We start from the raw sequence: 57671 nt of genomic DNA on the forward strand, positions 1-57671 counted from the left end.
CCACTGTAAGTCAGGCTCTAGCGCCTTACTGAAACTTAGAAAAGCCGTTCCACTGACATCGCGAGGGTGATCAAAAATGGTCAACGCTTTATCACCATCATCAGGCACTTCTAGGGATTGCACTCGGATCTCACGCACTGACTCTTGCCCTTGCGCATTGCGCAGAATCATACGCATATCAGCGGCACTATCGCCCCAGCCAACATCGGCATTTTTACGCTGTTGGGCGACCTCTAAACCGCGTTGCTCGTTCGCTTGAACGGGCATACCAATGCTGAGTGCAGCTAAGCCTAATAGAGCTATACCTATAACCCGACGTGGTAATAGCTGTTGCAAATTGATCATTCCTTTCTCCCTTTGACCCGCTTAGTGGTTGTTCTAACAAGTATAGAACGCACTTGGGACTATTAATAATAACGGCACGCCGCTTATTATGCTGAGTAAAAAACAGTTTTTTGGGTATATACCGCAAAGTAAGGGTGTCTCGATTGACACCTTTTGAAGAAAATTTCGGCAAAAGCGTAAATAATGCTTCACATTAGCGTATTAATTTTAATACTGGCGTATTCAATTTCATACATCTACATTTCAATTAAATCAGACACTTAGACTATTTTTTGTACAATTTTTGATAACAAACCATGAACATTTCATTAGCAAGTTTTGATCTTCTCAGAAATTGGAGTAGTATATATTCACAACTGGTCAGATGAGCGGATGAGTATTATGAGCATCAGAACAAGCTTAAAGAAAGTATTACCCCCTATTTCAATTACCGAGCAAGAAGCGCTCGACGCAGGGGACGTGTGGATTGAATCTTCTATTTATCGCGGCAAACCGGATATGCAAGTATTGCGCAATATTCCGAAAGCCACATTGAGTGCCGACGAACAAGCATTTTTAGACGGCCCGGTTAAAACCTTGTTGAAGATGGTTGATGATTTTGAACTACAAAACAGCAACCACATCCCTCAAGAGATTTTAACTTTCTTGGGCGAGAACAAATTTTTCTCAATGATCATCCCGAAGAAATTCGGTGGTCTAGAGTTTAGTCCGTACGCTAACTCAACAATTGTTGCCACTATTGCAGCCAAGAGCGGCGCCATCGCCGTTACTGTAATGGTGCCAAACTCGTTAGGTCCGGGCGAGCTATTGATGCACTACGGTACTGAAGAGCAACAAAATTATTGGCTACCGCGTCTAGCCGTTGGCCAAGACATTCCTTGTTTCGCCTTAACAAGCCCTGAAGCAGGGTCAGATGCTGGGTCGATTCCAGACGCAGCAATCGTCACCAAAGGTGAGTACAACGGCGAAGAAGTGATCGGTTTATCGGTTACTTGGGACAAGCGTTACATTACGCTTGCACCGATTGCGACTGTACTAGGCTTAGCGTTTAAAGTGTTTGATCCAAACGGTTTATTGGGCGACAAACTAGAGCTAGGCATCACTTGTGCGTTATTACCGAAAGATCACCCAGGCGTAGAGTTAGGTAATCGTCATGATCCTATGGGTGTGCGGTTCTATAACGGAACAACCCGTGGTGAAAACGTATTTATTCCAATGGACTTTATCATTGGTGGCCAGAAGAACATCGGTCGTGGTTGGCAAATGCTAGTGAGCTGCCTCGGCGCTGGTCGTGGTATTTCATTACCAGCAATGGGTGTTGCATCAGCACAGTCTTCATTTAAGTCGACCGCTGAGTATTCATTTGTGCGTGAGCAATTTGGTGTTCCAATTGGTCGCTTTGAAGGTATCCAAGATAAGTTGGCTGACATTGCAGGTAAGACTTTCTTACTGGAAGCGATGCGCGTGTTAACCACTGAAGCATTAGGTTTAGGCTTGAAACCTTCGGTTATTACCGCTATTGCCAAATACCATATGACAGAACTTGGCCGTGATGTGGTCAACTCTGCGATGGACGTACAAGCAGGTAAAGCAATTCAACGAGGTCCGCAAAATACCTTGGCTGGCGGTTATTCTGCGCTACCAATCGCAATCACTGTTGAGGGTGCTAATATCCTAACACGCAGTTTGATGATATTTGGTCAAGGTGCAATGCGCTGCCACCCATACTTGAAGGAAATGGTTGATCTCATCCACAGTGATGACAAGTCAGCCGATGCTGAATTCAATAAAGTGCTGGGTAAAACAGTCAAGTTCAGTGTTAAGAATGCATTCCGCAGCAAGGTTAACGCGTATCTGCCGTTCTTGCGTGGCACTGAATCAGCGCTACCAGAAGTACGTAAATACGAGAAACGTTTAAACGCCTTGTCAGCAAAGCTTGCACCATTAGCTGACCTTTCCTTGTTAGTACTGGGTGGCGATTTGAAGAAAGCTGAGCTATTGTCTGCGCGTCTTGGTGACATGATGAGCTATTTATATGGCACTATGGCAGCCATTCGTTTCTATGAGCAACGTGTGGAAGACCGTAAACAAGCGCAGCCGTATTTTGAATATGCCGCTCAGTGGTCGTTACAGCAAGCGGAAAAAGCATTGGTTGATTTCATCGCTAACTTCCCGAACACCGCGACTCGTTATTTGATGCGTGTATTGACCAACACTTACACTTCATCGGTAAGCCAAATTTCAGATGACTTGGTACGTGAATTGGCCACCGCTTCGTTGCAAGATAGCAGTATCAAAGCACAACTGACTCACCTAGTAGTGACTGAGCCAGGTGATGGTAACGATATTAATGAGCAAGCATTTAAAGCGAAACATGCGGTGATGCCACTGCTAGGCAAAGTGCAAAAAGCTCTACGCAAGTCACCGGTAATACCGTTTGTTTCTTTTGAGAATGCAGTTAATGCGTTGTTGGAGAAAGGCGAGCTTACTCAAGAAGAACATGCAGCCTTATTAAGCTACGACGCTAAGCGTAAACTTGCCGTTCGTGTTGATGAGTTTGATTTCGACTTAAATCTACTTAAGCCAGAGCAAACTCAGGTAGACAGCACAGCAAGTGCAGCATAAACACTAAGATAGTCTAAAAACGGCCCTTCAAAGGGCCGTTTTTTTTGCCTCAAATACCGTATAATCCCCACAAAAAGCATTTTTACTTCTACCATGGCACAACTTTATTTTTATTATTCCGCGATGAATGCGGGTAAATCGACGGCGCTACTGCAGTCTGCATACAATTATCAAGAACGCGGCATGCGCACGCTCATCTACACCGCGGCGTTTGATGATCGTTATGGCGTGGGTAAAGTCAGTTCGCGTATCGGATTGCAAGCGGAAGCCCGCCTGTTCAAGGCTGAAACCGAATTGTTTAACGATATTCAAGAGCAGCTTAGTCAAGGAAAGATCGATTGTGTGTTTATTGATGAAGCGCAGTTTCTCTCACGTGCTCAAGTCAAAGACCTGATAGAAGTCGTTGATGAGTTAGATATTCCAGTATTGGCCTACGGCCTTAGAACCGATTTCACCGGCGAAACCTTTGCCGGTAGTCATTACTTATTGGCATGGGCTGATAAACTGTTCGAATTGAAAACCGTTTGTCACTGCGGTCGCAAAGCCAACTTTGTGGTGCGTCTTGATGAACAAGGCAATGCCGTGCGCGCCGGAGAGCAAGTGGAAATTGGTGGCAATGATCGCTACGAATCGATGTGTCGTAAGCACTTTAAAGCACTGATCTGGGATTAATCGAGCGGTTCTTTGAGGCCGACTAGCTGCGATTTTGGGTGATTGTCAATTTGGCGACAGTTGCGTTTCCACCTGGCATTCAGCGATTGCGAAAAACATGCAGATATAGTCAATTTTATCAATAAATTAAACTTTTCATTGGGGAGCTTTTAGTTGTTTGAAAGCACTTATTGGTCATAACCATTTATCAGCAAAATTAATTTAACTTACTAATTTTCATAGAATAGACTTATGTTTTGGTATCTTTCCACGAGGTCACTATGGATTTTAGTTATAGTCAACGCTGCCAAGACTACTTAGCTCGCGTCAAAGCATTTATGCAAACCCACGTTGAGCCTATCGAGGATGATGTTTATCACTTCTTGCATCAGCACAATAACCATGGTGATTGGCGTCAATGGCAGCTGCACCCGCAGGTAGAGGCTCTCAAGCAGCAAGCCAAAGCAGAGGGACTGTGGAATTTATTTTTACCGGATGCTGATCTCGGACAAGGGTTGAGCTGCTTGGAATATGCACCTTTAGCTGAGCAAATGGGTCGCTGCTTATTTGCCCCCGAGATTTTCAACTGTAATGCGCCAGATACCGGGAATATGGAAGTCCTGTATCACTTTGGTGATGAGGCCCAAAAAGCGCAGTGGCTAACGCCTTTGTTAGCCGGAGAAATCCGCTCAGTATTCGGTATGACTGAGCCTGAAGTAGCTTCTTCCGACGCCACCAATATGCAAGCTGATATCGCTATTGGTGAGGATGAAATCGTTATAAATGGGCGTAAATGGTGGTCGACTGGATTAGGGCATCCCAATGCCAAGATCACCATTTTTATGGGGTTATCAAATCCAGAGAATGATCGCCACAATCAACACAGTATGGTGATCGTTCCCCTCGATAGCCCAGGCATAACCATTGAGCGCATGCTCACCGCATACGGTGACTTTGATGCCCCGTATGGGCACGGTGAGATGGTATTTGATAATGTGCGGGTACCCCGCAGTAATTTACTGGTGGGCCCTGGTAAGGGTTTCGCCATAGCACAGGGCCGTCTTGGTCCAGGTCGTATTCATCATTGTATGCGAGCGATCGGGATGGCAGAAAAAGCGCTAGAACTCGCCATTACGCGTGGGCTTTCACGGGTTGCCTTTGGCAAGCCTTTGGTAAAACTCGGCGGTAATGGCGAACGCATAGCCGAAGCACGAATGTTGATTGAACAAGCTCGCCTATTGACACTAAACGCAGCCTGGAAGATTGACAACGTAGGGGTTAAAAATGCCATGGTAGATATTTCTGCCATCAAAGTAGTGGTACCAAATATGCTGCAGCAAGTGGTCGATATGGCAATTCAACTGCATGGTGGCGCAGGCATGTGCAATGATTTTCCATTGGCTCGCTTTGCAGCTGGCGCGCGTGCGTTGCGCTTGGCAGATGGCCCAGATGAAGTCCATAAGGGCATGGTGACTCGCCTAGAGCTTAAACGCTATGCCCAATAAGTTAGTCGATACCGCGGGCGCCGTTCGACCTGGCGAAGAATTGGATCTGGCAAAGCTACAGCCTTGGCTAGACAGCACCATTGATGGGCTTGAAGGTTCTCCTGAAGTCACACAATACAGTGGCGGTGTATCAAACTGGACCTATTGTTTAGCATTTGCTAATCGCTCCATCATTTTACGCCGCGCACCGGATGGCACAAAAGCCAAAGGGGCGCACGATATGCAGCGCGAGTTTCGCCTGCAACATGACTTGAAACCAGTGTTTGATAAAGTGCCTGTAGTTTTAGGGTACTGTGAAGATCCAGAGCTTATCGGTAGTGACTTTTACGTGATGGAAAAGCTCAATGGTATCATCCCGCGCAAAAACTTACCGCGCGAGTTGAAACTATCTTCGTCAGACGTCGCCACACTCTGTCAAAACGCCGTTGATACGTTGATTGATTTGCACCAAGTGGATTATCAGGCAGCCGGGCTTGAACACTTGGGCAAAGGAGCTGGCTATACTGAGCGCCAAATTAGTGGCTGGATCAAACGCTATCAGAACGCTAAGACTTGGAACGTGCCCAAGGCTAAACGGGTCACGGAATGGTTAATTAGTAATTTACCCAGTAAGGAATCCCTTTGTATAACGCATAATGACTATCGCTTTGATAATTTGGTACTGGCACCAGAAACTCCAACTCAAATTATCGGAGTTTTGGATTGGGAACTCGCCACCATTGGTGATCCTCTGATGGATCTGGGTAATACCCTCGCCTATTGGGTTGAAGCTAGCGATGACAAATTAATGCAATCCACGCGCAAGCAACCGACAAATTTAGCCGGCATGATGACTCGCCAAGAAGTGATCGATTATTACTGCGAAAAGACTGGAAATCACGCAGCAGATTTTGCCTTCTACGAGGTTTACGGGCTGTTTCGCTTGGCGGCTATCGCGCAACAAATCTATTATCGCTATTATCACAAACAAACGCGCAATCCGGCATATAAACATTATTGGTTTTTCGTCAATTACTTGATCCGTCGGTGTAAGAAAATTATTGAAAAAGCAGGTTAACTACATGCAAAGACAAAATATCATTATTACCGGTGCAAGCTCTGGTCTCGGCAAAGGCATGGCCATCGAGTTCGCTAAGATGGGGCGGAATTTAGGACTTTGCGCGCGGCGGGTAGAACGCTTAGAAGAGTTAAAAGCGGAGCTATTGGCAATCAATCCGAACGTTAACGTTGTGATTAAGCCTCTTGATGTGGACGACCATGATGCTGTGTTTACCTGCTTTAATGAGTTTCAAGCTGAATTCGGCACGCTTGATCGTGTGATTGTAAATGCTGGAATGGGTAAAGGAGCATCGGTAGGTACCGGTTACTTTTATGCTAACAAGCAAACTGCTATAACCAATTTTGTGTCGGCCTTGGCACAATGTGAAGCCGCTGTGGGGATTTTCCGTCAACAAAATCATGGCCATCTAGTCACGATATCTTCGATCAGTGCAGCTCGCGGTTTTCGTCGCGCTCTTACTGTTTATGCCGCGACTAAAGCGGCACTCACCTCACTTACTGAGGGGATCCGCATTGATCTGATGAAAACTCCAATCAAAGTATCAACAATCCACCCTGGTTTTATCCAAACTGAAATCAATGAGAAAGTGAAAGCTGCGCCCTTTATGGTGGATACTGAAACCGGGTGTAAGGCCTTGGTCCGCTCGATTGAAAAAGAGCCAGCTAACAGTTATGTGCCGGCATGGCCTTGGGCGATCCTCTATCGGCTAATGAAATGGGCACCATTATCTATGCTGGCGAAGATGAGTTAATGCAAGGGTCGATATTATCGCAGGTTATCTTGCCGCTGGTGTTGGCAATGATCATGTTCGGCATGGGCCTGAGTTTAACCCGCGATGACTTTGCCCGCTTGCTGCGCATTCCGCAATCGGTTATCGCCGGGCTGATCGGCCAGGTGATCATTCTGCCATTGCTCGCCTTTGGTTTAGCAATAGTATTAGCACTGCCACCTTACCTGGCGGTTGGGGTTATGGTGTTAGCAGCCTGCCCGGGAGGTACAACAAGTAATTTAATCAGTCATATTGCGCGCGCAAATTTAGCACTTTCAATTACGCTAACTGCAATTACCACACTAATTTGTGTATTTACCACACCGCTCATCATTCAATTTAGTCTGCATTATTTTGGTGTTGATAGCCCTAACTTTTCCCTAATCAATACCACGTTGGGTTTAATTGTAATCTCTCTGATCCCAGTATTGCTGGGCCTGTTTGTACGCCACAAAGCACCAGTCTTTGCCCAGCGCCAAGAGCCGGTCTTTAGGAAGCTTGCAGTTATCTTTATGATTGCCATGATCGCTGGGATCAGCTGGCAAGAGCGCACTATGCTAATGGAGTCCTTTCCCCGCGTTTTTGTGATCACACTAACACTAAATATACTGGCAACATTGCTTGGCGTTATTATCGCTAAACTGGTTTTCTTATCACCACGCGATGCCACCACACTAGGCATTGAAATCGGTACCCAGAATGCTTCAATGGCGATTTTAATCACCTTGACCTTTTTGGATGATCCGAGCTATGCCATTGCCTGCGGTGTGTATGGCGTCACCATGTATGTCGGAGCCTTTGCGCTAGTTTACTGGCACAAGTATCAGCCCAAGCAGCCTGGCTAATTCGGCGAAATTTCGCGTTTATCATCAGCAAACAATTGTTTGAGTTCTTCCCGACCTTGTTGACTAATTTGGATCAGCTCATCCATTGAGCTATCTTGCTGAATCGCATTATCCAGCAACTTCATATCATGCTGCACAAATACGTTAGCCATGTAATCAGTTTGCCCTTGGGTGTAGCCCATCGCGGATAGCACTTGCTTGGAGGCCTCGACTCCGCCACTGAACATTTCTCGGGTAATGTAATCAACGCCCAGTTTTGCCAACTCGGTTACATGCCAACGGTTGTGAGCGCGCGCAACAATCTGAATATCTGGGAAGTGTTCTTTGATCAATTTGGCAAGCCGCGTAATCGCATCCATGTCATCAATGGCGATCAATACGATCTTGGCATGCTCAATTCCCGCGGTTTTAAGTAGGTCTAAGCGAGTTGCATCGCCATAAAAGACCTTATTGCCAAACTTCTTAACAAACTCAATGTGTTCAGCATCTTTATCCATAGCAGTAAAGGCGACACCGTTAGCGGCTAGCAAGCGCCCAGTCAATTGTCCGAAGCGGCCAAAGCCCGCGATCAATACACGCGGCTCTGGTGAATCACTTTGTGAATCGTATACCGCTGGGCAATTACGACTGTTATACAGAAGGCTATGTAGGATAACCAAAGGCGAGGTTATAGCCATGGATAAGCCGACTACGAGATTAACCATGGCAGCGATATCTTGGCCGAGCACCTGCGAACTAACCGCTAGTGTCATTACTACAAAGGCAAACTCACCGCCTTGCGAGAGCATTAGGGCCACGCGCGTGGAGTCAGTATTACTCTGCTTGTTTGCCTTCAGTATGGCAAAAATGATGATGGCTTTAAGCGCAACGAGTACAAGCGTAGCTGCAATGATTACCAGTGGTTTATCCACCAATAGTCCAAGGTTTAGGTTCATGCCGATAGCAATAAAGAAGAGCCCTAGCAACAAGCCTTTAAAAGGTTCGATTTCGGTTTCCAGTTGATGCTTAAATGAAGAGTCAGCTAATAAAATGCCTGCGATAAACGCTCCCATGCCCATCGAAAGGCCCACATGCTCCATCGACAACGCCGTCACTAGAACCAGTAAGAGTGCAGCGGCGGTCATGACTTCACTGCTGCCATAACGCGAAACCAAACGTAAGAATGGGTTAACCAAGAAGCGCCCAACTAACAATACACCCACCACAGCTAACACTGACATCCACCAAGGGGTTTCAGATGCACTGGGCAATGGTGAAAAACTCGCCACTAGTAAAAGAATGGGAATTACAGCCACATCTTGCATCAGCAGAATACTAAAACCTTGCTGCCCCGGAGGGGTGTGCAATATCCGCTGTTCATTCATTAACTGGATGGCGAACGCGGTTGAAGAGAGCGCGACTGCCAAACCCACAACAATCGCCGTTTGCAATGAGTAGCCCAAGAGCATCATTAGGCCACCCAAGAGCAGCGCGGACCCTAATAGTTGTGAAGCACCGCTCAGTGCAATCTGGTTACGCATGCGCCATAAGACTTTAGGCTCAAGCTCAAGACCAATGACGAATAACAGCAATACCACGCCCATTTCAGCAAAATGCAAAATGGTTTCCGGATCATTAACGGCATTCAATACGCTGGGCCCTATCACCACACCCGCACATAGGTAACCGAGGATAGCGCCAAGGCGTAAGCGTTTGAATAAAGGTACTGCGATAACCGTAGCAGCGAGAAAAACTAAAACCGAACCGAGTAATGACATGAGCAAACATCACGAATCTGGAAATTATGCAGTTGAGTCTACTACACTTCTATACATTCAGATGTTGATAAATTTAGTCTGTCGGTTTAAAAAATTTGAACAACGGAGGTTAACCTGAACAATCGAAACTTTGCTATGCACGGCGATGTTGCCCTTACAGTCGAGGACGGTTTATTGGTGATCCGCGGCCTAGGGCCTGCCAATATCGAAGCGGTATTCACCTATCAACGCACGGCCCAAAAGTATCGAGAACAACTCAATCATCAACCTTGGGCAAGTTTGGTCCTTTTGCGTGGTGAGCCATTATTACCACCAGCGGCAAAAAGCTTACTCATCGACACAATCCAGTATGCCTGCACGCAGCAGTTAGTTGCCACAGCCATAGTGCTGCAAGACGTGGCTTATGAGAATGTGGTGCGCCTATTTTGGGAATCCATATACAACCAAACGGAGCTACCGTATCAGTTTTTCCACCAAGAAGCAGAGGCCAGAGACTGGCTTTACGAACAAATCGAACAAGCGAAAGCATAGTTCTGGAAGTTTGTATTTAAGTAGTAAAATCACCTGTCGCCCTCACCGCATTACGAGAATCTCTGCTTCTCGTAACTTATGGAGGAGGTTAGTTCCACACCTTAACTTCTCATTCAAAACCTGAAGCACTATACCTGTTCTGCCCGACCTAACAGTTACTTCAGTTCTACTAGCTGTTTAAATTTTTTAAAAATCAATGTCAACTTTCTTTACAATCAAGAGAACCATAAAACATAAAGTCATGATAACGCTGATTATTTTTTATGGCTCTTTATTTGCATTGAGAAAACTAGTTAATAGAAGTGAGACTACACAATGAAAAAAGCACTGGTCCTGATAATGACTTTTTTATCTATAAAAACAGCAACTGCTAGCCTTATAGCTGTTGAAAGTTACGATATGTTAAATGGTGACGTTGGTTCGTATGCCTATTGGGATGAGACTTACAATGGAACAGGTGATGTCACTGTAAGCCGCTCACGTTTAACCGGCGGGACTGGTGATCTTACAGATGGAATAATCGCTTCAGGATGGTGGGGGGCGGTTGAACCTGGCAATGGCATACTAGGAGCTGTCGGAGGTGACAATGGGCCTTATGTTGGCTGGGTTAATTATAACCCTTTCATCACCTTCAATTTCGGGCAAGTTTTTAATATCACCAAAGCAATCGTTTATGTTGATAACTCTATCAACACTGGTGGCGTGGGTGGTCCACGTGGCGTGTCTTTTAATGGTATGCCTGAACTACTAAATCCTATTGCAAGAGCCAACGCTACAACAGCTATACTCACTTTTGATTTAAATATCACCAGTGATCAAATAACTGCTGAAATATTTAGAACAAATTCTTGGGTGTTTATAAGTGAAGTCCAGTTTGAAGGAACAGCCGTGGATGTGCCAGCCCCTGAGACCTTTGCAATTTTACTGATGGGAATGGTCGGACTTTTCTTTAGTCATAGAAAACAGATTAAATAGAGTTATATACATATAAGCTAATCCTTGTTCGAAAGCCGAGTATAACCTCGGCTTTTTTAAACCATTAAAAATCACAGATACCGCTACTCTTAAGAATTTCACAATTGTCTATATCCGACATACGTGTATATTAATCAACACTACCTCAATTCTCACTCTGAGTCGTACTACCACAAATTGACTTGCGAGGATCATAGGCTTGATTTTTTGTTTAACTGCTGGTCAACACCGCAGGCAAACCAAAATACCCACACTGCCTATACTCAGGTTTCTCCGACACATAAAAGCGGGTTGCTTCACTTGCTTGGATAGTTACCTGATACCCGGGCTGGTGCCAAGATAATCGCTTTTGACTGCCGCACCACTCACGTGTGCTATTGCGCCAAACACCATCGACGAGAGCTTTCATTCGAATCCGTTCAGAAACTTGCGGTATCACCGTTTGCAACTTTAACTCGTTGTTTTCGCTACTGTATTGCAAGCGCATGCCTGGCACCAGGTAGTGGGTTATTGCTGAGAGCTGACGTTGCTGCAAGGCAAAGTCAGTAGTCATGTTCTCAAAACTTTGACTACCCGCCCGATCGATCACAAACACGCCATTTTCGCCAATAACGCCTAGAGAGATCTGTTCGGACTGATAATTCACTGTAAGTGCTGTGGTTTCGTCTACGCCAAAAGCGAACCGCTGCGCACTGGCTTGGGTGAAAGCTAACAAGCGAGCTTCCCGGTCGCGCTCTGAAAAATGTGTATCAACTAATCCCAAGGTGAAAAGGCCTAATCCGCCCTGCGGGAGATAAGTCAGATCATCACTGAATAGTTGCTCTGCACAGGTGCCTAAGCAACGCTGACTGGGTGCGGGTAATGGCATAGCACCACGCACCAGCGCTTGACGACTGTGGCCATTAGTCAGCATAGGAACCGGGCGCTGAAAACGAAAACCGCCAGCTTGCACAGCAGTACCGGCACTGGTGCCACCAACGACCAATTCCTTATTCAGCATTCGCTGTTGAATGATTTCAAGCATGGCACTTGGCTCACCCTTCGGCGTCAACATTGCTGCTAACGTTTTAGATTGGTCACCGCCGTTAAAAAATACGCCATGAACCTGACCCAGTAAGTCACTAACCAGTTCTGGTTGTTGGCAATATTGCACTTGCATTGCTGTGCGCAACGGATAAATGCGCGCCCGGTCAAATTGATTGTGTTGAGCACGTAACTTCGTTAATTGCCCACATCCATCCACGCCGTGAGTCTGCAACCAAAGGGCGTGCTGATAAGCGGCATCCAATGGTAACCAAACCACATCAGCACCGAGCGAGCTAAATGCCGAGAGGTAAAAATCAGCAGACTCATAAGGGTCCCGTGATGACGCTGTGATCACCGCGATGCGTGGACTGTTCGAATCCCGCACGCGCAGCTTCGCTTGATCGACAAAGGCTTGATAGACCGCGATACTGTTTGCGTTAGCATTGTTCAGTACATCGGCCCGCTCTTGTTTGCGGTTACCGGTGGCGCTGCGCTGCTCCATCTCATGTGAGTCTAATAAAGCGAAGTATACGGGGTCAGGTAAATCTCGTATGGAATCGTTAGACATCCCCATAGTGACTATCGCGTCTAAAAACTGACTTCTAGATAAAGAGCGCCCGGTACTTTCTGCATATCCTTTCAGCAAAATTGCATGAACTTGCGTGAAAATTTGCTGAAAATCACTCTGAAATTGAGCTTGCTGCAAAAATCTTGTCAAAGCAGCAGGAGAAAATTCATACAAATTCTGCTGTTTATCGTCTTCGGTAAAATTGTTTACCCGACAATTTTGCGGAGCAAAACTTGAGCATGTTGTGAGTGAGCCACCGGCTAAAAGTAAATCAAATTCCTCCTCGCTAGCAACTACTGAGAATGCCCAACTCATTGAAAATGAGAGAACTAATAGGCTTTTCTGCAAGTTGATTAAAATTTTTGTTCTGCCATTTGAAAGATGTTTTGAAAGCTGAAATTGATTCATTTTGAGCGCTAATCGCCTTGGGCTAATTCGTTGACTTTTTTTTACCCTAGTGTTAACAAATAATTAATGTCAATGGATAAACGACGGCTTCTTTAGCGTCCACACCAAAGGCATTTTGCATAACTTTTCATGCAGTTGAGTTGAATAAAGAATCGATATCCGATGATAAAAAAAGCAATGTCATTGAGTAGCTATCACTATCAAAGCTACTACCTTTCCGAGTGGTTCGACGAATAGCCACCCTTCCCTAGCGCAACGCTCTGCGTGTTGCTGCGCCTTTCTGCGCGCAAGAAAATATTTCTAAAAATAATCCGCTTCCGGCCTATGCCCGGACGTTTAGGGAAGTAAAACAATGAAAAAGAATCCTATTGCTATTGCGATATGTGCGGTATTGACCGCCGTCGCTTTACCAACTTTTGCACAAGACAACAACACAACCGATGAGCAAGACGTTGAAGTTATCAATGTTACCGGTACCCTTATCAAGGGTGTTGATGTCGCCGGTGCGCAACCATTGACGGTGCTTAGCGCGGAAGATATCGCCAAAACTGGCGCCAATACCATCGCTGACCTCATGCGCATCGTTAATCAGACTCGCGGTGGCCTCGGCAGCTTTACCACCAGTGAAAGCGGCGCAACATCAACCTCGACACCACCAGGACAAGCGGCGGCATCTTTGCGAGGTATTGGTCCCTCTGCAACCCTCACGCTGGTTAATGGCCGACGAATTGCAGCCAGTTCTTTTGCCAGCGGCACGGAAAACTTTGTAGATATCAATAGTATCCCAGCATCAGCGCTAGAGAGCGTTGAAATCCTCGCCAACGGCGCCAGTGCCACATATGGTGCAGATGCGGTAGCGGGTGTCATCAACTACATCTTGAAAGACGACTATGTTGGCACGGAAGTATCGGCCAGCTATGAAAATAGCGTGGATTCGCCTGATGATGGCAGGGTCAATCTGCAACTCCTATGGGGCACCAAAATCGGCGATGGTAATCTTACTGTGTTTGCCGATTACTATGATCGACAAGCCAGTCGAGCCACCGACCGCGCGCTCACGCGCGAGCCAACGCTGCAAAGCAACTACTCGTACTTACCCAAGGACACGCCCAACATCTATTTTTTCTCGTCCCGTGATGGCAATGAAATTGGCGCGCCGAACTGTGCTACCGAGCTGGTAACCACCGAGTTCGGTGAACAAATTTGTGCGTACTACACTAATCAAGATGATTACTTAGAAACACCATTAACCACCCTATCCACAGGCTTCACCTACACACAAGATATTGGAGAGCTGACGTGGAAAACTGATTTTTTCTACTCCTACAGTGATTCAACATCCTATTCTACGCCTGCCCCGATCAATCAAATTGATGATCGCGAAGGCCCATGGGTAGATGAATCTGCATTGTTTATTTTCGATCAGGCCACTCAAGATGCGCTGTTTGATAATCTGTATATCGACCCATTTGACACTCAAGCTGGTCAAGAACGTTATGGCTTCCGCTACGACGCGCGCTTCTCAGCCCCACGCACGGTAGACGTTGAAATCAATGCCTGGCGTTTAGTCTCTGCGCTGTCTGGTTACGTTGGTGATTGGGATTGGGAGTCGGCACTGGTTTTATCCAAGTCCGAGTCTGACCAAACCGCGGTTGCAGGGATTTACAACCGCTACTTGTATACCGCTGCGGTAGATGGTGAACTATGTTCAAACGGCACCATCGCCAGCTATTCCGCTGATACTGATACCTTAAGCTGCAGCAGTGGCAACTTGTTGGGTATGTACAATCCGTTCTTGAGCGGCGATGCCGCCAACGATGCCATTTTGGCACAAACCCAAGTGCAACCCACGCGCCAGGGAGAGAGCGCTGTATATAGTTGGGATATCCGAGCCAGCGGTGATTTATTCAGCTGGGGACAACGAACCATCAGCGCAGCCGTGGGTGCCGAAGTAAGACGCGAAGAAATTACCGATGTCCCTTCATTGGAATCAAGAGCCCGCTTTGAAAACGAATATCTCGTTGATGTCTTCGGTTTTGGTTCCAGCTTGTCTGAGGCTGACCGCAGCCAGTATGGTGTTTTTGCGGAAATGTTTGTGCCATTGACCGAACAAATTGAGGTTAGCCTTGCAGGGCGCTTCGACGATTATGACGATTTTGGCAGTACGTTTAATCCTAAAGTGGGTGTAACGTTCCGCCCGGCGGAAGAACTTATCCTCCGCGGCTCATGGTCTACCGCCTTCCGCGCGCCGTCATTAACGCAAGCTGGAGTCAAACTACGCACTACCCGCGCTTCATTTGATTGTTCAGCTAATCAGGCAGTTGCTGACCTTTATTGTGAGGGAGACGGCAGTATTCGCGGCAATAATGTATTGGAGTTGGGTAATCCAGCACTGCGTGCTGAAGAATCAGAGAGCTTCACCGCCGGTTTTGTTTGGAGCCCGACTAAACACACCGATATTAAAGTCGATTACTGGCAGTTTGAGCATGAAGATTTAGTCGATACCAACATGACTGGCGTGCTAGCAGCAGCGATTAATGACGCGAGTTTACGCCATTGTGGACTTGTGCCTGAAGGCGAGATAGGGATCGCCTACGATGAAGATCTGTGTTTAGTTACTGACAATAATGGCCTTACCATTGAAGACGACGGCGCAGACCTCAATGAAATACTTGACGCCTGGATCGATTTTGACCAACCGCGCTTCAATGAATTACCGCTATTCCGTGACCACGTATTACTCCTCGATAACACCGGCACGCAGGAGCTGAGTGGAATTGATATCGACCTATTCCATGCGACTAAATTTAGAAGCGGTGACTTAGAACTGGGACTTCGCGCCACGCATTACATTAGCTATGAACGTAATAAACCAGGTTCCGATGAAATCGAAGAACTGATCGGTTCGTTTAGATACCCTGAAAATATCGCCAGCGCCGAAGTATTTTGGGTCGCCGATGATTGGTATGTCGGTGCCTATGTGTTTTATACCGCGGGCTATGCTGATGACATTGCGCGCTTACGTGGACGCAATATCGATGAGTTAATTGACCTTGGTGAACTGAATGCAAACGAAGAGCGTGAAGTAGCCTCCTGGACTACTGTGAGCCTAAGTGCTGGCTATCACTTTGAGAAAGCGACAGTGCGTCTAGCCATTGATAACCTGTTTGATCGCGATCCGCCATTAGTTTACGGCTCTTCGCGCGGATACGACAGTTACAATGCCAACCCGTATGGCACGCAATACACAGTAACTGTGGATTACCGGTTCTAATACAGTCACTGGAGTAACCTCAGGACTGACGTTTAACCCGTCAGTCCTGATGATATTTACGTCCAACAGATTGTTACTTGACCCTGCCTTCTGTCCTCATCAATACTGCAATAATCAACGCGCTGGAAGACCACTATGCATGTAAATACAACGCCCAAAAAAATGCCGGATGCCTTTGTCATTCTGTTCTTTGTCATTGTGATTGCCAGTGCACTGTCATACCTCGTCACGCCCGGAGCCTTCCAACCGGAAACGATTGAGGTCATTAAAAATGGTGAAGTCACAAGCAAAGTACAAATCGATCAAAACAGTTTCCGCTACGATGATTCGGCACAAACCGGTATTAGTTTGTTCGCCGACGGGGGCAACATGGGCATGCTCAATTATGCCTTCGAGGGCCTGGTTTCTGGTGATAAATGGGGCTCCGCGGTAGGCGTTGTCGCCTTTATTCTTATTGTGGGCGGCGCATTCGGCATTATTATGGCGTCAGGTGCGATTAATAACGGTGTGCTAGCCTTAATTGCACGATTTCAGCATGCCGACCATGTCATTTTACCGCTTTTATTCCTCTTGTTTTCTTTAGGTGGTGCCATCTTCGGCATGGGCGAAGAAGCCATCGCTTTTTGTATTGTGTTAGTACCCTTAGTTATTGCCTTGGGCTATGACAGTATTACCGCCGTTTTGATCACCTATGTAGCAACGCAGATCGGCTTCGCGACTAGCTGGATGAACCCGTTTTCTGTCGCTATCGCCCAAGGCATTGCTGATGTTCCACTAATGTCGGGACAAGGATTCCGTATGACCGCATGGGCTGTTTTCACCGGTGCAGGGTTATTATTCACTTGGTACTACGCGCGCTCAATTAAGCATTCACCTGAGCGCTCCTTAAGCCACTCCAGTGATGCGCACTTTCGGCAACAACAGGCTGAAGTTACAGCAAATTACAATGTCGCTGACACCATTATCTTACTCACTTTTTTTGCCGGAATTGCATGGGTTATCTGGGGGGTAACGGCGCACCAATATTATATCCCCGAGATAGCTAGCCAGTTTTTTGCGCTTGGCATTGCCATAGCTGCACTCGCTAAGATCTTTGGCCGGCTTACCCTTAATCAAGCCTCGGAAGCGTTTCAGCAAGGCGCCAAAGACCTACTGCCCGCGGCTTTAATAGTCGGCATGGCCAAAGGCATTGTACTTATTCTTGGTGGCGATGATGTTAGCCAGCCATCGGTATTAAATACGTTATTGTTTCATGCAAGCAATAGCATCGGAGAATTCGGCGCTACGGCGAGTGCGCTGTTTATGTTGTTGTTCCAAGCCGTGTTTAACTTTTTTGTCGCATCGGGCTCAGGCCAGGCAGCAATCACTATGCCATTGATGGCACCTTTAGCAGACTTAGTCGGTGTGTCACGGCAAGTAGCAGTACTTGCATTTCAACTGGGGGATGGGCTGACCAATATTGTTATTCCAACCTCAGCCTCTTTGATTGGATGTTTGGGGGTTGCCCGCCTTGATTGGTCGGTTTGGATCCGTTTCGTTTGGCCTTTAGCCTTGATACTTGCGGGATGTGCTGTTGCTACAGTCGTTATTGCTGTGGCGATTGGGCTAGCTTAACCGTTGCCATGCATGGCTCGTCAAGCTCCGAGCAAGCATGCTACAGTAACAATACAATCGTGAGCGACTGTGGAGCGTGGTAAGTGCCAAAATTTAACATTAAATCAGTGAGGTTAAATACATACTGGTTCGCCCTTTGCAGTTTACCTCTGCTGTTGGCCTCGACTTCAAGCGCAAAGCAAATATCAAAGGGCGACCTTGAAAAACGCGTGGACACAGTTGTCGCGGCAGCACTTGATACGTTTAATACACCGGGGTTGTCTGTTGCTGTCGTTTCCAGTAACACGGTGTTACTGCAAAAAGGTTACGGCAAACGCGATATCAGTGAAGACTTGCCGGTAACACCACAAACCTATTTTCGCCTCGCGTCTACCAGCAAAGCCTTTACTGCTGCATCAATTGCTATTTTAGTCGATCAGGAAAAACTGAATTGGGATGACAGGGTCATCGATCATCTACCAGAGTTCCGCATGTTCGATCCCTATGTTACGCGTGAAATGACCGTGCGTGACTTGCTATCTCATCGCAGTGGTTTAGGCGGTGGCGCCGGTGACAGTATGCTATGGCCGGAACCTGCTGGGTTCAGCCGCAGTGAGATTGTCCACAACCTCCGCTATTTAACCCCTCAATCCAGTTTTCGTAGTCGTTACGCCTACAGTAACGTTATGTACATTACAGCTGGTGAAATTGTCGCCAACATCGCCCAACAAGACTGGAGTGATTTTGTTGATGAGCAACTCTTTGCACCACTACAGATGGCATGCTTTGCAGGCGATGTGCCCAAATCAGCATTGCGTAATGTAGCCCTGCCTTATGGCTTTGATGAGCAGACTGGATTATATCTCATCCCCCGCAACGCAATTCACCACAAGGGGCTAGCCTCGGCGGCAGCAGGCGGTCTCGTATGCAGCGCCGAAGAAATGAGTAAATGGTTAATGGCCTTATTGTCTGACGCGCGAGCCATAGCCTTAGACCAGGAACAAAGTTATCGCCCTGAACTACCTTTTTCGCCACAACAGCTGCAAGAGATATGGTCACCTAACACCCTGTTGGGGATGAGTGAATTTGAACAAGAGTGGGATGGCACTGTGTTAAAAGCCTACGCCATGGGCTGGCGTATTAGTCATCTAAATAACACACGGATTATTTCGCACACCGGGACATTGTCCGGTTATCAGGCATATGTGGCACTCATCCCGGACGTCGATATTGGGGTAGTTATTTTAAACAATGGTTCAAACTATGGTGCTCGCTCTGCTGTCATGCAGTCCATCCTAAGACATTTCGTAATGTCTGCAGAACAACAGGATTGGGTTGCCTTGTACCAAGACTATCAAGCTAAACGGGAACAAGAGTATTGGGCGGAATACACCGAGCCAAACGGAACCGGGCAAGTGGTCCTGGACCCGTTAGCTTATGCTGGCACATACCTTGACCCTTGGTTTGGAACGATCCATATAAATGTTGAAAGTGGTACACTGCGAATTCGTTCTGATAAAATGCCAACTTTAGTGGGCAGTATGCTGCCATTTAACGACCATACTTGGGTTATCCGTTGGGACAACCAAAATGCAGCAAGCGATGCCTTTATCCACTTTCACGTTGGAATTGATAACCGGGTAAATGGTTTTATACTAGCACCATTTACCAGCGAACAGACTGACAATCATGAGTGGAAAGATATGCGCTTTGAACGAGTAAAGTCGGATGAGTAGATCCGCCGCCAACACATACTGACGTATAAATAAACATACTAAAAAGTGCAAGAATGGCGGGAAATGCCATATATTCTTGAACGCATTAGTCGATATAATGTACGGTATTTAATAAGAAGTAGGCCATGTGTAAGATGTATAAATTAGTCGCTAGTGCTCTTTTGCTACTGTGCTCCTCAGCACAGGCGAGCCTATTGTTGACCTCACCCACCTCGTTCGGTGCCATTGACTATCGCATTCCGGATTTTGGCGGAGCGGTTATCGACATCGTAGGCAAAAACAATAACCGTGTTACTAGTTTTATTGGTGAAGGTAATTTAGCGCATGTTGGTCTGATTACCGACCTCAACGGGTACGCAGAAACAGACATCGGCAAGCTTTCTTTCAGTGAGCAGATGCTTAAAATCTTAGAAGGTGGCATATCTCAGATTGGTATTCGCTTAACGATGTGGGATGGCGACAATGATCTGCTCAATGATGGTACTAATTCGCTCGAATTAGGTTTCCATGCGAATAAGAATTTCTTATACCTGAATGACTATTATTTTGGTAATTTTTCGGACGTCGAGACCGTTTCTTTTAACCGTTTTGGTTTAGGCCAGGTAGAAACGTCCAACACTTCTGGTTTCACCACTGATTACACTGGTGTGGGTTGGTTCTTCTCGAATGACAGTGCTCTGGTCGACAATATCGCTGAAGCAATTTTTGCTAGTAGTGAACTTGCGATGAAATTTGTTATCTCTGGGGCAGCTCCGAACCATGCGAACTTTATCTCATTTTCAGATCGCGATGACCGCCTAACGAAACAAGTTAAGTCGTTTACTAGCATCAAGGTGCCCGAGCCTAATACAATAGTTTTGCTTATTATTTTGATAAGTTTGCTAATGTTAAATAGATGGAAATCCTTTGCCAAAAGTCGAAACACGCTGCAAGCGTAATTCAATAGGAAGCCAATAGGCTTCCTTTTTTTTATCAGCTCTTTACTCATTTGCTAATTCCATGAATACTATGAGAAAAAAGAGAACGCAGACGCCATGATAAAGATAAGTGTTATTGGCATGGGCTATGTTGGCTTGGTATCAGCGACTTGTCAGGCTAGCGATGGTCATATTGTTGTTGGAGTAGACACAGACGCCGCAAAGCTAGGTTTGATCGCACAAGGCCAAGCACCAATCGTCGAAAAAGATTTAACTGCATTGCTACACAGCGCGGTTAACGAAACCGGCAACCTTACTGTTACTAATGATATCAATGCGGCGGTGTTAGCCACAGACGTATCCTTTGTCTGCGTTGGTACGCCCTCTGACAAACAAGGTGGATTGGATTTAAGCTACATTAAACAAGTCTGCCAACAACTCGGTCAGGCCATTGCAGCAAAACGCCAGTACCACGTTGTAGTTATTCGCAGCACAGTGATTCCCGGAACCGTTCTTGAGGTTGTAAAGCCTGCACTTGAGGAAGCCTCAGGATTGTGCGCTGGCCAGGATTTTGGTATTGCCTCGAATCCAGAATTCTTGCGCGAAGGATCAGCCATTCATGACTATCGCAATCCCCCAATGACCGTTATAGGTGCACTTGATGACCGCTCTGCTGCGCCATTATTGGAGCTGTATGCAAATGCTCCAGGGGAGTTGGTGCAGCTACCTATAGAGTCAGCAGAAATGGTTAAATATAGCTGCAATGCCTGGCATGCAACCAAGGTCGCCTTTGCCAATGAAATCGGCAGTTTTGCCAAAGCGTACGGCGTTGATGGGCGACAAGTAATGGAAGTCTTATGCAAAGATAAGACACTAAATATTTCTTCTTACTACATGAAACCTGGGTTTGCTTTTGGGGGTTCATGTTTGCCCAAAGATTTGCGTGCCCTCGACCATGAAGCGCGCGGTCGACATATCCAATTACCGCTGTTACACGCTGTGTTGGAAAGTAACCGCAAGCACATTTATAAAGCTGTCAGTCAAATAGAGAAAATCGGTAAGTTGAAAGTTGGGTTACTCGGATTGAGTTTTAAAGCCGGCACTGATGATTTGCGTGAAAGTCCATTGGTAGAGCTTGCGAGTATACTGACCGGTAAAGGTTATGATTTACAAATCTATGACGCCAACCTGAATGCTAGTTTGGCGCTGCAAAGTGAAACTCAAGATTTTTCGAAATATATTCCGTTTCCCTACTTGCTGCGTTTATTAAGTGACAGTATGCAAGAAGTTATTGATTTTGCCGACTTAATTATCATTGGAAATCCTGAAACCGAATTCAGTGCTGTGGTCACTGATCTCCCCGCGGGAAAAGAGCTGCTTGATTTAGCGGGATTAATGACCTCGACCAGTCAAGGAAACATGCATGGCATCTGCTGGTAAAATCCAACTTCTACCGTCAGTGTACACCCCGATTGGCTGGGTGCTGTGGTTTACTGTTGTTGGTATTTTAGTGCTTGCCGTGCCACCCGGTACTTTTGTCGCTGACCACCCTAACTTTATCTTTATTATTGGTGCTCTGGGTATTTGGCGTTATGGCGTAGGGATTATGCACTTTGTACGCGGCATGATCTTTATGTACTTGGTGTTCCCCGGTCAACGTAAGCGGGCATTAAAAGCGATTGCCGACCGCCCACCTTCGCATATCTATTTGATGGTCACTAGTTTCCGGATCGATTCAATGACCACTGCAAAGGTGTATTCTGCAATCATCAAAGAAGCGATTGAATGTGGTTACCCCACTACCGTCGTGGCATCCATCGTAGAAATGTCAGATGAGCTCTTGATTAATAGTTTGTGGGAACAGTTCAGCCCACCTCCGCACGTGCAACTGAAAGTCGTGCGCATTGCGGGTACCGGCAAACGTGATGGCTTAGCCAATGGCTTTCGCTGTATTGCTAAAGACCTGCCAGACGAAACAGCTTTGGTTGCGGTTATTGATGGTGATACTGAACTGCAACCCGGCGTAATTGCCAAAAGCGCTCCCTACTTTTCGTTATACCCGAACGTGGGAGCATTAACGACCAATGAGACATGCCAAGTGCTAGGTTCTTATGTGATGAGTCAATGGCACAAGCTACGCTTCGCCCAACGTCATGTAAACATGTGTAGCATGAGTCTGGCTAAACGCGTATTAACACTGACTGGGCGCATGTCAGTTTTTCGCGCTGCGGTGGTAACCCAAACCGACTTTATCAATGATGTTGAAAACGACCACCTTGACCACTGGCGTTTGGGTACCTTTAAGTTTTTAACGGGTGATGATAAGTCCAGTTGGTTTTCTCTCATGCGCCGCGGCTGGGACACCTATTATGTGCCCGATGCAAGTATTCATACCTGGGAACATCCACCTGATAGAAACTTTTTTCGCGCAGCTAAGCAGCTGATGTTTCGCTGGACAGGTAACTCACTACGACAAAATTACCGAGCGACACGCTTGGGCTTGCGTCGTTTAGGGGTACTTACTTATTACGTTCTTTGGGATCAACGCATCTCGATGTGGACTAGTTTAGTTGGTCTTTCAGCCGCAATTGTTGGTGGCTTGAAATATCATTATTCTATCCTCGTTATGTATATTCTTTGGATTGCAATGACGCGTACGTTTGTGACCTTTTTACTGATGTTTTCAGGCCACAAGGTAGGGCCCATGTATCCGGCATTGTTATATTTCAATCAGATTTATGGCGCTCTAGTTAAGGTTTATGTGACCTTTCGACTCGACCGTCAAAGTTGGACTCGTCAAAAAACCAAAAGTAAAGAAAGTGACGATCCGTTCCAAAAGCACTTTAACGTTTATTCAACTCGACTTATGACCTTTGGCGCATTTTGCTTATTTTTTGCATTCATTTTACGCCTGGTATAACGCAATGGGATTTAAGGTACCAACATGAGTAATCAGTCAGATCCAAACAGCATGGTTCATGAAACGGAAACGCAACGGCGGCATTCGCGGGTCAAGATACCAAGTAAACTTACAATAGTGGCCGAAGACGGAACCAAATCTCAATTTGAACTGTTAGATATCAGTGCCAGTGGTTTCGCTGTGCAAGCTGGCGACCTTAGTCTTACGGCTGGTGATTTTGCCAAAGGTACATTGACCTTCAAGTTTGACAGCTTAGAGATTGGTTTGGATGTGAAATTTCAAGTTGTCGCGAAGTACGGTGATAAGGATGCGCGCTACGGTTGCGAATTCCATGAGCTTGGCCGCGAGGAAATTTCTACTATCCGCACCATCATCACCAAGTTTTTAAGTGGTGAAGTGACCAATGTTAATGACATTTTAACCACCCTTTCTCGTGAAAACTTCGCTAAACAACGCACAGACGTTAACCGCGCGTTATCAGGTTCCGATAAGGTGAAAGCCGTAATTTTTACCGGCATGTTCGTGTTTCTAAGTTTGCTCGCGTTTGCGTACGTGTTACTCAACATTCATCAATCATTCTTTGTGATTAAGGCCGATACAGCAGTGGTATCAGCGCAAACCAGCATGGCGGCCGCCCAACGAGAAGGTAATATTTCCATCCAAGTTCAACCTGGGCAGAAAGTCGTCAAAGGTCAGCCGTTAGCCATCATTGAGTCACCGTTATTGGCAGATACTGGTAGCATTGCAGCGGCTGCAGGGATGGAACAATCCGCACTGCAGGAATTACTCGATAAAACCATCCCCAGCGTGGTCAAAAGTCCTTGCGATTGTGAGGTAGTTGAACTAGCTGTGCGTGATGGTGAGTACGTTACCCAAGGTCAAGCCATTGCGACCTTTGGTGATGCCGCGACATCTGCTGTAGTGTTAGCACGCTTCAAGCATGCCGATCTTGGAGATATTGCTGTGGGCACCAGTGTTTACGTATACCTTGAGGCGGGACAAGAACCCGTTCGTGCAGTGATCACTAAATTAGAAATTCCCGAGAACATTCGTGCTGAAGAACACAAGGTTCACAGCGTACTGGCTACTATAGTGCCTGACGAACATATTCCGTTGTCCTACCTTAAACGGCCAGTGACAGTGAAGATTGGTGAACTTGACGCGTTTATGTAATATGAAAAATCGGGGAATCAACATTACCTCTCGATGCATTGCAAGTAGCCTAGCAGCGGCGGTTCTGGTCAGTGGGACTATGAGTTACTCGGGTAGCGCGAATAGCTACGAACTCGAACCTTGGTTACGCGGCGCGGTAACGTCGCGCGACGTATCGAATCGTCCAAGCTTAAACACCATTGACCAGGATAGTTGGTTAATTGAGGCTCGCTTGGGCATTCGTGACCAAGTCAGTTCGCAGTGGTCTTGGTTTGCTGACGTTAGGGCCTTAGCTGCTAACGATAATACGTTCTTGAGTGACCAAACTAACGATGTCGTGCGTGAAGATGGCTCCAGTGATTCGTATTTTTTACAAGTCCGTGAAGCATACCTCAGGTATTCTGGCTTAACCCCATACCCAGAAGAGTATTTAACCATCGGTCTGCAGCGCTTGGCCGATGCCGATGGCTTTTGGTGGGATGCCGATATTGAGTCCATCAGCTGGCAAGCCGACACCACTCAATTAGACTGGTTGGTGGCGATTGGAAGAGAGTTTGACACTTACCGTACCGATGCTGATCTCAGTGCAGTTAATAAGGACGTTACCCGAGCCTTTGCCGGCTTTGACTGGGACTGGGTTGCTTATCATAGCATTGGCTTCAATTATATGCGGCAAAGTCAAAGCACTGATCTAGCAGAAGCTCGGTTTAGTGATAATGCACTAGGAAAAAATGCGACCGTCAATTGGTACGGCGTAAAACTAATGTCCAATTGGCACCAGCGCCAAGGACCTAGTCCACTGGCGTATAAATTGGAATGGATTGCGCAGCGCGGCGACACGTCATTAGTTCGTGATAATGCCCTTGTGATTCCAAGCTCGATTGACGCCGACGCGATTGATGCTGGTGTACGCTACGATTTCGCCAAGTGGTCTGTCGGACTTACGTATACCCGCGGTTCTGGCGGGCTATCTGCAGGCGAATCCAACAATTTTGTGCAAAGTGGTCTGCATACCAATCGAGGACAGTATTTTGGCGGGAGGCAGCGACTCATTCGTTTTAACGAAGCTCTGCGAGCGGACATAACCAACCTGTTGCACAGCGGACTTTTTGTCAGCTATCGGCCTAATTTAGAGTGGGAAGCGGTGGTGCTACTGGGTGATTACCAAAAATCCGATGCTCAGGAGAACATTTTTTCTTTGACTCGTGAGATTGAAACACAAGCAGGCAACAAAGATGTCGGCAATAGTCTCGATGTTAATCTGACCTACACCCCGCAAAATCCATTTTATAATATGCATTTACTTCGCTTGCGCGCTGGTGTTTTTAGTCCAGGGGACGCCATGTTACGCAGTGGTACTGATTATCGCATTACCCTCGATGCACAGTTTTGGTACTGGTAATGAAAGCACTCGTTCTCTCCGCTTGTATAGTCATTGTAAGTAGCGCTTCGGTTAGTGCTCAAAGTGCGCACGTAACAACGGTAGAATTACCCGCTAGAGCGAATCAATTACCGGATAGAGAGAATCCTAACGCTTCGACTATTGCAGCGTACACAGAGTCATCTTCCCTTTTACCAGCGGTTGTCTCGACTGAAGTTAAACGCCTTAGTGAAGCGAAGGATGTGTTAAAAACGATTTATTCGGCAAGCTTTACCCGGATGGCTGAGCAGCAAGGCCAGATACCTCAAGGAATTTTGCTTAATCAAGGCAGCATATCACTCCCCAAACTGCATCAACGCCATCCTAACTGGTTACGCAAAGTCGACGACAAACAATATGTCGCCGAACTACCCATCATCGTGGATATCGGTGCAGAGTTAGTGATCAGTGACAATCAAATCCTGACCTTATCGAACCAGAAGGGCAGCTTCTTACATAACAGTGGTCGTTTGCTTATCACTGATGCTGTTGTCCAAGGCAGTGCTGAGCAATCCCAACACTCTGACTTCCAACCATTTATCTTTTCGTTCGGCGGCAGCACCACAGTGGTGGTAAATTCAACTGTCCGACAACTCGGATTTAATGAAACGTCCAGCTATGGCTTTAGCATTCGCCCTGCAACCTCAGCTGCTTTGCAGATGCTTACTGGAAATGAAAGGCTGCAACTGGCGAGGGCACCAAGACTGTATGTTGAAAACTCTCGCTTTGAGAATTTATACATTGGCATTCAAGCCGACGGTGTCAAAGATAGTGCGATAAAAAATAGTCAAGTGAGCCATAGCCAGTTCGACGGGATCCAAATCTTAGCTACAGCCTCACCGATGCACATTAGCAACAACACAATCGAGCAATCGAAGCGCCATGGACTTTTTCTCTCAGATGCCGTTAAAGCCAGCAGAGTTAGCGATAATCAAATTTTACTAAATGGGGGCGCAGGTATTCACATAGAGCAGGCCAGTGCTAACAACGTAATCGCGTACAATGAAATTTTCCAGAATGCGACAGATGGCATTGGTGTCTATGAGGCCAATGAGAATCGCCTCTATGGCAACCGGATCTATCAGAATGGGAGTCATGGAATTCGATTGCGCTCGGCACTTTCTAGTCAATTACAGCAAAATATTCTGCTGGCTAATCAAGGCAGCGGCGTCTTTATCTACGCAAAGGATGACGAGACGTTGGGAGCAGATTTATCTGCTAGCGCCGTAAGCGAAGTCATCGGTGGACTGATGATCGGGAACCAGCGTGGTGCCATCACTAGTGAAGCTCCATACTCTCTATTGCTGGGAGATTTAAAACTCGAAAACAATGGCCGTAAAGCCTTTCGAGGAAGACTTGAATTACTTGAAGGTGCGATAGTCAGCGCCACATTGACGACTAATTCAGCAGCACTTATTCAATTTGAGGAAGATTGAAAATGAGACGGAGCGGATATTCAGGTGCTGTTACTATCTCTACGTTATTATCAAGGCCCCGTCGACTTTTTCTATTGGTCAGTAGTGTATTACTGTTATCACTCAACGGTTGCAAGGTGTTAGAGGATACTCAACTTGCCCGCGTCCAACTCACTGACAATTCCCCCGCACGACATCAACAGGCACTAAGAGCTCTGCAAGTATTAGCCGACAAAGGCTACCTAGACGCCACTATTTTACTGGCTGAATATCATGCTCGATTGGGGCAGTTCCCCAATATTGACGCGGCACATACCGCATTCATCCAGATGAGTCCAAGCGCTGAAAGCTATGGGAAACGTTATGCCAATTGGCTAGCACGGCTTGCCAGTGCCAGACCTAACTATCGCCAGCAGGCCATTGAGGTTTTGTGGCAACGTATGCGCTCCCATGGTGATGTTGGCTATCAGTTGGTTCGGCTAGCCACAGACTCAGATAATGCAGTCGACTCGACCGTTCAGGAAGTATTTGCCCTACTCGACCAACGGGGAGAGTCAAACTCCGTGGAAAAAATCCGCATCCTGGCAGAACTAGAGGACGTCGCCCCTTGGTTTGAGACCCTCACCACACTCTGTTCCAATACGCTGGATGCCAGATACTATTGTTTACGCAGTGAACTGCGCTATGCAAAGAAACACCGCACTGAGCAACTTACAGACCTCGCAGAGCAGTCGAACACTGCGTTTCAAGCTGGCGAGTTAAACGTTGAAGAAAACATCAACTTAATGCGCCTTTTTGCTGCGCAAAACGCCGACGTTGGAACAGGGAGTCAGCGCTTAGCCTATGCCTCAGCGGCGGCAGCCATAGATACTCATGACACTGCGTTTCTCGCTTATGCGAACTATGCCATAACTAACGAAGTGCATTTCAAGTTACCCGAGCTTACACAGCGGCTAGAGCGGATAAGCATAGAACACCCACAGGCCTACACTCTCCTCGGCCGCCTGTATATGGAGGGACGTCGCAGTGTAGAATACCCTAGCCGAGCGTTAGGCTATCTGGAGCAAGCGTTACCCGATCCCCAAGCTTCCTACTATCTCGGTAAACTTTTGCTCTCGGGTAAACTGGGTTATGCCGTATTACAAGAGGGCGTTGACCGCCTGCTATTCGCTGCGCGACGCGGTGAACACCGTGCTTATCGCGAACTTTTCCAGCTCTTTACCAATGGCCCAGGGATCCAACCTAATCAAGTATACGCGCATACCTTTGCCGCGGTATACCAAGCCTTGGGTTTTGAATTAAGCGAGTTTGACAGTCAATTGCTCGCATCATTGCCTATTCAGAATAGTGAGCAATCTACGGTTACCGAGCTTGTGGCTGCCGAAATGTTAATCCTTACCGAGTTAACCGATGAATAAGGTCGACACGGTTACGTTGGAATGTAAGAGGAATCGCTAACGCTTATGGTGTTCTCATCTAGCATCTTTTTATTTTTCTTCTTACCGCTCTTTTTGCTGTGTTATTACCTAACTCCGCCGCGCTACCGTTCGTTGACTATATTATTGGGCAGTTATGCCTTTTACGCTTGGTGGAGAGTAGATTTTTTAGCCCTTTTCATTGCCGTGACGCTATGGAATTACTTTATAGGGAAGGGAATTGCTGCAGCACTCTCAGCGCATCAAGCCAAGGCAAAGCGACTCCTTGTTATTGGAATTACTGGAGACCTTGCAACACTGGGATATTTTAAATATGCCAATTTTGGTGTTGCTAATTTCGAGCAGTTGCTGATATCCATGGGTAGTGAACCGCTCTCGCTGGCGCATGTTATCCTGCCCATCGGGATCTCCTTTTACATTTTTCAGGCGATTAGTTATTTGGTCGATGTATACCGCCAAGATACTCCGCCATCGCGACGATTCATCGATTTTGCGGCATTCATTGCACTGTTTCCACAGCTGATTGCGGGACCAGTCCTACGCTATAAAGATTTAGCCAGTCAGTTTGTCGAGCGCGTACACAGTTGGCCACTGTTTTGTTCAGGCTGCCTGTTGTTTATGCAAGGTTTTGCTAAAAAGGTTTTAATTGCGGATACCGTCGCCCCCATCGCAGATGCCGCATTTACTGGTCATAGTGTAACTATGTTGGATCATTGGCTAGGAGTGACCGCTTATAGTATCCAACTGTATTTTGATTTCTCAGGTTATAGCGACATGGCCATTGGACTGGGTTTAATGATGGGCTTCCACTTTATCCAGAACTTTAACCAGCCCTATATCAGTCAAAGTATCACCGAGTTTTGGCGACGCTGGCACATCAGTTTGTCGACCTGGTTAAGAGATTACTTATATATAGCGCTTGGTGGCAATCGGCTCGGCACCTGGAAAACCTACCGCAACTTGTTTCTGACCATGCTGCTTGGCGGGCTTTGGCATGGTGCTAATTGGACTTTCATCGTATGGGGTGCTTGGCATGGTCTTATACTTGCCTTTGAACGCTTTACTGGTCTGTCGAACTATACCGGTTTTTCACTCCTACGCTGGCTGGTTACCTTACACCTTGTGACGCTGGGTTGGGTGTTTTTCCGTGCCGATAATGTCACCGATGCATTCCTCATTATTATTGCTATGTTTAATTTCGACAGTCAGGGACTAAGCCCTGCATTTTCTGTTGAAGTTGCTCGTTGGGCGTTAGTTATGCTCATAATCGGAATTGTGATCGTGTTAGTTCAAGGGTTACGGCAGCACAGCGCCACACTCGAGAAAACCCTAAGTCATGGGGCTGTAACGATGATCGGGCAGGTCTTGCGCTTCCCGATTTTCTTACTTGCTTTGAGTAGTTTGTTGGCATCAAGCTATTCACCGTTTTTGTACTTCCAGTTTTGAGGAATGTGACATGAACGCAAAATTCCTGGTATCAACACTATTTATGACCGTTCTCACGGTAACCGGATTAATCACGATTTTACGCGCTCCGGTTAATGTGCAAGCAACATATACAGAAATCCTCAATGGCACCGCAAGTAAACGCATAGAGGATCAACTCCTAGCAGCCATTCCATACAAGCAAGTTGTGACTGACTATTGGGCACGCTTTCTGTTTACCGTTTTCAATGAAGGTAAAGCGGGTGTAGTTATAGGCGAGGATGGCTGGCTATACAGTAACGAAGAGTTTCAGTGGCCCAATGATTCAGAACGGAATATCGTTACTAACAGTCAGTTTGTTCAGAATGTGGTAAGCAGACTAAAAGCCGACAATATCGAGGTTGTGATCATACTTGTACCGGAAAAAATAGCCGTTTATCCGGAATATATTCAACAACCGAGTGCGCACACTACCCATCAATTACACCAACGAGTGCTACAGAAACTGCAAGCTGACGAGTTAATCTTTGTAGATCCGCTACCTCATTTACTGGCCGCAAAAATAAACTCCCCGCAAGAGATGTTTTTGCGCACAGATACGCATTGGACGCCTGCCGGTGCCCAAGTAGTAGCGCAGCATGTAGCCGCCGAGCTCACACATTTGCAAGGTTCACAAAAATACAGTAGCTCGCGAGCAGAACTAACACCTTATACCGGTGACCTGCTGACATTTATTCCAGCGGATGGCAACTGGTTACGCAAACATATTCCGCTTGACCAGATCCCTGAAGTCTCCTCGAGTCTTGAAAGCGATGACTTTAGTGATTTATTTGCAACACCAGAACCGGTATTTGCGGCCTTGGTTGGAACCAGTTACAGTGCCAATGCAACTTGGAATTTTCATGGTTACCTGCAGCAGGCTATGGCTATTGAAATCCTGAACTATGCTAACGAGGGGCAAGGACCATTTACGCCGATGCAAGCACTGCTTACAGACAATGAACTCCAATCCCAAGCAATAACTACCGTGTTTTGGGAAATTCCAATAAGATATTTTGTCCAAGCTCCAGTGGACTCAAGTGTAAAAGAGAATTAACAACGATGCGTACATTGCGTTATACATATTCAATACTCCTACTCAATCTGTTGATGCTTACTAACACCGCAGTCGCTGAAGATGAAGCCCTGTACGGTGCAGCACCGCCGCCCGATGCTGTCTTCTTTAGAGTATTTAACGCATCTGAACAAAACGTTGAGGTCGTTCATCAAGATAAAGTTTTAGCAACTGTAGAGCCTCTGCAAGCAACGCCTTATGGCTTTTCTGCCGTCAATGCAGCGATGCTAAAAATCAATAATCAACCGCTAACGTTGACTGGTCCTATTAATAGCCAATGGACAATCATTGTCACCGCAGGCAGTAACTCACCGCTGGTTATACTCGAGTCACCTTTTGACAATAAGCGTCAGGCTCGCATCGCAGTATATAACTTGACTGAACACAGCGAGATAGCGTTAAGAACCATCGATGGTAAGCATACGATCATTGACAAGGTGCCTGCATTGGAAATAGCAACACGTGATGTCAGAGCGATCAAAATACCTACCGCAGTATTAGCGGAAGAACAAGTGCTGGTGCAATCAGAACCGCTTATGTTAGCCCGTGACGGCGTTACCAGTTTATTCATTACCGAGGCCAATGGGTCGGTCAACCTTAAAGTGGTTCAGGCGGAACAATAACAATGAAAATTGGTAGAGGAATACTAGCGTTATCACTACTGTTTGCACTAACAGCAGTAGCGCGCGCTTCGACCTATCAAGTCGAAACCTACCCAACCTTGTGCGATGCGGTCTATGATGAAGCAAATTACACCACTGAATTCTTGCGTAAGCATTGGCGTATTCTGCCAGGGCAAGGCAATTGGTTGGCCAACTCGAGTATGGATTTTCCCGATTATGGCAATATCATCTCAGCACAAGGTCAACAGGAACTCAGTCGTTTAACCCAAGTATTGGCAAACTTTGATACTCAACTTATGCTGGTTTATATCCCGGCAAGAGGCGTCGCCTATCCAGAGCTACTGAATGCTCAACAAGCTGGCTACGATGCAGCCTTAGCGCGCAAACAGTATGCGACGGCATTAGAAAACTTTCGCGCTCAAGGCATTAACGTGCCTGACCTAACCTCCCTATTCGCCTATGATGCCCCTACTCCAATGTTCTATGAAAAGGATATCCATTGGTCTATTTCTGGGGCGCAAAGAACCGCGCAACTCGTAGCACAGCAACTCGATGGCCTTGGCTTGGCCGAAATTAACGCACCTGCCAAGTATGAAACGGTTTACAACGGCGTTATGTTAGACGTGGCAAACGTAGAAAAAGCTATTGAAGAGATTTGTGGATTCAAGTTTGCGCCTAGCTACTCAGCCACCTACACCACTAATGAACTTGCCTCTGACACCGAATTGGATAGCTTTAGTTTATTCGATACGGTTGCTGATGAGATAACGCTACTGGGCACCAGCTTTTCTGCACTCAGCAAATTTAACTTTGTTGGCTATGTGCAGGAGTATGCCAATGTTCCCGTCACCAATTATGCACTCAGCGGTGGTGGCCTCATCGGCTCATGGATAAATTACCTCAAATCAGGTGATTTTCACGCCCAACCGCCTCGCCTTATAATTTGGGAAGTGCCTGGATGGAGAGATTTTGAGCCACGTTTCTTCCATACCATTTTACCGCTATTTTTTGACACCTGTGGCCCCGACGATGTCGCTATGCAGGCCAGCAAGCTAACCGTGAATGCAAACCAACGCTATCCTAATGCAGTGTTCGACCCCAAGGGCTCAGTCAAACCTGCGCGCGAACTAATGTTGCAAATAGAGACAGATTCGCCACACATTGAGGAGCTGCAATTACGCCTGTGGTTTGCTAATGGTGGTAGTCGTTTGTATAAACTTCGCCATCAATATCGGACGCCTAATGACGGACAGTTTCAGACATTACTAGGAGAAAATCACAATTATCCGCTGCAACCAGTGGTCGGCATTGATATTGAAAACACTAAATTCTATTCGTCAGGCGGCGAGCAGCCAAGCGCATCTGTCGATGTGAAACTATGCTCCAATCCATTGCCCTACGAGTAAGCCGAACACATTTACCTAGCTGCACTAAACTGTGCATCTTTGGCTGTGCTCTACTATTCCTGCTCAGTAGCTGTAAACCTGCGCCAGACAACACACTTGAAATCCCCTCGCCATTGCTTGCTCCGGACGGTTTTACCCGTCCAATTACCTTGCAAGCAGAGAATTCAAGTAGCACATGTGAATTGTTGCCTGCTTTCACCGCTCGACTGACATTCCCTAGCCGTTACGCAGGCAGCGATAAAGCGCGCGATCAAGTTAACCCTTCAACGACTCAGGTTTATTTGCAGCAATCGAAACCTATCAGAGAGTTTTCATTATTGATCACGCGCTTAGCTAATCAGCTTTATGCGCAACAAGGCAGTAATGCAGAATATGCCTGCTTGATTGCTCAACTCTATAACTGGTCCCAAAGCAATAGCTTATTAAACGTGGCTGATATGACTGGCATGGCGGTTCGCAAATGGACATTAGCGGCATTGTCCAGCAATTATCTTAAGCTCTCCTATCTGCATCGAAATGATCAAACATTAGCGTTGCAGCGCAAAGCCATTGAACGTTGGTTCAGCGCAGTCGCATGGCAGGTTGTGAGCGATTACAGCGACAAACCGATTGATCGAATCAACAATCATAGCTATTGGGCTGCTTGGTCTGTCATGGTAACTAGCGTTATTGTGCAGGACCAAAAGTTGTTTATCTGGTCTAAACAGATCTATTCCCAAGCACTTGGGAATATTGATGAACGCGGCTTGATCACTTCAGAGCTAAAGCGGGCTACCCGCGCCGCCCATTACCAAAATTTTGCTCTTGCTCCGTTGGTCGCAATAAGTGCACTTTTACAAGCCAATCAAATACTTGAAGAGAATGCCATGAAAAAGGTAGCTTTGGCAGCCGAAACCACTTTGGAGTTAGTCTACTCTTCCGAACTAATAGCGGCCGCGACAGGCTCTACGCAAGTCGCGCCGGAGTTAACTACTCGAGGTCGCCTCGCATGGTTACCTATTCTTCTATCTTTCCACCACAGTGAGACAGGAAAAAAGATAACAAAGTCCTATCACTTAAAAGGTAACAGTCGGCTCGGAGGGGATACTTTTGCACTTTTCCAGCCACTGGTAGTCAGCAATTAGGATGACTATCCTCCTCTAATTTGTGAATTTGTGTTAAATCAGCGACCTACAAGCCCATACATGTGGTAGAAAACACGCGCGTTAAATACAATTTAAGCATTAAAAGAGCATTTAAAATACCCAAAAGTTATATGTGAGATATATTTTCACAATAAAATCATAGAGTTAAAGTTGTAACGTCTTGGTAACACGATTTGTAACGCTGTTTTTACCCAAGCTCTACAAACAAACAACAACACTTCAGTTTTTCCTCAGGCATAAAGAATAGGCCTGGCACACGGTGTGTCAGCAAAACTTTGAGGAAATCCTTATGAAATTAGTATCATTAAAATCATTCGCGGTTGTTTTGGTAGGTGTATTTATGTCTACCGCTGCTTTAGCATCAAGCCCAGAAACGACACCAGCAGAAAACGTTAAGTATACTGGCGACGTGCGTTTCGCAGGTTTTTGTAAAGCCGTGCTTGAAAACAGTGTGACTTCGATTCAACACTTTGCGACCCGCAGCGTTGGTGAAGTTGCAGCTAGTCGTCGTGCAGTCATTCGAGCGGTAGCAGCAGATAATGGCGTGACATGTAACGGTAAAACATTGATTGAGTTTTCTCTGGAAAAGAATGCGACTGACGTCCATGCCTTTTTAGTTGCACAACGTTAAATCGTTATGCAGGTTACTCAAAAAACTCTACAAATAGGAAAAGGCGGGGCTGGGCCTCGCCTTTAATTTATTGACAATTAGTCCTTTCATTGGCTTTCCCAATACATGCATTAACATGCACTCTTTCGTCCACTACTCCATACACGAAAGTAATACACCGATTGCAAGTCAATCATCTCCATCCATGGATAATGTTAGCTACACTCATAGATTCATAATGATTTACCATAGCTCTACTTGCGTTAGCTCGACTAACTTTACTGGTTTTTTCCCTCAATTCAGCATAAATTGTGACTAATTAACCCGTATTTTGCTTAGCATATAAAGAGCGCTCAATGGATCATTTCGCGTCACTACTTGCAGAAATGCAACAATCAATAGAGGCTGCGCTGACCAGTCAACACTTTTTCATCCAGGTTATTGCTATCTGCGCTATCTACGGTTTCGCGTTTGTCACAGCTACCCGCGTAACCAAAAAGACGCCGTTATTTAATGTCGAGCCGGATACGGGTACGCATACACTGCGTTGGATAGGCTATCGTCTTGGCGGGCTGATATTCCCGTTCATCGCGATTATTTTACTGAAACTATCCACGGTGCTGAGCCAGCAGTTTCAGTTTTCCGATTGGTTACTAAAAACCGCACTGACAATCGCAACTTTGTTGGTGCTAAACTCATTTATTCGTGCTTTTGTGAAAGAGGGAATGATCGCCAGCCTGCTGCGTTGGATGGGCTTACCCATTGTCTTTTTGCACATGATTGGTCTATTACCAGAAATTGTGAATGCCCTGTCTTCCATCGGATTTAGCCTCGGCAATATTGAAATTTCAGCCTACGGCGTCGTAAGAGTTATCATTTTTGGCTCATTGCTGTTCTGGCTTGGGCGTGCATCAAACGCTGTAGGTAAAGACATTATTCGCAATCACAAATCGCTTGATGTGAGCACCAAGGAAGTCTTCGCTAAGATCTTTGAGGTCGCCCTATTCTGCGTTATTTTTATTCTGCTATTGAATGTAATGGGTATTAACCTAACCGCATTGGCCGTTTTTGGTGGCGCCGTAGGTGTTGGTCTGGGCCTTGGCCTACAATCCATCGCATCAAACTTTATCTCTGGCATTATTATTCTGCTTGATCGTTCGCTGACTGTTGGCGATTTTGTAGAGCTTGACGATGGTAGCAAAGGCTTTGTACGCGAATTTAAGATGCGCTACGCCGTTCTCGAAACTTACGATGGCAAAGATATTCTCGTACCGAACGAGAAGTTTATTAACTCGTTGCTCATCAATTGGACCCATAAAGACCCGAAGCAGCGTTATCGCATCGACTTCTCGGTTGCTTATAAGACAGATATCCGCGCCATGGTCGAGCTCGTCAAAGATGCGGTTGCACAGCATCCACAAGTCATTGCGGGCGAAGATATCCCCTTTGAAGAACGCCCAGACTGCGAAATCGACAGCTTCGGAGACTCTGGCGTTAATATGTTTGTTGAATTCTGGATGTACGGCATCGACGACGGTAAAAATCGGGTAGGCGGCGACTTATTACTAATCGTGTTTGAAACGTTGCGCGAAAATGGTATCGAAATTCCATTCCCACAACGAGAAGTGCGTATTCTTGAACCGACCATAAGTAAAGTCGAATAACTTAATTTGTCTCGGATTTTAATCGGCCAGTAACTGCTCGGTTAAAACTTAGCTTCATTAAGCAAATTGCGATTTTTAACTGACAATCAAACTCCTTAATATGGCGCACATGTAAAAGTCAATGTGCGCCCCAAAATGCCTCAACTCAATAACCTGCAAATGCTTGAAGCTGAAGCGATTCATATCTTGCGTGAAGTCGCTGCCAGTTTTGAAAACCCGTGTATGTTTTATTCCATTGGAAAAGATTCGACGGTTATGTTGCATCTCGCCCGCAAGGCATTTTGGCCCGCTAAAGTCCCCTTCACCCTGTTACATGTTGATACCACTTGGGAATTTGGCGAAATGGGTCGGTTTCGTGATCAATTGGCTGAAAAATATGCATTAGATATTCGTGTGCATATTAACCAAGAGGCACTGGATATGGGGATCCACCCCATTGCTTCAGGCTCGGTAAAGTACAATGACTTCATGAAAACCATCGCCTTAAAACAAGCATTAGATAAATATCAGTTTGATGCGGCTTTAGGTGGCGCGAGGCGCGACGAAGAAAAATCACGGGCGAAAGAAAGAGTATTTTCAGTGCGCAATGCCAATCATCAATGGGACCCAAAACAACAACGCCCGGAGCTTTGGTCAATATACAACTCACAAATAAATAAGGGCGAATCAGTTCGCGTTTTTCCCCTTTCTAATTGGACTGAATTAGATATTTGGTTATACATCTTGCAAGAACGTATAGAAATAGTCCCACTGTATTTCGCAAAACCACGAATGAGCTGGATTGACGACGACAGTCAGCAAATACTCGCACTAGATGATGAACGTATGCTGCCTTATTTAAGTGAAACCGAAAAAGCCTCCCTCGAAGAAAGATGGATCCGTTTTCGTACTTTGGGATGCTACCCACAAACAGGCGCCACATTGAGCCAAGCCGATACGTTAGAGGCGATTGTCGCTGAAATGATTGCCAGTAAGACCAGTGAGCGCGAGGGGCGTTTGTTAGATAAAGACCAAAGCGGTTCCATGGAGAAAAAGAAGCGGGAAGGGTATTTTTAACCTCGTAAGTGATTTGTGTAAATGAATATAGCCTCAAAACCGCTAGGTTCTTGAGGCCGAAGTTCAACAACCGATATAACGGGTTTAAACTAATGGGTCGTTTAAATTTAGTTCAATCAGGGTTTTAGTTTTCTGCAATCACTTACTTCCAACCCAAGGTTTGCTCAAAATCCATATCTAATTGCTTGGCAAACTCTTTGGCATGAATTGCGACCTTTTCTAACTGTTTGTCTTCTTCATCCTCTGCGGTGAAAGCGGGCACTTCTACGGGATAACCAGCCTCATCGACTGCCATAAAGGTTATAAAACAGCGATTAGTGACCACAATATTATCTTCTTTGGGGTCGCCTGCGCGCACGACAACGTAAATGTGCATACTGGTCTTTCCGGTATGCACTATACGCGCCTTCACGGATACCAACTGACCGACCAGTATTGGTCGTATAAATCGGATTGCATTGGCTGAAACAGTAACACAATAGCGCTTACTCCACTGCGCGGCACAGGCATATGACGCCTGATCGATCCATTTCATGACCATGCCACCATGCACTTTTCCGCCAAAGTTCACATCAGTAGGCTCGGCGAGGAAACGAAATTCAGTTTGACTGTTAGGACTGCTCATATTTTTCTTTTCTGGATTTGTTTATTTATGCTCTAACCTTAGCAGAAAAGTCTCGAGCCAATTTGCATACGAGTCTTTTTGTATTGGTTTTGCTGCCACTTAATCGAAAATAACGAACCACATTCTATCTGCGGTTGACGAACCGAGGCATAAGTTACTGAGTGGGTGTTAGGCACCGTAACCGGTGTCGAGTTTTTTTACAATTATTTCACATCAAAATCACTATCAATTATAAACCACTGTATTTATTAGATAATTTTAATTGGCTCATAATATGCATCTTTATTACGAAGTTAACGCGCCCTTTGGCGAGAGGATCACCAAATGAAATTAGCCATGTTAAGAATTGTGTTTGTTTTGTCTTTATTTTTGTCAAGTAACGCAGCTAATGCGTCATTGGTATTCACCAATTTAAACATCCAAAGTAATTCAATAACCTTCACAGTGAATGGCGATATGAGCGGTTACACAGCACCCGGCGGATGGGCGGGTAACCTGTTTAATTTTAATTTACGCTACATTGGTGATTTATGGGCAGGTGGAACAGGTTTTGTATCTAATTCATGGTCTACGTCAGTATTTGACTCGTTAAGTTTCTCATTGACAGGCAACACTGGTTTGTTTTCTTCAACTATTCCTTATACGTGGTCAGAATATGCGGTTACCTCTCTTAGCGGGGCGACCGCAACTAATAGAACTGTAACGCTATCTTTTTCTGGAAATGTACTAAATACAAACGCCTCAAATGGTGCGGTTGAGTTTTATTGGGGGTGGGCGAATACTAACAGTGACGGCTTTACTTTACTTGGCTCTCTCCCCGCTCGTTCAAGCACAGTTACTGAACCTTCAACACTTGCCATTCTGGGCTTGGCGCTGATTGGGTTTGGTATGCGTCGATTGAAAAAATAAGTTGCAGCTTGTTCGCACACAAAAAAGGGAGCTAACGCTCCCTTTTTTTGTGTGATTTCTATGAATAAGGATATAAAAGCACGAATTCAAAAAGACCGACACCTTATACTTGGGTCAACTCCATGATTGCGTAATCTAATCAAGCGACCGGTTTGCCTAGCAGAATCGAAGTATCGCCTTAATGACTATCATTCATTCTTTGACTTGCATGCAACTGCCCCAAAAGCAGTCATACATAGATTTTCATCGTCCACAGTCACTAGTTCGGCTCAGATGTTAAATAACTGGTAGAGGTTTTTATAGTACAGGCAACCGATTCATATAGATTGGATCAGTAGAATGCCTGCTAAATATGGCCTTTCAACTTGTTTTAGTATAGTTGGAAACAAAACGCCCCGTAATAGGGGCGTTTTTATCTATCTTTGTTTTAAAAACTTTTAGCGACCTAAGTTCATCACCTTAGACCATGCTGCAACAAAGTCATCAACAAACTTCTGTTTCGACGTATCAAATGCATAGACTTCAGCAATTGCTCGTAATTCAGAGTTACTGCCAAAAATCAGGTCAACCGGTGTGGCCGTCCATTTTGGATTTCCACTGCTACGCTCAACCGCTTGATAAACGCCTTCTTCATCGGTTTTTTGCCATGCATACGACATATCCAACAAATTAACAAAGAAATCATTAGTCAACTTACCTGGATTATCCGTGAGTACACCATGTTGCATACCTTTGTAGTTGGCATCCAATGCACGCATACCACCGACCAATACGGTCATTTCAGGCACAGTTAAATTTAGCTGATCGGCCTTATCTACCAAACTTTCAGTGGGTGACTCATAGCTGCCTTCAGCATCAAAATAGTTGCGGAAACCATCGGCCTTCAGTTCTAGTAATGCAAACGAATCCACATCGGTTTGCTCTTGGGTGGCATCGCCACGACCAGGCTTGACCGGAACAGTAACGTTAAATCCAGCATCCTTTGCTGCTTTTTCTACTGCGGCTGCGCCAGCGATAACAATAAGGTCTGCCATCGAGACTTTGTCACTATTGAACATGCCACCATTAAAGTCGTCCTGCACTTCTTTGAGCGCTTCCATGACTTTAGTCAACTCTGCTGGGTTATTCACTGCCCATGAGTTTTGTGGTGCCAAGGCTAAACGACCGCCATTGGTACCACCACGCATATCCGCATGACGGTAACTGGCTGCAGAGGCCCAAGCGGTGCGCACTAATTCAGGCACACTTAAACCGGTATCCAAGACGGCCTCTTTCAGCTTAGCGACATCGCTATCGTCAATATTTGAAACACTGTCTGCATCGATCGGATCTTGCCAAATTAGCGGCTCTTCTGGCACGTATTTACCTAAGAAATTACTCGGTGGTCCCATGTCACGGTGGGTCAATTTGTACCATGCTTTCGCAAAGGCTAGCCGGTACTCTTCAGGGTTAGCTAGGAAACGCTCTGCAATCTTCCGATACTCTGGGTCGGCTTTAAGCGCCAAGTCAGCGGTGGTCATAACCACAGGGTTACGTTTACCTTCAACGTGTGCATCAGGTGCCGCCGTGTGCATGGCTTTATCTTTCGGTACCCATTGAATAGCCCCAGCAGGACTGCGCGTTTGTACCCATTCATTATTCAGTAGGTTACTCAAGTAGAGTGAAGTCCACTTGGTTGGCATTTGCGTCCACGCCCCTTCGAGCCCACTGGTTACTGTGTCTTCTGAATGCCCTTTGCCACATTTATTTTTCCAACCTAGGCCTTGGTCTTCAATGGGACCTGCGCCTGGCTCAACGCCCACACAGTCAGATGGCTTGTGCGCGCCGTGCATCTTGCCGAAGGTGTGACCACCGGCAACTAAGGCCACCGTTTCTTCATCATTCATCGCCATGCGACCGAAGGCTACACGGATATTTTTAGCTGATCCCATTGGATCTGGTTTGCCTTTTGGGCCCTCGGGGTTAACGTAAATTAAGCCCATGTGAGTCGCACCTAGCGGACGCTGCAATTCACCGTCGCGAGTTTCACGATCGCTGGCTAGCATTTCAACTTCTGGGCCCCAATATACCAAGTCAGGTTCCCAATCATCGGCACGCCCGCCAGCAAACCCATAAGTCTCAAAGCCCATATTTTCCAGCGCTACTGTACCGGCCAATACCATTAGGTCTGACCATGACAGCGACTCACCATACTTTTGTTTGATCGGCCATAACAGACGACGTGCCTTATCAAGATTGCCATTGTCGGGCCAGCTGTTGAGCGGGTCAAAACGCATCTGACCACCGCCAGCGCCACCGCGACCATCTAGTGTCCGATACGTACCTGCACTATGCCAAGTTAAGCGAATAAAAAACGGACCGTAATTGCCAAAATCAGCAGGCCACCAGTCTTGTGAATCTGTCATTAATGCGTTCAGGTCTGCTTTCACTGCATCTAAATCTAATTGGGCAAATGCTTGCGCATAGTCGAAATCCGATCCGTAGGGGTTCGAACGTGAATCTTGGTCACGAAGGGAAGAGAGATCTAATTGATCGGGCCACCAAAACTGATTGGATTTTGGCTGTCCCATTTTTGCCATACCACTGCCCATTGCACCTTTGGGCTTAGTCATTTCAGCAGTTTCTGCGAGCACTGGTGTGCTTGCAAAGGCCATACTTACGAACCCCGCTATCGCGGTTTTTAAAAATCGACGTTGCAATTTCATATTCCTTTTCCTCGTATTCTATATCTGCGTTTCTTTTCATTGTTTTTTAAGTTGAAAAAGGTCAACCGCTATAGCAATAGCGACCTCCCTTGCAGACCAATCGTTCGCGCGACAGGCATCGCGAGAAACGAATTAGTGTGTAGAAGTATAGGAATGAATTGGTGAAAAAGTGCGGTAAATAAAATCGATTGAGTTAATCAGAAAATTTGATTCAAGCGCAAAGTTTAGCTGCGCCCATTAGATTGAGCGCCCCGTAGCACTGAAGTGAAGGTTGCGATAGCTACGAATGTGAGGGACAGGATAAACGCCTGCGCGACGGTGGTCATCATTGCTTCAACCGGGGCATCCGCCATGGCTTGGTCTCCCATTTGAGCATGGATGATTAAATTCACCACACTCATACCAAACAAGTTGCCAATGGTTCTCGACAGGTTCATCGAGGATGACGCCACCCCCACTTCATGTTCGTCAACTGACCCCATGATCGCATTGTTATTGGGGGTAGAAAATAAGCCGAAACCAATACCTACGGCTAATAATGCAACGCCAATCACTACCGAATTAGTTTTAGTATCTAGCTGACTCAGTAGTACAAAGCCAATACCGACAATCACACAACCCAAGGTTGCTAGAATCTTGGCCTCAAACTTATCCGCTAATCGTCCCGCCAGCGGTGCAACAAGAGCCATCGCTAGCGCCTGAAGTAGCAAAATCTGACCTGCTTCGGCAGGCGACATGCCTCTGACATATTGCAGATATAAACTCATTAAAAAAACAATCGCAAAGTTACTGCCATACATGAAAAATGAAGTGAGTAACGACAAGCTGAATATCCGACTCTCAACAAACAATTGGATACGAATAAGCGGGGTCGCATGTTGCTTTTGATGCACAATAAAAGCCAATAAGGAGATAACTGCGATGCCCAAAAAGAGTCCACCAGTTAAAGAGAAGCCCTGACTAAGGCCATAAACTAAACTGCTCGCAAATAGCATGAAAATAGCGCTTCCCACAGCATCAAAACGTGCTGGAAGGTGGCTTTTCCACTCACCGATTAAGCGCAGACGAATATATAGGCTTAATACCAAAAGTAACGGCACTTGGAAGAAAAACACCGCACGCCAGCCCCAATGTTGGGTTAGCCACCCGCCAATCGCTGGAGCAATTGTGAGACCGACATAGACACTCGCTGCCACTATGCCTAATGCCCTTCCCCGTCGATGTGTTGGCGTCACCGAGGTAACAATGGCTATGCCAGTCCCAAAAATCATGGCTCCAGCTATACCCTGAATAAAGCGCCACACGAGAACTTCATCAATACTGTTGGCAAAGCCACAGAATAGTGCCGAAAGAGCGGTGCAAATTAGACCTAGCGAATACACCCGCTTACGTCCGTAGATATCGGCCAGCTTGCCCGCTGGCAGCATAAACGCTACGTTACTTAACAAATAGATGGTTGGTAGCCACGCCACTTTGGAGGCATTGGCCTGCAAATCAGTCGCCAAATTTGGGATCGCCACATTCACCGCTGCCATGCCCATTGGTCCAATCAGGTATCCAATACACACTGCTACCAACGCAACTGATGATGACGATGACGATGACGATGACGAGTTCAAGATAAGTCTATAGAGGTTCAACGCTCGATTAGGATACCACAGAAAAAAAGACTAAAGCGGTAAACATGATAAAGATCCATGCATCCACTCTAAGGCGAATGAATAACAATAGAGGTGCCAATTGGAATATCAAAAATATCTAACTGTGGATTGTTCTGGCGCAATTGTGCAACGCTCACACCGTAGCGCTTTGCGAGGCTATAGAAAGTCTCGCCGGCTTGAATGAAATGTAACTGCGAGCCTTTCGTCTGCTTTTTTTGCAGCATTGAACTAGCATTCGAAACCGCTGCGGCTTGATGATAATTAGATGCTTTATGTGTCGTGTCGCCCAGGCTTGATTGTATATCCGTGGCCCCCGCAGTTTTGACGGTTTGCATACAATCAATCGGCGAATCAAATCGGTCACGAAACAATGCTAAATTGTCACATTCAGCTACGTAAGTCAGGGCTTTTTTTGCGCTCGTTATGTCACCTTTGCGTAATGCGATTTCAGCGCTATAACGCCATAAAGACTCGGTGTAATCCTGCTCACTCACTTGTGCTAATAATGCTTCCGCGCGAGTCACATTGTTGTTCTGTAAATAAGCCCCAACGAGGGATGATAAAGTGTTTATGGACATATTTTTGGAGGCAATATTTAGCTGCACTGAGTTAGGTTCGCCAACCGAACTGCATCCCGTCACAGCGCTGCAAAGAACGAAACAAATTATGCAGGATTTCTTGTTCACTCAGGGCCGCTCCAATCAATGATGCGCTACACAATACCCAGTCAATCGCGGGGATGCAATATTTGCGTTCACTCTTTATCAAGCAGCTCGATCACGCCGAATACGTCTGCCGTTTTATAGCCCAAATTTTTATCCCCACCGACCGGTTCGATGGCATGTGAGCCGACAAAATGTTCACGGTGCTGACTCCCGTCGTTATCACAGTAGGCCAGCATAAAGCCCATTTTCTTACCCTTTACTAATTGAACTGGCCGTTGGATCGAGCGCTTACGCTCATCAAAGGAATCATCATAAACCCTGATCGCCAGCTCCCATGTAAGTGCGTAAGGTGGTTCGGAACTGCGCTGCCAGCGGCTCGTTATATGCTCGTTTAGCAAGATAAAACGGGCAGGCTGGTCAGCGCTACCAATGCCAATATCCACGACCTGATTGTCCAGTGCTACATGATAAGCAAACGCATTATGGTTAAATTGGTGTTCGCCGCCCGAAGCGTCTTCGTCCAAAAACACTTCTAAACAATCGTCATCCCAGTAGGCCACCAACGGATCAGGGTTTTGATCAAACAACACATCATCTTGTATATGCGCTAACAAATACAGGAAATCCTCATCCCACAATAATTTAAATTTGCCGCAAAAATCCTCAGGCGCAGGCTTACTGCCAAGGATTAGCTCAGTCATTGGTTGCCATACGGCTTTGCCCCAACTTCCTTCACTGTCTGAGCCGTCAATGCGGATGATTTCCTCAGCTTTTTCCACCGCTATGCTAGTCTCTTTTGCCTGACAGGCTGATACAGCGAAAAGCGAAGGGACAATTATGCTGGCTATTCGCCAATTACTAATCACCATCAGTCACCTCAGATACACACTGAATATCAGCATTTTCGACATTGTTTGGCACAATTCGAGCATCGCCCAACTGGACTACAAACTCTCCAGCGGTTGCTACCGACAGCAGAGAAGCGATTCGGCTCAGGTCCATACCCTGTTGCTGAAAACACTGCAAATCCACTGCAAGGGTATGCCAGCTTTGTGATTTTTCATCACGTAATCGGGCCGTTATATCAAGGCCTTCGCCGCATTCTTCTTCACAACGCATACCAAACGTAACGGCGTCTGTCGGTTGCTTGTTCACTTTCCATTCAACGTTGAGGGTAGAGTTCGCCTCAAGGTAGCCTCTGAGATCTACGACAAAGTTATCTGCAATGGCGAACAAACCATATTCGGCGCCAGAGAAACTTAGTAAAACCGTATCTTCTTGAATGTTGCGATCCATAGTACGAATATTGACCGCCGCATTACTTTCAATGCTGCTCGCCACCCGTTTGCTGCCTTTGCTATCCCCAATAACATTGTGAAAGCCCGAGCGAACACCTTGAGAAAACATTACATAGTCGCGCAATTCAGCTGCACCAGACTCACTTTCTTCGGGTAGATTGTCAGGCAGGATATTGATATCACCGTAGCGTAGACCAAAACCGTAAGGTAACAGAGGTAAAGAGTCATCGCGCCGATTGGCTGAACTTCCGTTGGGGACTGACCATTGCTGCAAAAGCTCAGCGTCTTGGCTATCATAATCGGCTGATTTGGCTACATAACTATCCTGATTAATCACCGCTTGAGTCGCTGAATATGGCCAGGAAAAACTGAGCCGCCCGGTGAAGTCAAATTGGACATTTTCATTTGCGTCACGCAGCAAAACATCGGCAACGCCTTCTCCCTCTGTGCCCGGCAGCCAAGCAGCAACAAAAGCGTCAGATTGGTTAAGTTCGCCATTGACCCACATCGGGCGCCCACTGATAAAGACCGACACCACAGGGATACCCGCTTTCTTCAACTTAGTGAGTAATGCTAGATCCGTCTTTCGGCCGCGTTGGTATTCCATATTATCGAGATCGCCATGGCCTTCTGCATAAGGTTCCTCACCAAAGACCACGATTGCTACGTCAGGTTTTTGCGTAAATTCTCCTGTTGCGCTTAATTCGATAGCACCACCAGCAGCCTCAACTTGTCGCTTTAGACCAGCATAGATCGAAGTGCCGTTTGGGAAGTCCTCATTTGTATTGCCTGTGCCTTGCCATGTTATAGACCAACCTCCAGATTGCTTGCCGATATTGTCGGCACCATCTCCCGCCACTAACAAATTCAAGCGCGGTGACAGAGGCAATAGTTGCTGCTTGTTTTTTAATAATACCAATGACTGACGAACTGCATCACGAGCGAGATCTCGATGTTGTTGCGCACCGATAAGCGCTGTATCTGCGCTGAGCTTTCTTGCTGCGGGACGTGGCTTATCGAACAAACCAGCCCGCAGTTTCACACGTAACACCCGGCGTACTGCGTCATTGATGCGCTCCATTGGTATAACACCAGTTTTTACTTGCTGAATCGTATTCTCATACAGTGGTTTCCACGCATCAGTTGGCACCATAAAAACATCAAGGCCGGCATTAATTGCTTGAGGACAACTCTCGTTAGTACAACCACGAATTTGACCATGCCCATTCCAGTCACCCACCACAAATCCATCAAACCCCATACGCTCTTTTAGGACTTGAGTTAACAGGTAATGGCTACCATGCACTTTTTCTCCATGCCAGCTATTAAACGACGCCATCACTGTTTGAGCTCCAGCCTCAAGCCCGCCAACGTAGCCCTGCGCATGGATCGCGAAAAGCTCCTCTTCAGCGGCTACGTTGTCGCCTTGATCGTCACCACCGACTGTGCCGCCGTCACCAACGAAATGCTTAACGGTACTGATAACGTGATCATCACTTAACAGGTCTACACCGGGTTGCCCTTGCAAACCTTTAACAATCGCTGCCGCATAATCATGAACAATCTGCGGATCTTCGGAGTAACTCTCGTATGTTCTTCCCCAGCGATCATCTCTAACCACTGCAACAGTCGGCGCAAATACCCAGTCGATACCCGTTGCCATCACCTCTTTTGCCGTTGCACGGGCGATATCCTCTATCAGCTGTGGGTTTCTTGCTGCTCCTAGCCCAATATTATGCGGGAATAAGGTCGCACCAATAACGTTATTGTGACCATGCACAGCATCAGTACCCCACATGGTCGGGATTGTGCTGCCATCGATTGCATCATCAATTGAAGCCATGTACATGGCATCTGCCAACGCAACCCAGTCCTGCACCGAAGCATGTTTATTTTGGTTAGGAAAGGCACCACCACCGTTTAGGTATGAACCAAACCCATAGGTACGCATGTCATCAACGGTAATATCCCGGATCTCTGGTTGAATAAGCTGTGCAACTTTTTGCTCCAAGGTCAATTCAGAGAGGATTTTCTCTACCCGTTTTTCAATAGCAGGGTCTGCTTTTACCGCAATGTCTAAGCGTGGCCAAAACTCCGGCACTACTCGTTCTTTTGCTGGCTGAATTTGTTCGGCTGGGTGTTCCAAAGTTTGCCGATCACTGCATGCACTAAGCGACGACAGAGCGAAAATGATAATGATTGAAAGCCTGTGCATATCGAATTCCTTATGATGGTCACTGATGACCACAATTTATTGGCTATCGCCTTAACCAGGTAACATTAACAATATTTGCTTTCAGTTGCCGCAAATTATCGGTCGAACCACGTGTAATTAGTTACTTTGTTGTGGATTGCTACTCGTTGATGTTTGATAGGCTGAAGTTCCCCACAATGGCACTGTTGACAGGCTGTGTTTAAAGCTGCCCGAGGTTTCTTTAGTGCTATAAGAGACATACATTAGGGTTTGCGATGAACGATCGAAAATCCGTCGCACTTTCATATTTTTAAAGAAAATACTTTTAGATTTTTTAAATACCACTTCGCCCGAGTCAGATACATCGATAGTACTTAGCATGGCCGCGGTAATGGGCCCTGTTTGACGACAGGCAATCGAGCTATCCGATGGGTCAGATAAATCCAGATTCGCTTCGATACTGGATATATGACAGGTGACTCCTGGAATGAGCGGATCGGTTAACGCATCTATCTTAATATCCTTGGTGGTAAAAACTCCGAGACTCACATCACCCACTTCGCTATCACTACAGCCCGTGAGTAAAAATAATACACATATTATTATTCCCGCACAGTAATTCTGCTTTATGAATTTCATAGTGCTGCTCTCCTGTCATCATATATGAACCCATTAAACTCAATACGTTAACCTTTTAACCGCGCTGCTACCACTAGATTACTCGTTTTGAATTGTATTCGAGCAAAGTTAGCGCAATACTCTATACACCGCAGTAGATTAGTTATGTGATATGTATACCGAGGCTGAACAGTTAAAACACGCCTACATCACCGCAATGGTTAAAGCGCTAATGCTGCTGTTGGTGCCAATCATTGTGATAACGGTTTACTTCAATTTGGTTGCTGCAATCCGTCCGCAGATTGTCGTGATACAACTGACCATGTTTGGCGCGATGTTTTTACTCTACCAATGCCGCCATCACCTCTCCTCGCAGGCTCTGGCGCTTAAATTTAGTTGTTTATTGATGGTAGTAGGATGGGTTAATTGTTACGTAAACCAAAGTATCGCCTATGCCGGTATTGCCCTAATGGTCAGTGCCTTTGCCATCGCCGTGCACAATGCCGTATGGGTAAGGTGGGTATTACTTTTAGTCACTCACATCGGATTATTCGCCAGTTACGCTTTGGCCTTTGACTTTAACTTCACACTGGGTCCCAGTCGTTGGCTGCTCGTAACCTTGGTTGGCCAACTCATTGTACTGCAAGGTATGCAATTCTTGTTTTCCAAGGTCGAAGACTTCTTTACCCTTGAACATCAACTAAGATTGGATTCTGAAGCGGCCTTAAAAGAAAAATCGCGCTTTCTGGCCAATATGAGTCATGAAATACGCACGCCAATCGCAGGTATCAGTGGTTTATTGCAAACCGTTGAAGTGTCCAACTTAGACCCACAACAACAGGAAAAACTTAAACTCGTCCAGCAAAGTGCCAGTCTACTCGGGCAAATTGTCGACGATATTCTGGATTATTCCAAAATTGAAGCCGGTAAGTTGACGTTAACTCGTACAACCTTTGAACTAACCGAATGTTTACAGCAGATGGTGAAACTGTTTGAGCCTATGTACACCAAACAAGGCAATACGCTTCAACTAAAAACCAATTGGTCACAGCCAATTTGGATCAACACCGACCAAACGCGCTTGCAACAAATTTTGCTGAATTTACTCAGCAACGCGAATAAGTTTACTCAGCAAGGTAGCGTCACAATTAACGTTCAATTGACAGAAGTCGCCGATGATTACGTTGTAACGTGTCAAGTTACGGATACCGGTATAGGGATTGCCAACGAAGACATTGATAAGTTGTTTCGCCCATTCCAGCAACTCGATGACAGCAGTCGCAAAACCATTGCAGGGACAGGCCTTGGCCTCCTCATATGCCAGCAATTAGTGACACTGTTGGAAGGCACTATTGGTGTCCAAAGTGAACTCGGCAAAGGAACTAAGGTGAGCTTCAATCTTCCGGTCAAGCGTGCAGAACAGAAAGCAGCCTCTGCGACCACAGACCATGATGTTGATATTCGGGATTGTCATATTTTGGTGGCTGAAGACAACGCGATAAATCAACTGGTAGTAGAGGATATGTTGGCCAACTTGGGAGCCAAAACCATAACTGTGGAAAACGGCGAGATGGTGCTTGAACTACTGAAAGTTAAGAAACGCCGCGAGATAGACCTGATCTTAATGGACTGCCAAATGCCGGTTATGGATGGTTACGAAGCGACCCAAAAAATACGCGCGGGAGAATGTGGGCCGTGGCAAGAGATTCCGATTATTGCGTTAACGGCTAATGCGTTAGAAGGCGATAAGGAAGCCTGTTTTGCTGCAGGCATGACTGACTATTTAACCAAACCCGTCGACAAGTCCAAATTAGAACAAATGATCGGTCAGTATTTTCAACGCCAAAAGAGGCAACAGCCTCAGCCACAAGCTGAGGCTTAACTCATTAACTTAGCAATGACAGCTGAGTGGCATCCATCAACTTATGTTGCTTGATCAATTGTTTCGCAGCTTCAATATCGGGTGCGAAATAACGATCTTGCGCATAAAATTCAACCTTACCCCTCAGCAAGCCATGCAATGTTTGTAAGTGCTCACTTGTTTTTAATGGCTTGCGGAAATCCAACCCTTGACAGGCGGCTAACCATTCAATCGCAAGAATACCAGCAACATTATCGAAAATGTCGCGTAAACGACGTCCGGCAAATGTAGCCATCGAAACATGGTCTTCTTGATTAGCTGAGGTTGGCAACGAATCGATTGAAGCAGGATGCGCGAGGGTTTTATTTTCACTCGCTAATGCCGCACAAGTCACTTGCGCAATCATAAAACCTGAGTTGACCCCACCATTGTCAACTAGAAATGGAGGCAAGCCGCTTAAATGAGTATCGATCATCAATGACATTCGACGCTCCGCAAGGGCGCCAATTTCGGCTAGCGCAATAGCAAGCATATCAGCAGCCATCGCTACAGCCTCGGCATGGAAGTTCCCACCCGATAAAATATCACCGCTATCAGCGAAGACTAACGGATTATCACTCACTCCATTGGCTTCGGTAACTAAGACCTCTGCGGCAAAGCGCATTTGCTGCAGGCTAGCTCCCATAACTTGAGGCTGACAACGTAGCGAATAGGGATCTTGCACCTTCTCGCAGCCTTGATGAGATTCACCAATACTCGAGGAGGCTAATAAATCTCGAAATGCAGTGGCCACATCGGATTGACTTTGATGCCCGCGCACAGCATGGATCCGCGCATCAAATGGCACACGCGAACCTAACGCAGCATCTACAGTGAGAGCCCCTATGCCAATCCCGCTATACAACGCGTTTTCTGTATAAAACAGCCCTTGTAAAGCAAATGCGGTAGAGGCCTGGGTACCGTTGAGTAATGCTAACCCTTCTTTGGGTGCAAGTGTGATTGGGCTTAGGCCGGCAATTTCTAACGCTTGTGCTGCGTTTATCCGCTGTCCATTGTGAAACGCTTCACCTTCGCCCAGCAGAACCGCACTCATATGGGCCAATGGCGCGAGATCACCGCTGGCTCCTACTGAACCTTTTTCAGGGATCGCAGGATACACTTGTGCGTTGTATAAGCTGATCAGTGCTTCGATTACGCTGAGTCGAATACCCGAAAATCCGCGTGCCAGCGAATTGATTTTTAGCAGCATGAGCAACCGCACTGTATCGGGTTGCATAAAATCCCCCGTACCGGCGGCATGAGAGAGCACAATGCTGCGTTGCAACAGTTCCAACTCCGATGCATCGATGCGCGTATTCGCCAACAGTCCAAACCCAGTGTTGATGCCATACACTGTCCGTCCTTGCTTGATAACATCGAGTACCGTTTGCTCTGCCGCACATACAGCGCTATGCGCAGAATCGGACAATTGAATGGGGACGTGTTGGCGATGCACTGTGCGCAATTGCGCTAAGGTTAAAGTGCCGGGTTCAAGGATCAGAGGTTCCATTAATCCTGCCCTCCCTTAAGCATTGGGAGATCCAGATTGTGTTTACGTGCGCAATCTTGTGCAATCTCATAACCAGCATCAGCATGGCGCATTACGCCTGTTGCAGGATCGTTATGTAATACACGACTGATCCTAGCATCAGCTTCAGCACTGCCATCACAGACAATAACCACACCGCTGTGCTGGCTAAAGCCCATACCGACACCACCACCATGATGCAAACTAACCCAAGTAGCGCCACCGGCAGTATTTAATAGTGCGTTCAGTAATGGCCAATCTGAAACCGCATCAGATCCGTCCAACATGGCTTCGGTCTCGCGATTCGGTGACGCAACTGAGCCCGAATCTAAATGATCGCGTCCAATCACAACCGGCGCACTGAGCTCGCCATCACGCACCATTTGGTTAAACGCCAGACCCAACTTTTGTCGCTCACCCAGCCCTACCCAGCAGATCCGCGCAGGTAATCCCTGAAATTGAATGCGCTCTTTGGCCATATCCAACCAATTATGCAAATGTGGATTGTCTGGGATAAGCTCTTTCACCTTAGCGTCTGTTTTGTAAATATCTTCAGGATCACCCGACAATGCAGCCCAACGAAACGGGCCTATGCCTTGGCAGAATAACGGGCGAATATATGCAGGAACAAAGCCAGGAAAATCAAAAGCATTATTCACACCTTCTTCCAACGCCATTTGCCGAATGTTATTGCCATAATCCAATGTTGCCGCACCGGCTGCCTGTAAACCCAACATGGCGTTAACTTGCACGGCCATAGATTGTTTGGCGGCTTTTACCACGGCAGCCTCATCTTTTGTGCGCATTTCAGCCGCATACTCCAGCGTCCAGTTTTGCGGAAGATAACCGTTAAGTGGATCATGCGCGCTGGTTTGGTCGGTAACCACATCGGGGATCACGTTACGTTCTAACAAGGCAGGAAAAACATCCGCCGCATTGCCGAGTAAACCAACCGAGATGGGCGTATTTTCCGCTTTAGCCGCGCTCAGCAGAGCAAGTGCTTCATCAATAGATTTGGCTTTCTTGTCGAGATAACCGGTTTTGATCCGAAAATCGATACGACTTTCATCCACTTCAACCGCTAACATTGAGAAACCCGCCATAGTTGCGGCAAGTGGTTGTGCGCCGCCCATGCCACCAAGCCCGCCGGTCAATATCCAGCGACCTTTTGCACTGCCTTCAAAATGCGTCTTGGCCACACTAACAAAGGTCTCATAAGTACCTTGCACAATCCCTTGTGAACCAATGTAGATCCAAGAGCCCGCGGTCATTTGCCCGTACATCATCAGACCTTGCTTATCGAGCTCATTAAAATGTTCCCAATTGGCCCAATGGGGTACTAAATTTGAGTTAGCAATAAGCACACGAGGCGCATTTTCATGGGTCGGGAAGACGCCCACAGGCTTGCCCGACTGGATCAATAATGTCTCATCATCATTTAACCGAGTCAGTACTTCAACAATTTTATCAAAGCTTTCCCAGTCACGCGCTGCACGGCCAATCCCGCCATACACTACGAGGTTTTGTGGGTGCTCAGCGACGTCTGGATCAAGGTTGTTCATGAGCATACGCAGCGGTGCTTCTGTAAGCCAGCTCTTTGCAGTTAAGGTTGTGCCACGCGGGGCGCGGATTTCACGGGAAGGATCAAAACGGTTCATGTTTTCTCCACGGTAGGGGTTATTTTTGTTTGAAAATCTAAATGACCACCCAAGCGATAACGTTTACCCGGGTGATAGAGTAAGGCGTGACTAACCACACCTTTAGCTGAATAGGTTCGGCGCGAGATCTTTAAGCAAGGTTCGGTCTCTTGAATCTTTAACGCGGCTGCGATGTCGGCATGCGGTAACATGGCTTCTACACTGTGGTCCGCTTGAGTCAGAGGCGCTACTTGATTGAGATAATAGTTTGCTGTTTGTTTAGAAAAATCTTGGGCTAAGTAGTCGGGTGCCCAACGTGGATTGACCCAACGATCTTCATATTGCACTGGTAAGCCATTCTCGAGGTGCACTATCACACTATGAAAGGCTGCATGCCCGCGCGGAATATCGAGAACATTAGCAATGACATCGTCTGCTATCACTTCACTAAGCAACTGGATGTGGTTGCTGTATTGATGCCCACGCTGTTCAATTTCATCTCGTATGCTGCGAATTTCGAGCATTGAACTCATCGGCCGATGATCAGCGACAAAGGTACCAAGCCCTTGCGAGCGCATTAAGATACCCTCCTCGACTAACTCGCTGAGGGCCCTACGTGCCGTCATTCGGCTAACGCCATACTGCTGCGCCAGTTGATTTTCTGAAGGCACCTGTTCACCAGAGCACATTTCACCTTGCTCGATGGCATCTACTAGCCCTGCTTTAATTGCGATATATCGAGGCTGCATATTTGAGCGACTTTGCTATTAATGAAGTCCCCCATACTACTTGTATATACAAGTATAGACAAGTAGACTGTGAAAAACATTGTCGAGCGCTATACTGAAGTCTTATGAATTACGATGCTGTTATTACAAACGCCCGAATCGCGTCTATGACCAAGAGCGGCCAACCCTATGGTGAGCTAGAGGCGTCAACATTGGCAATTAAAGATGGTTGCATTGCGGCGCTGCTATCCGCTGACTCTGACATCACCGCCACTAGGATGTTTGATGCCAAAGGAAAATGGCTACTGCCTGGATTGATCGACTGTCATTCCCATATTGTTTATGGCGGTGACCGTGCGCATGAATTTGCTCTGCGCCTTCAGGGTGTATCTTATAAAACCATTGCAGAGCAAGGTGGAGGGATCATGCGCACCGTAACCGACACTCGTGTAGCTAGCACTGAAAGCTTGTTAGCGAGTGCGAAAAAACGCGCCCTACGTTTATGCGAAGAAGGCGTTACGACGCTTGAAATTAAATCTGGCTATGGACTGGATGAAGACACCGAGCTGCGCATGCTTAAGGTAGCTAAATCATTGGCGAAGGAACTCCCGCTCACCGTCAGTACGACTTACCTTGGTGCCCATGCTATACCACCGGAATATAAGGGGCGTGCTGACGACTACATCACATTTGTTTGCGAACACATGATCCCGAAGGTAGCGGCCGAGAACTTGGCGGATGCAGTGGATGTGTTCTGTGAATCCATTGGATTTACCACAGCGCAAACTGAGCGAGTGTTTCAAGCAGCACAACAACAAGGGCTCAGCATTAAAGCTCATGTTGAACAATTAAGTGATCAGAAGGGAGCAGCTTTGGCGGCCCGCTATCATGCCCTTTCCGTGGATCACATTGAGTATCTAGCGCCGCAGGATATCCCCACGCTAACAGAAAGTGGCAGTGTCGCTGTACTCTTGCCCGGCGCTTTTTATTATTTAAATGAAACACGTAAGCCACCTATTCAAGTCTTGCGGGAACACAATGTACCAATGGCAGTCGCGACAGATTTTAACCCAGGGAGTTCGCCTGTTGCTTCATTATTAACCGCCCTCAATATGGCGTGTGTTTTATTTGGCCTTACACCTGAAGAAGCATTACAAGGAGCGACCATCAATGCGGCGCATGCACTTGGCCTATCCGACCGTGGCCAGATTGCTGTGGGGCAACGCGCTGACTTAACACTTTGGGAAGTCAATACTCCAGCAGAATTAGTCTACAGTATCAATGGTATTCGCCCATCCAATATCTGGGTTGGAGGCAAACATGTTTAATTGGCAAGGACGGGTTGACAGTGAAGATGGTGATTTAGGGCTACGTTGGCATCAAAAAGTTCAACAGAAGCCAGACCCCAAAATCGCATGCAGCACTGCACTGGTGGGTTTCTGTTGTGATCTTGGCGTCGCTGCAAATAAAGGACGGGTCGGTGCAGCACAGGGGCCAGACAGCTTGCGCGGTGCGTTAGCCAATTTACCCTGGCATTGGTCAGCAAACCTTAATGATTATGGCAACACACAAGCAGATGACCAGCTAGAGTATGCTCAGCAACGCTATGCTCAACAAATTAAAACCGCATTGGATCAGCATGACTTCGTGCTGGGGCTCGGTGGCGGGCATGAAATTGCGTGGGGCAGTTATCAAGGGTTGGCGTCATCACTTGGATCACTTGAACAAGCTAAGATAGGGATCATCAATTTTGATGCCCATTTTGACTTGCGCCGTCCAGCTCCAGCATCCAGCTCAGGTACCCCATTTCGCCAAATTGCAGAACATCGAGCTGAACGTCAACAAGCATTTCATTATGCTTGCCTTGGGATTTCAAGGGCAGCTAACACCCCCGCCCTGTTTGACTATGCAAATACATCTGGCACACATTACCTGCTAGATAAAGATTGCTCACTGACTGCACTAAAAAACCTGTTAACACCGTTTTTAGCTTCTATTGATCAGCTTTACCTGACCATCTGCCTAGATGCCTTTCCTGCGGCTCATGCGCCTGGCGTCAGTGCGCCGAGTGCATTGGGTATCGACCCCAAGATGGTCATTGCCATACTGCACTGGATAGCTCAGCAGCGGGAGCATTTAGACTTTACTTGGAAGCTGGCGGATATTGCCGAACTAAATCCTAGCTTCGACATTGATAATCGCACAGCCAAGCTGGCCGCGCGCATCGCGTTTGAATTGTTTGATGCTGTTTTACCGATAGACTAAAACAAAACCGCTTCTGCAGTGGGTATGCAAATCAGCCTCTACATGCACCGTAATAGCTGATAGATTTGACCTATTGCGTCAATTAGGGGTTATGCTCAACCTGTATAGATGAGCAGAAATCTTCTTTGCCATAGACATTATAGAGGGCAATGTGGATCGCGTTGTTCACAGGCTGCGTTTGCGTCGCTGCAAACCACGCTGGGCCCAAGAAAATACTAAAACCATTCCCGTTACAGTAAAAAACAACGCAATAATCGCACTGATGATCAGCAAAGGATTATTAAAATTATCGCGCGTTTCATAATCCATAATGTGTAACATCCAGAAGATATCAAATAAACGCCACAAATCGCTCCGTACTTTAAGCACTTCAGCCGTCATAGGATGTAAATAAAACGTGGTGTTTATCCAATCATCAAAATCTACTCGATATACCGGATGCTCGATCCCTGACGCTTCACTCGGAATCGCTGTCAATAAAGCAATCTGCGCGAACTCTCCGCTTCCCGCATAGCGTCTTGTTGCCTCAGCACTGACTAGATCTTCACTCAGCGGTAGCAATGTCTGCCACTGATGGTCGTCGGTCAAACTTAGGAACGTCTCATGGCCGTTAATGTCGACCGCTTCTACTACAGCTTGCCCTAACCGATTAACCCAGCGTAAAGAGGTATATTCGGTTATATCCAGCGGTGCAACTGCAGTGATAGGAACGCTATCCTGCGCACTATCAGCATTCAGAGTGATGTTTTGAACCTCGCTAGGATGCAGTAATGGTTTTCCGTGTACCCATTCTAAGGGCACCGCGCTCATGTATAAGCCTCCGGCGATCCAAAGTAATACCTGAATGCCAATAATTACCCCAATCCATTGATGTAACGTGCGCCAGCGCCGCATAACTGCCTGCCTTATACTTGTAAACCCTATACAACTCACAATCTATAATTTCAGTCTGAGCGCGACTATCGAA

Annotated in this window: 44 protein-coding genes (1 of these 44 running past the window's edge); 30 read left to right on the top strand and 14 right to left on the bottom strand. The window is 46.5% G+C overall.

The genetic code is table 11. The features are described from left to right. Positions 1–345, bottom strand: the 5' end (the start) of a protein-coding gene (locus CSH92_RS04915; protein ID WP_100656501.1) for an outer membrane lipoprotein-sorting protein. 465 nt of this gene lie to the left of the window's left edge; only the first 345 of its 810 coding nucleotides appear in the window; the start codon lies at positions 343–345; its stop codon lies beyond the left edge, outside the window. A gap of 333 nt (positions 346–678) precedes the next feature. Between CSH92_RS04915 and CSH92_RS04920 the strand changes: the two genes are divergently transcribed. From CSH92_RS04920 to CSH92_RS04945, 6 genes are all read left to right on the top strand, one after another. Further along, entirely contained in the window at positions 679–2970 is a 2292-nt protein-coding gene (locus CSH92_RS04920) for an acyl-CoA dehydrogenase (RefSeq protein WP_276307857.1), read from the top strand. A gap of 93 nt (positions 2971–3063) precedes the next feature. Continuing rightward, the gene (locus CSH92_RS04925) at positions 3064–3642 is read left to right on the top strand and encodes a thymidine kinase (RefSeq protein ID WP_100656503.1); all 579 of its coding nucleotides are present in this window, start codon (positions 3064–3066) and stop codon (positions 3640–3642) included. 260 nt (positions 3643–3902) lie between these two features. After that, a complete protein-coding gene (locus tag CSH92_RS04930; protein WP_100656504.1) occupies positions 3903–5126 on the top strand; it encodes an acyl-CoA dehydrogenase family protein in 1224 nt (407 codons plus the stop codon). Continuing rightward, positions 5116–6183: a phosphotransferase family protein gene (locus tag CSH92_RS04935; protein WP_100656505.1), complete on the top strand. Its 1068-nt coding sequence runs from the start codon at positions 5116–5118 to the stop codon at positions 6181–6183. Before CSH92_RS04930 ends, CSH92_RS04935 begins: the two co-directional genes overlap by 11 nt. 4 nt (positions 6184–6187) lie before the next feature. After that, complete coding sequence (locus CSH92_RS04940; RefSeq protein ID WP_100656506.1) at positions 6188–6937, top strand: SDR family oxidoreductase; 750 nt, start codon at positions 6188–6190, stop codon at positions 6935–6937. Further along, positions 6937–7800 (top strand): bile acid:sodium symporter family protein, encoded by an 864-nt coding sequence (locus CSH92_RS04945; protein WP_100656726.1) that lies wholly within the window; start codon positions 6937–6939, stop codon positions 7798–7800. Before CSH92_RS04940 ends, CSH92_RS04945 begins: the two co-directional genes overlap by 1 nt. Here the strand turns inward: CSH92_RS04945 and CSH92_RS04950 are convergent. Then, a complete protein-coding gene (locus CSH92_RS04950) occupies positions 7797–9557 on the bottom strand; it encodes a monovalent cation:proton antiporter-2 (CPA2) family protein (protein ID WP_100656507.1) in 1761 nt (586 codons plus the stop codon). The two genes, CSH92_RS04945 and CSH92_RS04950, sit on opposite strands and share 4 nt — an antisense overlap. A 135-nt stretch (positions 9558–9692) precedes the next feature. Between CSH92_RS04950 and CSH92_RS04955 the strand changes: the two genes are divergently transcribed. Together CSH92_RS04955 and CSH92_RS04960 are read left to right on the top strand one after the other, a co-directional pair. Then, positions 9693–10088, top strand: coding sequence for a hypothetical protein (locus CSH92_RS04955; protein WP_240612738.1), 396 nt, complete (start codon positions 9693–9695; stop codon positions 10086–10088). A gap of 315 nt (positions 10089–10403) precedes the next feature. Continuing rightward, positions 10404–11063 carry a hypothetical protein gene (locus CSH92_RS04960; protein ID WP_100656509.1) on the top strand — a complete coding sequence of 220 codons (660 nt, stop codon included), beginning with the start codon at positions 10404–10406 and terminating at the stop codon, positions 11061–11063. Between the two features lie 211 nt (positions 11064–11274). Here CSH92_RS04960 and CSH92_RS04965 read toward each other — a convergent pair whose 3' ends face one another. Beyond that, positions 11275–12972: a cyanophycinase gene (locus CSH92_RS04965; RefSeq protein WP_124916918.1), complete on the bottom strand. Its 1698-nt coding sequence runs from the start codon at positions 12970–12972 to the stop codon at positions 11275–11277. A 445-nt stretch (positions 12973–13417) separates the two neighbouring features. Between CSH92_RS04965 and CSH92_RS04970 the strand changes: the two genes are divergently transcribed. The 18 genes from CSH92_RS04970 to cysD all read left to right on the top strand — a co-directional run bounded on the left by CSH92_RS04970 (position 13418) and on the right by cysD (position 37971). Next, entirely contained in the window at positions 13418–16339 is a 2922-nt protein-coding gene (locus CSH92_RS04970) for a TonB-dependent receptor domain-containing protein (RefSeq protein ID WP_100656511.1), read from the top strand. A gap of 135 nt (positions 16340–16474) precedes the next feature. Beyond that, a complete protein-coding gene (gene yfcC, locus CSH92_RS04975) occupies positions 16475–17953 on the top strand; it encodes a putative basic amino acid antiporter YfcC (protein WP_100656512.1) in 1479 nt (492 codons plus the stop codon). A gap of 209 nt (positions 17954–18162) precedes the next feature. Then, positions 18163–19668 (top strand): serine hydrolase, encoded by a 1506-nt coding sequence (locus CSH92_RS04980; protein ID WP_164084659.1) that lies wholly within the window; start codon positions 18163–18165, stop codon positions 19666–19668. 125 nt (positions 19669–19793) lie between these two features. Continuing rightward, positions 19794–20606, top strand: a complete 813-nt coding sequence (locus tag CSH92_RS04985) for a PEP-CTERM sorting domain-containing protein (protein WP_100656514.1) — start codon at positions 19794–19796, stop codon at positions 20604–20606. A gap of 96 nt (positions 20607–20702) precedes the next feature. Continuing rightward, on the top strand, positions 20703–22025 hold the full coding sequence (locus tag CSH92_RS04990) for a nucleotide sugar dehydrogenase (protein ID WP_240612739.1): 1323 nt from the start codon (positions 20703–20705) through the stop codon (positions 22023–22025). After that, positions 22009–23505 (top strand): glycosyltransferase family 2 protein, encoded by a 1497-nt coding sequence (locus CSH92_RS04995; RefSeq protein WP_100656515.1) that lies wholly within the window; start codon positions 22009–22011, stop codon positions 23503–23505. The genes CSH92_RS04990 and CSH92_RS04995 overlap by 17 nt, the downstream gene beginning before the upstream one ends. 24 nt (positions 23506–23529) lie before the next feature. Continuing rightward, positions 23530–24678 carry a PilZ domain-containing protein gene (locus CSH92_RS05000; protein ID WP_100656516.1) on the top strand — a complete coding sequence of 383 codons (1149 nt, stop codon included), beginning with the start codon at positions 23530–23532 and terminating at the stop codon, positions 24676–24678. A 1-nt stretch (position 24679) separates the two neighbouring features. Continuing rightward, the gene (locus tag CSH92_RS05005; protein ID WP_124916919.1) at positions 24680–26059 is read left to right on the top strand and encodes an alginate export family protein; all 1380 of its coding nucleotides are present in this window, start codon (positions 24680–24682) and stop codon (positions 26057–26059) included. Continuing rightward, complete coding sequence (locus tag CSH92_RS05010; RefSeq protein WP_100656518.1) at positions 26059–27513, top strand: right-handed parallel beta-helix repeat-containing protein; 1455 nt, start codon at positions 26059–26061, stop codon at positions 27511–27513. Before CSH92_RS05005 ends, CSH92_RS05010 begins: the two co-directional genes overlap by 1 nt. Positions 27514–27515: 2 nt before the next feature. Beyond that, positions 27516–28910 (top strand): hypothetical protein, encoded by a 1395-nt coding sequence (locus CSH92_RS05015; RefSeq protein ID WP_124916920.1) that lies wholly within the window; start codon positions 27516–27518, stop codon positions 28908–28910. A gap of 45 nt (positions 28911–28955) precedes the next feature. Then, positions 28956–30374: an MBOAT family O-acyltransferase gene (locus CSH92_RS05020; RefSeq protein ID WP_100656520.1), complete on the top strand. Its 1419-nt coding sequence runs from the start codon at positions 28956–28958 to the stop codon at positions 30372–30374. 10 nt (positions 30375–30384) lie between these two features. Next, entirely contained in the window at positions 30385–31449 is a 1065-nt protein-coding gene (locus tag CSH92_RS05025; RefSeq protein WP_100656521.1) for an alginate O-acetyltransferase AlgX-related protein, read from the top strand. 5 nt (positions 31450–31454) lie between these two features. Beyond that, positions 31455–32090, top strand: coding sequence for an alginate O-acetyltransferase AlgF (locus CSH92_RS05030; protein ID WP_100656522.1), 636 nt, complete (start codon positions 31455–31457; stop codon positions 32088–32090). 2 nt (positions 32091–32092) lie between these two features. Further along, a complete protein-coding gene (locus CSH92_RS05035) occupies positions 32093–33496 on the top strand; it encodes an alginate O-acetyltransferase AlgX-related protein (protein WP_100656523.1) in 1404 nt (467 codons plus the stop codon). Beyond that, entirely contained in the window at positions 33469–34620 is a 1152-nt protein-coding gene (locus CSH92_RS05040; RefSeq protein ID WP_100656524.1) for an alginate lyase family protein, read from the top strand. The genes CSH92_RS05035 and CSH92_RS05040 overlap by 28 nt, the downstream gene beginning before the upstream one ends. Before the next feature lie 310 nt (positions 34621–34930). Then, positions 34931–35272 carry a DUF3718 domain-containing protein gene (locus tag CSH92_RS05045; RefSeq protein WP_100656525.1) on the top strand — a complete coding sequence of 114 codons (342 nt, stop codon included), beginning with the start codon at positions 34931–34933 and terminating at the stop codon, positions 35270–35272. A gap of 335 nt (positions 35273–35607) precedes the next feature. Beyond that, the gene (locus tag CSH92_RS05050; RefSeq protein ID WP_100656526.1) at positions 35608–36915 is read left to right on the top strand and encodes a mechanosensitive ion channel family protein; all 1308 of its coding nucleotides are present in this window, start codon (positions 35608–35610) and stop codon (positions 36913–36915) included. A 123-nt stretch (positions 36916–37038) separates the two neighbouring features. Beyond that, positions 37039–37971 carry a sulfate adenylyltransferase subunit CysD gene (cysD, locus tag CSH92_RS05055; RefSeq protein ID WP_205662122.1) on the top strand — a complete coding sequence of 311 codons (933 nt, stop codon included), beginning with the start codon at positions 37039–37041 and terminating at the stop codon, positions 37969–37971. Positions 37972–38113: 142 nt separating this feature from the next. Here cysD and CSH92_RS05060 read toward each other — a convergent pair whose 3' ends face one another. Beyond that, entirely contained in the window at positions 38114–38596 is a 483-nt protein-coding gene (locus CSH92_RS05060; protein WP_100656528.1) for an acyl-CoA thioesterase, read from the bottom strand. Positions 38597–38920: 324 nt separating this feature from the next. Here CSH92_RS05060 and CSH92_RS05065 point away from each other — a divergent pair, with 324 nt between their 5' ends. Then, the gene (locus tag CSH92_RS05065; RefSeq protein WP_100656529.1) at positions 38921–39505 is read left to right on the top strand and encodes a PEP-CTERM sorting domain-containing protein; all 585 of its coding nucleotides are present in this window, start codon (positions 38921–38923) and stop codon (positions 39503–39505) included. Positions 39506–39942: 437 nt separating this feature from the next. Here CSH92_RS05065 and katG read toward each other — a convergent pair whose 3' ends face one another. The 6 genes from katG to CSH92_RS05095 form a co-directional block, all read right to left on the bottom strand. Continuing rightward, complete coding sequence (gene katG, locus CSH92_RS05070) at positions 39943–42210, bottom strand: catalase/peroxidase HPI (RefSeq protein ID WP_100656530.1); 2268 nt, start codon at positions 42208–42210, stop codon at positions 39943–39945. 224 nt (positions 42211–42434) lie between these two features. Then, complete coding sequence (locus CSH92_RS05075) at positions 42435–43832, bottom strand: MFS transporter (protein WP_100656728.1); 1398 nt, start codon at positions 43830–43832, stop codon at positions 42435–42437. Positions 43833–43918: 86 nt separating this feature from the next. Continuing rightward, a complete protein-coding gene (locus tag CSH92_RS05080) occupies positions 43919–44449 on the bottom strand; it encodes a LysM peptidoglycan-binding domain-containing protein (protein WP_124916921.1) in 531 nt (176 codons plus the stop codon). Positions 44450–44625: 176 nt separating this feature from the next. Further along, positions 44626–45405, bottom strand: coding sequence for a sugar-binding protein (locus CSH92_RS05085; RefSeq protein WP_100656532.1), 780 nt, complete (start codon positions 45403–45405; stop codon positions 44626–44628). Continuing rightward, positions 45395–48049, bottom strand: coding sequence for a glycoside hydrolase family 3 protein (locus CSH92_RS05090; RefSeq protein ID WP_100656533.1), 2655 nt, complete (start codon positions 48047–48049; stop codon positions 45395–45397). The genes CSH92_RS05085 and CSH92_RS05090 overlap by 11 nt, the downstream gene beginning before the upstream one ends. A 117-nt stretch (positions 48050–48166) precedes the next feature. Next, positions 48167–48667, bottom strand: coding sequence for a CreA family protein (locus CSH92_RS05095; RefSeq protein ID WP_100656534.1), 501 nt, complete (start codon positions 48665–48667; stop codon positions 48167–48169). 151 nt (positions 48668–48818) lie between these two features. On the opposite strand from CSH92_RS05095, the gene CSH92_RS05100 reads away from it, so the two are divergent. Next, entirely contained in the window at positions 48819–50528 is a 1710-nt protein-coding gene (locus CSH92_RS05100; RefSeq protein WP_100656535.1) for an ATP-binding protein, read from the top strand. 4 nt (positions 50529–50532) lie between these two features. On the opposite strand, the gene hutH is transcribed toward CSH92_RS05100, so the two are convergent. Genes hutH through hutC form a run of 3 tightly spaced genes read right to left on the bottom strand, consistent with a single transcriptional unit; the run spans position 50533 to position 54460 of the window. After that, on the bottom strand, positions 50533–52056 hold the full coding sequence (hutH, locus tag CSH92_RS05105; RefSeq protein ID WP_100656536.1) for a histidine ammonia-lyase: 1524 nt from the start codon (positions 52054–52056) through the stop codon (positions 50533–50535). Next, complete coding sequence (gene hutU, locus CSH92_RS05110) at positions 52056–53732, bottom strand: urocanate hydratase (RefSeq protein ID WP_100656537.1); 1677 nt, start codon at positions 53730–53732, stop codon at positions 52056–52058. Before hutU ends, hutH begins: the two co-directional genes overlap by 1 nt. Continuing rightward, on the bottom strand, positions 53729–54460 hold the full coding sequence (gene hutC / locus CSH92_RS05115) for a histidine utilization repressor (RefSeq protein WP_100656538.1): 732 nt from the start codon (positions 54458–54460) through the stop codon (positions 53729–53731). Before hutC ends, hutU begins: the two co-directional genes overlap by 4 nt. Before the next feature lie 104 nt (positions 54461–54564). Between hutC and hutI the strand changes: the two genes are divergently transcribed. Together hutI and hutG are read left to right on the top strand one after the other, a co-directional pair. Continuing rightward, positions 54565–55767 (top strand): imidazolonepropionase, encoded by a 1203-nt coding sequence (gene hutI, locus CSH92_RS05120; RefSeq protein ID WP_100656539.1) that lies wholly within the window; start codon positions 54565–54567, stop codon positions 55765–55767. Next, the gene (gene hutG, locus CSH92_RS05125; RefSeq protein WP_100656540.1) at positions 55760–56704 is read left to right on the top strand and encodes a formimidoylglutamase; all 945 of its coding nucleotides are present in this window, start codon (positions 55760–55762) and stop codon (positions 56702–56704) included. The genes hutI and hutG overlap by 8 nt, the downstream gene beginning before the upstream one ends. Positions 56705–56869: 165 nt before the next feature. On the opposite strand, the gene CSH92_RS05130 is transcribed toward hutG, so the two are convergent. Then, positions 56870–57598, bottom strand: coding sequence for a PepSY domain-containing protein (locus tag CSH92_RS05130; RefSeq protein WP_100656541.1), 729 nt, complete (start codon positions 57596–57598; stop codon positions 56870–56872). Positions 57599–57671 lie beyond the last annotated feature (73 nt).

The organism is Neoalteromonas flava, from assembly GCF_002807685.1.
Classification (GTDB): Bacteria; Pseudomonadota; Gammaproteobacteria; order Enterobacterales; family Alteromonadaceae; genus Alteromonas_E; species Alteromonas_E flava.

Excerpts from the sequence above, each read along its gene's own strand:
- CSH92_RS04925 (WP_100656503.1), top strand. The coding sequence starts at position 3,064 with ATGGCACAACTTTATTTTTATTATTCCGCGATGAATGCGGGTAAATCG.
- CSH92_RS04930 (WP_100656504.1), top strand. The coding sequence starts at position 3,903 with ATGGATTTTAGTTATAGTCAACGCTGCCAAGACTACTTAGCTCGCGTC.
- CSH92_RS04935 (WP_100656505.1), top strand. The coding sequence starts at position 5,116 with ATGCCCAATAAGTTAGTCGATACCGCGGGCGCCGTTCGACCTGGCGAA.
- CSH92_RS04940 (WP_100656506.1), top strand. The coding sequence starts at position 6,188 with ATGCAAAGACAAAATATCATTATTACCGGTGCAAGCTCTGGTCTCGGC.
- CSH92_RS04945 (WP_100656726.1), top strand. The coding sequence starts at position 6,937 with ATGCAAGGGTCGATATTATCGCAGGTTATCTTGCCGCTGGTGTTGGCA.
- CSH92_RS04950 (WP_100656507.1), bottom strand. The coding sequence starts at position 9,557 with ATGTCATTACTCGGTTCGGTTTTAGTTTTTCTCGCTGCTACGGTTATC.
- CSH92_RS04955 (WP_240612738.1), top strand. The coding sequence starts at position 9,693 with ATGCACGGCGATGTTGCCCTTACAGTCGAGGACGGTTTATTGGTGATC.
- CSH92_RS04960 (WP_100656509.1), top strand. The coding sequence starts at position 10,404 with ATGAAAAAAGCACTGGTCCTGATAATGACTTTTTTATCTATAAAAACA.
- CSH92_RS04965 (WP_124916918.1), bottom strand. The coding sequence starts at position 12,972 with ATGAGTTGGGCATTCTCAGTAGTTGCTAGCGAGGAGGAATTTGATTTA.
- CSH92_RS04970 (WP_100656511.1), top strand. The coding sequence starts at position 13,418 with ATGAAAAAGAATCCTATTGCTATTGCGATATGTGCGGTATTGACCGCC.
- yfcC (WP_100656512.1), top strand. The coding sequence starts at position 16,475 with ATGCATGTAAATACAACGCCCAAAAAAATGCCGGATGCCTTTGTCATT.
- CSH92_RS04985 (WP_100656514.1), top strand. The coding sequence starts at position 19,794 with ATGTGTAAGATGTATAAATTAGTCGCTAGTGCTCTTTTGCTACTGTGC.
- CSH92_RS04990 (WP_240612739.1), top strand. The coding sequence starts at position 20,703 with ATGATAAAGATAAGTGTTATTGGCATGGGCTATGTTGGCTTGGTATCA.
- CSH92_RS04995 (WP_100656515.1), top strand. The coding sequence starts at position 22,009 with ATGGCATCTGCTGGTAAAATCCAACTTCTACCGTCAGTGTACACCCCG.
- CSH92_RS05000 (WP_100656516.1), top strand. The coding sequence starts at position 23,530 with ATGAGTAATCAGTCAGATCCAAACAGCATGGTTCATGAAACGGAAACG.
- CSH92_RS05005 (WP_124916919.1), top strand. The coding sequence starts at position 24,680 with ATGAAAAATCGGGGAATCAACATTACCTCTCGATGCATTGCAAGTAGC.
- CSH92_RS05010 (WP_100656518.1), top strand. The coding sequence starts at position 26,059 with ATGAAAGCACTCGTTCTCTCCGCTTGTATAGTCATTGTAAGTAGCGCT.
- CSH92_RS05015 (WP_124916920.1), top strand. The coding sequence starts at position 27,516 with ATGAGACGGAGCGGATATTCAGGTGCTGTTACTATCTCTACGTTATTA.
- CSH92_RS05020 (WP_100656520.1), top strand. The coding sequence starts at position 28,956 with ATGGTGTTCTCATCTAGCATCTTTTTATTTTTCTTCTTACCGCTCTTT.
- CSH92_RS05025 (WP_100656521.1), top strand. The coding sequence starts at position 30,385 with ATGAACGCAAAATTCCTGGTATCAACACTATTTATGACCGTTCTCACG.
- CSH92_RS05030 (WP_100656522.1), top strand. The coding sequence starts at position 31,455 with ATGCGTACATTGCGTTATACATATTCAATACTCCTACTCAATCTGTTG.
- CSH92_RS05035 (WP_100656523.1), top strand. The coding sequence starts at position 32,093 with ATGAAAATTGGTAGAGGAATACTAGCGTTATCACTACTGTTTGCACTA.
- CSH92_RS05040 (WP_100656524.1), top strand. The coding sequence starts at position 33,469 with ATGCTCCAATCCATTGCCCTACGAGTAAGCCGAACACATTTACCTAGC.
- CSH92_RS05045 (WP_100656525.1), top strand. The coding sequence starts at position 34,931 with ATGAAATTAGTATCATTAAAATCATTCGCGGTTGTTTTGGTAGGTGTA.
- CSH92_RS05050 (WP_100656526.1), top strand. The coding sequence starts at position 35,608 with ATGGATCATTTCGCGTCACTACTTGCAGAAATGCAACAATCAATAGAG.
- CSH92_RS05060 (WP_100656528.1), bottom strand. The coding sequence starts at position 38,596 with ATGAGCAGTCCTAACAGTCAAACTGAATTTCGTTTCCTCGCCGAGCCT.
- CSH92_RS05065 (WP_100656529.1), top strand. The coding sequence starts at position 38,921 with ATGAAATTAGCCATGTTAAGAATTGTGTTTGTTTTGTCTTTATTTTTG.
- katG (WP_100656530.1), bottom strand. The coding sequence starts at position 42,210 with ATGAAATTGCAACGTCGATTTTTAAAAACCGCGATAGCGGGGTTCGTA.
- CSH92_RS05080 (WP_124916921.1), bottom strand. The coding sequence starts at position 44,449 with ATGTCCATAAACACTTTATCATCCCTCGTTGGGGCTTATTTACAGAAC.
- CSH92_RS05085 (WP_100656532.1), bottom strand. The coding sequence starts at position 45,405 with ATGGTGATTAGTAATTGGCGAATAGCCAGCATAATTGTCCCTTCGCTT.
- CSH92_RS05090 (WP_100656533.1), bottom strand. The coding sequence starts at position 48,049 with ATGCACAGGCTTTCAATCATTATCATTTTCGCTCTGTCGTCGCTTAGT.
- CSH92_RS05095 (WP_100656534.1), bottom strand. The coding sequence starts at position 48,667 with ATGAAATTCATAAAGCAGAATTACTGTGCGGGAATAATAATATGTGTA.
- CSH92_RS05100 (WP_100656535.1), top strand. The coding sequence starts at position 48,819 with ATGTATACCGAGGCTGAACAGTTAAAACACGCCTACATCACCGCAATG.
- hutH (WP_100656536.1), bottom strand. The coding sequence starts at position 52,056 with ATGGAACCTCTGATCCTTGAACCCGGCACTTTAACCTTAGCGCAATTG.
- hutU (WP_100656537.1), bottom strand. The coding sequence starts at position 53,732 with ATGAACCGTTTTGATCCTTCCCGTGAAATCCGCGCCCCGCGTGGCACA.
- hutC (WP_100656538.1), bottom strand. The coding sequence starts at position 54,460 with ATGCAGCCTCGATATATCGCAATTAAAGCAGGGCTAGTAGATGCCATC.
- hutI (WP_100656539.1), top strand. The coding sequence starts at position 54,565 with ATGAATTACGATGCTGTTATTACAAACGCCCGAATCGCGTCTATGACC.
- hutG (WP_100656540.1), top strand. The coding sequence starts at position 55,760 with ATGTTTAATTGGCAAGGACGGGTTGACAGTGAAGATGGTGATTTAGGG.
- CSH92_RS05130 (WP_100656541.1), bottom strand. The coding sequence starts at position 57,598 with ATGCGGCGCTGGCGCACGTTACATCAATGGATTGGGGTAATTATTGGC.